General features: G+C 72.6%; 52 protein-coding genes and 2 tRNA genes (2 of these 54 cut by a window edge). 32 read left to right on the forward strand and 22 right to left on the reverse strand.

Features of this window, described 5'->3' with window-relative positions; genetic code table 11:
* From nadD to AQJ58_RS02430, 5 genes are all read left to right on the forward strand, one after another.
* Positions 1–460, forward strand: partial view of a nicotinate-nucleotide adenylyltransferase gene (gene nadD, locus AQJ58_RS02410; RefSeq protein WP_067244299.1) — the 3' portion only. It extends 167 nt beyond the left edge of the window; 460 of the gene's 627 nt are visible here — the last part of the coding sequence; the start codon falls outside the window, past its left edge; its stop codon occupies positions 458–460.
* Between the two features lie 16 nt (positions 461–476).
* A complete protein-coding gene (locus AQJ58_RS02415) occupies positions 477–2,207 on the forward strand; it encodes an LCP family protein (protein WP_067244301.1) in 1,731 nt (576 codons plus the stop codon).
* A gap of 79 nt (positions 2,208–2,286) precedes the next feature.
* Positions 2,287–2,733 (forward strand): ribosome silencing factor, encoded by a 447-nt coding sequence (gene rsfS, locus AQJ58_RS02420; protein WP_067244304.1) that lies wholly within the window; start codon positions 2,287–2,289, stop codon positions 2,731–2,733.
* Positions 2,730–3,377, forward strand: coding sequence for a histidine phosphatase family protein (locus AQJ58_RS02425; protein WP_067244306.1), 648 nt, complete (start codon positions 2,730–2,732; stop codon positions 3,375–3,377). Before rsfS ends, AQJ58_RS02425 begins: the two co-directional genes overlap by 4 nt.
* Positions 3,378–3,450: 73 nt before the next feature.
* Positions 3,451–3,523, forward strand: a tRNA-Ala gene (locus AQJ58_RS02430).
* Between the two features lie 49 nt (positions 3,524–3,572).
* Here the strand turns inward: AQJ58_RS02430 and AQJ58_RS02435 are convergent.
* A complete protein-coding gene (locus tag AQJ58_RS02435; RefSeq protein WP_159056205.1) occupies positions 3,573–4,130 on the reverse strand; it encodes an RNA polymerase sigma factor in 558 nt (185 codons plus the stop codon).
* 141 nt (positions 4,131–4,271) lie between these two features.
* Between AQJ58_RS02435 and AQJ58_RS02440 the strand changes: the two genes are divergently transcribed.
* A complete protein-coding gene (locus AQJ58_RS02440) occupies positions 4,272–5,942 on the forward strand; it encodes an AfsR/SARP family transcriptional regulator (protein ID WP_267892038.1) in 1,671 nt (556 codons plus the stop codon).
* Positions 5,943–5,957: 15 nt separating this feature from the next.
* Here the strand turns inward: AQJ58_RS02440 and AQJ58_RS02445 are convergent, their stop codons facing one another.
* The 15 genes from AQJ58_RS02445 to AQJ58_RS02515 form a co-directional block, all read right to left on the reverse strand.
* Positions 5,958–6,578: a TetR/AcrR family transcriptional regulator gene (locus AQJ58_RS02445; RefSeq protein WP_067244309.1), complete on the reverse strand. Its 621-nt coding sequence runs from the start codon at positions 6,576–6,578 to the stop codon at positions 5,958–5,960.
* 101 nt (positions 6,579–6,679) lie between these two features.
* Positions 6,680–7,447, reverse strand: coding sequence for a dienelactone hydrolase family protein (locus AQJ58_RS02450; protein ID WP_067244311.1), 768 nt, complete (start codon positions 7,445–7,447; stop codon positions 6,680–6,682).
* Between the two features lie 74 nt (positions 7,448–7,521).
* On the reverse strand, positions 7,522–7,833 hold the full coding sequence (locus AQJ58_RS02455) for a DUF4873 domain-containing protein (protein ID WP_234359936.1): 312 nt from the start codon (positions 7,831–7,833) through the stop codon (positions 7,522–7,524).
* Between the two features lie 17 nt (positions 7,834–7,850).
* Positions 7,851–8,783: an AurF N-oxygenase family protein gene (locus AQJ58_RS02460; RefSeq protein ID WP_067244314.1), complete on the reverse strand. Its 933-nt coding sequence runs from the start codon at positions 8,781–8,783 to the stop codon at positions 7,851–7,853.
* Positions 8,784–8,792: 9 nt separating this feature from the next.
* On the reverse strand, positions 8,793–9,665 hold the full coding sequence (locus AQJ58_RS02465) for a ThiF family adenylyltransferase (protein ID WP_067244316.1): 873 nt from the start codon (positions 9,663–9,665) through the stop codon (positions 8,793–8,795).
* Positions 9,662–10,612: a hypothetical protein gene (locus AQJ58_RS42250; RefSeq protein ID WP_067244317.1), complete on the reverse strand. Its 951-nt coding sequence runs from the start codon at positions 10,610–10,612 to the stop codon at positions 9,662–9,664. Before AQJ58_RS42250 ends, AQJ58_RS02465 begins: the two co-directional genes overlap by 4 nt.
* Complete coding sequence (locus tag AQJ58_RS42255; RefSeq protein WP_067244319.1) at positions 10,609–10,938, reverse strand: hypothetical protein; 330 nt, start codon at positions 10,936–10,938, stop codon at positions 10,609–10,611. Before AQJ58_RS42255 ends, AQJ58_RS42250 begins: the two co-directional genes overlap by 4 nt.
* Positions 10,935–12,197, reverse strand: coding sequence for an acyl-CoA dehydrogenase family protein (locus AQJ58_RS02480; protein ID WP_067244320.1), 1,263 nt, complete (start codon positions 12,195–12,197; stop codon positions 10,935–10,937). Before AQJ58_RS02480 ends, AQJ58_RS42255 begins: the two co-directional genes overlap by 4 nt.
* Positions 12,198–12,270: 73 nt before the next feature.
* Positions 12,271–12,642, reverse strand: a complete 372-nt coding sequence (locus tag AQJ58_RS02485) for an SCP2 sterol-binding domain-containing protein (protein WP_067244322.1) — start codon at positions 12,640–12,642, stop codon at positions 12,271–12,273.
* On the reverse strand, positions 12,639–14,387 hold the full coding sequence (locus AQJ58_RS02490) for a GMC family oxidoreductase (protein WP_079078654.1): 1,749 nt from the start codon (positions 14,385–14,387) through the stop codon (positions 12,639–12,641). Before AQJ58_RS02490 ends, AQJ58_RS02485 begins: the two co-directional genes overlap by 4 nt.
* Positions 14,387–15,070: an SGNH/GDSL hydrolase family protein gene (locus tag AQJ58_RS02495; RefSeq protein ID WP_067244324.1), complete on the reverse strand. Its 684-nt coding sequence runs from the start codon at positions 15,068–15,070 to the stop codon at positions 14,387–14,389. Before AQJ58_RS02495 ends, AQJ58_RS02490 begins: the two co-directional genes overlap by 1 nt.
* Before the next feature lie 32 nt (positions 15,071–15,102).
* Positions 15,103–15,366, reverse strand: coding sequence for an acyl carrier protein (locus tag AQJ58_RS02500; protein WP_067244326.1), 264 nt, complete (start codon positions 15,364–15,366; stop codon positions 15,103–15,105).
* A 32-nt stretch (positions 15,367–15,398) separates the two neighbouring features.
* Positions 15,399–16,382, reverse strand: coding sequence for a ribonucleotide-diphosphate reductase subunit beta (locus AQJ58_RS02505; protein WP_067244328.1), 984 nt, complete (start codon positions 16,380–16,382; stop codon positions 15,399–15,401).
* A complete protein-coding gene (locus AQJ58_RS02510) occupies positions 16,379–18,112 on the reverse strand; it encodes an AMP-binding protein (RefSeq protein WP_067244329.1) in 1,734 nt (577 codons plus the stop codon). The genes AQJ58_RS02505 and AQJ58_RS02510 overlap by 4 nt, the downstream gene beginning before the upstream one ends.
* Positions 18,113–18,330: 218 nt before the next feature.
* Positions 18,331–19,833: a DHA2 family efflux MFS transporter permease subunit gene (locus AQJ58_RS02515; RefSeq protein WP_267892040.1), complete on the reverse strand. Its 1,503-nt coding sequence runs from the start codon at positions 19,831–19,833 to the stop codon at positions 18,331–18,333.
* A 199-nt stretch (positions 19,834–20,032) separates the two neighbouring features.
* Between AQJ58_RS02515 and AQJ58_RS02520 the strand changes: the two genes are divergently transcribed.
* Positions 20,033–21,040 carry a beta-ketoacyl-ACP synthase 3 gene (locus AQJ58_RS02520; RefSeq protein ID WP_067244333.1) on the forward strand — a complete coding sequence of 336 codons (1,008 nt, stop codon included), beginning with the start codon at positions 20,033–20,035 and terminating at the stop codon, positions 21,038–21,040.
* 19 nt (positions 21,041–21,059) lie between these two features.
* Here AQJ58_RS02520 and AQJ58_RS45295 read toward each other — a convergent pair whose 3' ends face one another.
* Entirely contained in the window at positions 21,060–24,407 is a 3,348-nt protein-coding gene (locus tag AQJ58_RS45295; protein ID WP_067244335.1) for an AfsR/SARP family transcriptional regulator, read from the reverse strand.
* Between the two features lie 283 nt (positions 24,408–24,690).
* Here AQJ58_RS45295 and AQJ58_RS42260 point away from each other — a divergent pair, with 283 nt between their 5' ends.
* From AQJ58_RS42260 to AQJ58_RS02535, 3 genes are all read left to right on the forward strand, one after another.
* Positions 24,691–24,864: a hypothetical protein gene (locus AQJ58_RS42260; protein WP_107103374.1), complete on the forward strand. Its 174-nt coding sequence runs from the start codon at positions 24,691–24,693 to the stop codon at positions 24,862–24,864.
* Positions 24,865–24,867: 3 nt separating this feature from the next.
* On the forward strand, positions 24,868–25,101 hold the full coding sequence (locus tag AQJ58_RS02530) for a hypothetical protein (protein ID WP_003976229.1): 234 nt from the start codon (positions 24,868–24,870) through the stop codon (positions 25,099–25,101).
* A gap of 108 nt (positions 25,102–25,209) precedes the next feature.
* Positions 25,210–25,282, forward strand: a tRNA-Ala gene (locus AQJ58_RS02535).
* A gap of 127 nt (positions 25,283–25,409) precedes the next feature.
* On the opposite strand, the gene AQJ58_RS02540 is transcribed toward AQJ58_RS02535, so the two are convergent.
* Positions 25,410–27,020 (reverse strand): NADH-quinone oxidoreductase subunit NuoF family protein, encoded by a 1,611-nt coding sequence (locus AQJ58_RS02540; RefSeq protein ID WP_067244336.1) that lies wholly within the window; start codon positions 27,018–27,020, stop codon positions 25,410–25,412.
* On the reverse strand, positions 27,017–28,324 hold the full coding sequence (locus AQJ58_RS02545) for a ferric reductase-like transmembrane domain-containing protein (protein ID WP_199844513.1): 1,308 nt from the start codon (positions 28,322–28,324) through the stop codon (positions 27,017–27,019). Before AQJ58_RS02545 ends, AQJ58_RS02540 begins: the two co-directional genes overlap by 4 nt.
* A 426-nt stretch (positions 28,325–28,750) precedes the next feature.
* Here AQJ58_RS02545 and leuS point away from each other — a divergent pair, with 426 nt between their 5' ends.
* The 10 genes from leuS (at position 28,751) to AQJ58_RS02600 (ending at position 41,280) form a co-directional block, all read left to right on the forward strand.
* Positions 28,751–31,639: a leucine--tRNA ligase gene (leuS, locus tag AQJ58_RS02550; protein WP_067244338.1), complete on the forward strand. Its 2,889-nt coding sequence runs from the start codon at positions 28,751–28,753 to the stop codon at positions 31,637–31,639.
* Positions 31,640–31,795: 156 nt separating this feature from the next.
* Positions 31,796–32,539, forward strand: a complete 744-nt coding sequence (locus AQJ58_RS02555) for a hypothetical protein (protein ID WP_079078656.1) — start codon at positions 31,796–31,798, stop codon at positions 32,537–32,539.
* Between the two features lie 83 nt (positions 32,540–32,622).
* The gene (locus AQJ58_RS02560) at positions 32,623–33,468 is read left to right on the forward strand and encodes a DegV family protein (protein WP_067244341.1); all 846 of its coding nucleotides are present in this window, start codon (positions 32,623–32,625) and stop codon (positions 33,466–33,468) included.
* Positions 33,469–33,600: 132 nt separating this feature from the next.
* Complete coding sequence (locus AQJ58_RS02570) at positions 33,601–34,527, forward strand: ComEA family DNA-binding protein (RefSeq protein WP_107121938.1); 927 nt, start codon at positions 33,601–33,603, stop codon at positions 34,525–34,527.
* Between the two features lie 479 nt (positions 34,528–35,006).
* Entirely contained in the window at positions 35,007–37,469 is a 2,463-nt protein-coding gene (locus AQJ58_RS02575) for a ComEC/Rec2 family competence protein (RefSeq protein ID WP_067245675.1), read from the forward strand.
* 4 nt (positions 37,470–37,473) lie between these two features.
* Complete coding sequence (locus tag AQJ58_RS02580; RefSeq protein WP_079078658.1) at positions 37,474–38,376, forward strand: arylamine N-acetyltransferase family protein; 903 nt, start codon at positions 37,474–37,476, stop codon at positions 38,374–38,376.
* Between the two features lie 87 nt (positions 38,377–38,463).
* A complete protein-coding gene (locus tag AQJ58_RS02585) occupies positions 38,464–39,345 on the forward strand; it encodes a YceI family protein (RefSeq protein ID WP_079078659.1) in 882 nt (293 codons plus the stop codon).
* 43 nt (positions 39,346–39,388) lie between these two features.
* On the forward strand, positions 39,389–39,634 hold the full coding sequence (locus tag AQJ58_RS02590; RefSeq protein ID WP_067244346.1) for a hypothetical protein: 246 nt from the start codon (positions 39,389–39,391) through the stop codon (positions 39,632–39,634).
* Between the two features lie 135 nt (positions 39,635–39,769).
* Positions 39,770–40,756 carry a DNA polymerase III subunit delta gene (holA, locus tag AQJ58_RS02595; protein WP_079078660.1) on the forward strand — a complete coding sequence of 329 codons (987 nt, stop codon included), beginning with the start codon at positions 39,770–39,772 and terminating at the stop codon, positions 40,754–40,756.
* A 125-nt stretch (positions 40,757–40,881) separates the two neighbouring features.
* Positions 40,882–41,280, forward strand: coding sequence for a nuclear transport factor 2 family protein (locus tag AQJ58_RS02600; RefSeq protein WP_067245682.1), 399 nt, complete (start codon positions 40,882–40,884; stop codon positions 41,278–41,280).
* A gap of 270 nt (positions 41,281–41,550) precedes the next feature.
* On the opposite strand, the gene rpsT is transcribed toward AQJ58_RS02600, so the two are convergent.
* On the reverse strand, positions 41,551–41,817 hold the full coding sequence (rpsT, locus tag AQJ58_RS02605; RefSeq protein WP_067244350.1) for a 30S ribosomal protein S20: 267 nt from the start codon (positions 41,815–41,817) through the stop codon (positions 41,551–41,553).
* Positions 41,818–42,006: 189 nt separating this feature from the next.
* Between rpsT and lepA the strand changes: the two genes are divergently transcribed.
* The 5 genes from lepA (at position 42,007) to AQJ58_RS02630 (ending at position 50,066) form a co-directional block, all read left to right on the forward strand.
* Positions 42,007–43,875: a translation elongation factor 4 gene (gene lepA, locus AQJ58_RS02610; RefSeq protein ID WP_067244352.1), complete on the forward strand. Its 1,869-nt coding sequence runs from the start codon at positions 42,007–42,009 to the stop codon at positions 43,873–43,875.
* A 198-nt stretch (positions 43,876–44,073) separates the two neighbouring features.
* A complete protein-coding gene (locus AQJ58_RS02615; RefSeq protein WP_067244354.1) occupies positions 44,074–45,951 on the forward strand; it encodes an AMP-dependent synthetase/ligase in 1,878 nt (625 codons plus the stop codon).
* 247 nt (positions 45,952–46,198) lie between these two features.
* On the forward strand, positions 46,199–48,115 hold the full coding sequence (locus AQJ58_RS02620) for a SpoIIE family protein phosphatase (protein WP_067244356.1): 1,917 nt from the start codon (positions 46,199–46,201) through the stop codon (positions 48,113–48,115).
* A gap of 40 nt (positions 48,116–48,155) precedes the next feature.
* Positions 48,156–49,388, forward strand: a complete 1,233-nt coding sequence (gene hemW / locus AQJ58_RS02625; protein ID WP_067245684.1) for a radical SAM family heme chaperone HemW — start codon at positions 48,156–48,158, stop codon at positions 49,386–49,388.
* Positions 49,389–49,487: 99 nt separating this feature from the next.
* Entirely contained in the window at positions 49,488–50,066 is a 579-nt protein-coding gene (locus tag AQJ58_RS02630; RefSeq protein WP_067244357.1) for a Uma2 family endonuclease, read from the forward strand.
* On the opposite strand, the gene AQJ58_RS02635 is transcribed toward AQJ58_RS02630, so the two are convergent.
* Positions 50,044–50,859, reverse strand: coding sequence for a DUF3097 domain-containing protein (locus AQJ58_RS02635; protein ID WP_067244359.1), 816 nt, complete (start codon positions 50,857–50,859; stop codon positions 50,044–50,046). The two genes, AQJ58_RS02630 and AQJ58_RS02635, sit on opposite strands and share 23 nt — an antisense overlap.
* Before the next feature lie 42 nt (positions 50,860–50,901).
* Complete coding sequence (locus AQJ58_RS02640) at positions 50,902–51,618, reverse strand: MBL fold metallo-hydrolase (protein WP_067244361.1); 717 nt, start codon at positions 51,616–51,618, stop codon at positions 50,902–50,904.
* A gap of 159 nt (positions 51,619–51,777) precedes the next feature.
* Here AQJ58_RS02640 and hrcA point away from each other — a divergent pair, with 159 nt between their 5' ends.
* The 7 genes from hrcA to AQJ58_RS02675 form a co-directional block, all read left to right on the forward strand.
* Positions 51,778–52,794: a heat-inducible transcriptional repressor HrcA gene (hrcA, locus tag AQJ58_RS02645; RefSeq protein WP_055634178.1), complete on the forward strand. Its 1,017-nt coding sequence runs from the start codon at positions 51,778–51,780 to the stop codon at positions 52,792–52,794.
* Positions 52,795–53,931, forward strand: a complete 1,137-nt coding sequence (gene dnaJ / locus AQJ58_RS02650; protein ID WP_067244363.1) for a molecular chaperone DnaJ — start codon at positions 52,795–52,797, stop codon at positions 53,929–53,931. It abuts the gene before it with no gap.
* Between the two features lie 67 nt (positions 53,932–53,998).
* Positions 53,999–55,117: a nitronate monooxygenase gene (locus AQJ58_RS02655; RefSeq protein WP_067244364.1), complete on the forward strand. Its 1,119-nt coding sequence runs from the start codon at positions 53,999–54,001 to the stop codon at positions 55,115–55,117.
* Complete coding sequence (locus AQJ58_RS02660) at positions 55,114–55,848, forward strand: 16S rRNA (uracil(1498)-N(3))-methyltransferase (RefSeq protein ID WP_067244366.1); 735 nt, start codon at positions 55,114–55,116, stop codon at positions 55,846–55,848. Before AQJ58_RS02655 ends, AQJ58_RS02660 begins: the two co-directional genes overlap by 4 nt.
* Before the next feature lie 15 nt (positions 55,849–55,863).
* Positions 55,864–56,256, forward strand: a complete 393-nt coding sequence (locus AQJ58_RS02665) for a VOC family protein (RefSeq protein ID WP_067244368.1) — start codon at positions 55,864–55,866, stop codon at positions 56,254–56,256.
* A gap of 78 nt (positions 56,257–56,334) precedes the next feature.
* On the forward strand, positions 56,335–56,841 hold the full coding sequence (locus AQJ58_RS02670; RefSeq protein WP_067244370.1) for a hypothetical protein: 507 nt from the start codon (positions 56,335–56,337) through the stop codon (positions 56,839–56,841).
* A 45-nt stretch (positions 56,842–56,886) separates the two neighbouring features.
* Positions 56,887–57,671, forward strand: the beginning of a protein-coding gene (locus AQJ58_RS02675; protein ID WP_067244372.1) for a S41 family peptidase. The gene runs 2,419 nt beyond the window's last position; the window shows 785 of its 3,204 coding nt (coding positions 1–785); it begins with the start codon at positions 56,887–56,889; the stop codon falls past the right edge of the window.

The following is a 57,671-nucleotide window of genomic DNA, read 5'->3' on the forward strand; positions in this document are numbered from 1 at the left end:
CTGGCAGAAGAGCCACCGCCGGGTCTCCCCGGCCGAGGACCGCTATCTGATGACGGTCATCGCGACCGCCGAGAACCCCCAGTTCTCGGTCAGCCGCATCGACATCGACCGCGGCGGTGCCACCTACACCGTGGACACCCTGCGCGACCTGCGGGCCCTCAACCCCGACACGGACCTCTTCTTCATCACCGGTGCCGACGCCCTCGGCCAGATCCTGAGCTGGCGCGACAGCGAGGAGCTGTTCTCCCTGGCGCACTTCATCGGGGTCACCCGGCCCGGCCACCACCTCACGGACCCCGGTCTCCCGGAGGGCGGCGTCTCCCTCGTGGAGGTTCCCGCGCTGGCCATCTCCTCGACGGACTGCCGTGCGAGAGTCGCCAAGGGAGACCCCATCTGGTACATGGTGCCGGACGGAGTCGTGCGTTACATCGACAAGCGCGAGCTGTACCGCGGCGAGTGAGCCGAGAGGGGTACCGGTGAACGACCGATACGACGCGGGGTACGGGGCCGACCCGTACGAGCTCGTCGGCTACGACGAGTACGGGCAGCCGATCTACCGGCAGGTCACGCCCTCCCAGCCGGCCCAGCAGCAGGGCTACGACCCCTACGGGCAGCAGGGGTACCAGACCCCGCAGGGCTACGGGTACGACCCGTACGCCCAGGGCGCTCAGCAGGCACCCCCGTACGACCCGTACGACACCGGGGTGCAGCAGACCGGTGCCGGCTACGCCCCCTACGACCCCTACGGGCAGACCGTCGCCGGCGGACAGCAGCAGGCCGAGCAGCCGCGCGCCGCCGAGCAGACCGCGTACATCCCGCAGCAGGCCGGACCGGCCGACGACGGGACGGACGGGCGGACCGGGGAGCGCACTCCGGAGCAGACCCCGGAGCGCACTCCGGAGCGGACCCCGGAACGGGACGAGCGGGAGTACCACACCGCGCAGTTCGCGTTCGTCGAGGAGCCCGACGCCGACTCCGAGGACGTCATCGACTGGCTGAACTTCACCGAGAACCGCACCGAGCGCCGCGAGGAGGCGAAGCGCCGCGCCCGCGGCCGGCTCGTCGCGCTCGCCGTGGTCCTCTCCCTCGTCGCGGTCGGCGGCGTGGGCTACCTCTGGTTCGCCGGGAAGCTGCCCGGAACGTCGTCGTCCTCCGGTTCCAAGGCGGGCGCCACCACCGCGAGCGCCGCCCAGAAGCGGGACGTCGTCGTCGTCCACCTCCACAACACCTCCGGGGGCGGCACCAGCACGGCCCTGCTCGTCGACAACACCACCACCAAGCGGGGCACCACCGTCCTGCTGCCCAACTCCCTCGTCCTCACCGACACCGACGGCACCACCACGACCCTCGCCAAGTCCGTCGACGACGACGGCTCCGACGGCACCCGGGACGCCCTGGACACCGTCCTCGGCACCGACATCGAGGGCACCTGGCGGCTGGACACCCCCTATCTGCAGAACCTCGTCGACCTCGTCGGGAACATCGAGGTCGACACCGACACCGACGTCCCCGACCCGGCCGCCAAGAAGAAGGGGCAGGCCCCCCTCGTCAGCAAGGGCGAGGACCGGACCCTCAGCGGGAAGATGGCCGTCGCCTACGCCACCTACCGCGCCTCCGGCGAGGCCCAGAACGCCCAGCTGGAGCGGTTCGGCCAGGTCATGCAGGGCGTCCTGCGCAAGGTCTCCTCCGATCCGGGCGCGGCGACCACGACCGTCCAGACCCTCGCCCAGATCCTGGACCCCTCCCTCACCGACAAGGACCTCGGCACCTTCCTCGCCAAGCTCTCCGACCTCGCCAAGGGCGGCGACTACAAGACCGCCCTGCTGCCGGTCCGGGCGGACGGCACGCTCAGCGCCGAGGAGAGCGAGAGCGTCGTCAAGGACGTCCTCGGAGGCACCGCGAAGAGCCCCGACAAGGACGCGGCCGTCAGCGTCTCCGTGCAGAACGCCAGCGGCACCAAGGCCGACACCGAGGACGCGCGCGTGGTGCTCCTCAACGGCGGCTTCACCTTCCTGGACGGCGGTACGGCCTCCGCCGCGCAGACCGCCTCCCAGGTGCTGTACGCGGACGCCGCGGACAAGGAGAACGCCACCGAGGTCGCCAAGACCCTGGGGCTGCCCACCGGCGCCGTGAAGAAGGGGAAGGTCTCCGGGAACGCCGACGTGTCGGTGGTCCTCGGCCAGGACTACAAGCCCTCGTCGGCGTAGCCGCCCGTAATCGCGTGGGGGGCCGTCGGCGGTCCGTGAGACCCTTGAGGTCAAACGACCGCCGACGGAAAGCCACGCAGTGACCGCCACCGACCGCTCCATCGAGCTCATCACCACCGCCGCCCAGGCGGCCGCCGACAAGCTCGCGCACGACATCATCGCCTACGACGTCAGCGATGTGCTGTCGATCACGGACGCCTTCCTGCTGGCCTCCGCGCCCAACGACCGCCAGGTCAAGTCGATCGTCGACGAGATCGAGGAGCGGCTGCAGAAGGAGCTCGGCGCCAAGCCGGTCCGCCGCGAGGGCGACCGCGAGGCCCGCTGGGTCCTGCTCGACTACGTCGACATCGTCGTCCACGTCCAGCACAGCGAGGAGCGCGTCTTCTACGCCCTGGAGCGGCTGTGGAAGGACTGCCCCGAACTGGCGCTGCCCGAGGACGCGCAGGCCACCAAGGGCAAGGCCGCGGAGTACGCCAAGCTGCGGGCCGAGGAGGACGACACCGCCGACTTCGGGGACCTGCGGTGAGCGCCCCCGGCCGCGGCCGGCGCGTCATCCTGTGGCGGCACGGCCAGACCGCGTGGAACGTGGAGCGCCGCTTCCAGGGCACCACGGACGTCGAGCTGACCGCGACCGGCGTGGCCCAGGCCCGCCGTGCCGCCCGGCTGCTGGCCTCCCTCAGGCCGGACGCCATCGTCGCCTCCGACCTCTCGCGCGCCGCGGCCACCGCCGCCGAGCTGGCCGCGCTCACCGGTCTGGAGATCGCCCACGACGAGGCCCTGCGCGAGACCTACGCGGGCGTGTGGCAGGGACTCACGCACGAGGAGATCGTCGACCGGTACGGCGACGAGTACGCGGCGTGGAAGCGCGGCGAGCCGGTCCGCCGCGGCGGCGGCGAACTGGAGACCGAGGTCGCCGACCGTGCCGCGCCCGTGGTGCTGCGGCACGCCGAGAAGCTGCCCGAGGACGGCACGCTCGTCGTCGTCAGTCACGGCGGCACCATCCGCACCACGATCGGCCGCCTCCTCGGTCTGGAGGCGCGCCACTGGGAGAGCCTCGGCGGCCTCTCCAACTGCTGCTGGTCCGTCCTCGGCGAGGGCGCCCGCGGCTGGCGGCTGCTCGAGCACAACGCCGGCACCCTGCCGGAACCGGTGCTCGGCGACGACGACTGAGCCGATTTCGCTTTCCGGCAGGTCGCAGGCTAAAGTTCTTCTTGTTCGGCCCGCGGGAGCGGGGGGAACAGATGGGGCTATAGCTCAGTTGGTAGAGCGCCTGCATGGCATGCAGGAGGTCAGGAGTTCAATTCTCCTTAGCTCCACAGCGACGGGACCCCGTCCGATCGACAGATCGGACGGGGTCCTTCCCGTTCAACGGGCCATCTCCTCGTGGTACACGCTGCGCATCCGGCTGCGGGCCCGGGTGAAGGCGCTCTCGGCCGACTTGTACGTGATCCGCAGCGCCGTCGCCGTCTCCGCGGTGCTCAGACCGCGCGCCCGGGCGAGCAGCACCTCGCGCTCCCGGCGGCCCAGTGCGGGGACCTGGGTCAGCAGCCAGGCGCCCGCCGCCCGTTCGCAGGTGCGGTGCTCGACCTCCGAACCGGTGCCGGGATCGTTGCGGTGCAGCAGATGGGCCCGGTCGGCCAGTCTGCGGTCGCGCTGGGTGCCGCGCTGATGGTCCACGCACAGGCGCAGGGTGATCGTGGTGAGGAGCGCGGCGACCCGGGACTCGTCCAGCGCCTCGAAGGTGACGGCACGGATCATGGCCTCCTGGACACAGTCCTCGGCGTCCGCCGAGCGCCCCAGCCGGCCCTTCGCCAGGCGCAGCAGCCGCTCGCGCTCGGCGAGCACCAGGGCCCAGCGGCGGTGGTCGCGGTACTTCTCGGTGAAAGTGGCGTCGGTGCAAGTGTCGGACGACGTGCGCGTCACAGCAGCTCCCGCGGGCGAGGTCGTGGTGGTGAGGACACCCTCGGCGGGTCCGGTGTCGAAAACCTTGACGCATTCATGGGCGCGTTCCACGGGCGTTGCGGACGCCGTTCAGTGAAAATCAAGAAATGCCTCATGATGACGATGTTCGTTCGTCAGTACGAAGTCGATCGCGTAGGGGCACAACGATCCGAGACAGCGCACACCCGGGGGGATGGGAGCGTGGTTCTTGTTCAGTTGTTGGGGCCTGTCGAGTATCGGGCCGTGGGGGAAAGCCCGGTGGAACTCGGTCAGGCCAGGCAGCGTGGCATCTTTGCCATGCTCGCCATGAGTGCGAATGAAGTCGTCATGCCCGACGAACTCATCGACCGGGCCTGGGGCGCCGAACCGCCGCAGTCGGCCCGCAACATGATTCATTCCTACATCTCCAGGCTGCGCGGCGCCCTGGAGAACGGCGGAGGCGGAGCGGGAGCCACCCTGCGCCGCCGCAACGGCGGTTACACCCTGGAGGTGGACCCCGACTCCGTCGATCTGCGCCGATTCCGCCGCATCGTGGCGGCCGCCCGTGGCGCGGCGGACACCCGCACCGCGGTGCAGCTCTTCCGGGAGGCGCTCGACGCCTGGCAGGGCAGGGCGCTCGGCGGAATCAAGGGCGAGTGGGCCGAGCGGACCCGGCGGCTGCTGGAACGGGAACGGGTGTCGGCCCTCGTCGCCTGCCATGAGGCCGAGCTGCGGCTCGGGAACCACCTCGGGCTGCTCGACGAACTGCACTCGCTCGCCGACCAGCACGCCGACAACGAGCTGGTCATCCGCAACCTCATGACGGCGCTGCACCGCTCGGGGCGGCGCGCCGAGGCGGTCGAGGCGTTCGACGCCCTGCGCCGCAGGCTCGCCGACCGGCTGGGCGTGGACCCCGCTCCCCAGACCAGGGAGCTGCACGCCCGCATCCTGCGCGGGGACACCGAGGTGGTGTCCGTGCCGGCGGCGGCCGACGTCTCCCCGACCGTGCCGCGCCAGTTGCCGCGGGGCACCCGGTGTGTGGGCCGGGAGCAGGAACTGGCCATGCTGGACGGGTTCGTCACGGCGGACGACGGCCGTCCGTCCACGCGGGTCATCGAGGGGCCGCCCGGGATCGGTAAGACGGCCCTGGCGGTCCAGTGGGCCCACCGGGTCGCCCACCGCTTCCCGGACGGGCAGATCTTCGTGGCGCTGCACGGCAGCGGCGGCGAGGGGCGGCAGGGGAGGGCGTGGCCGACCGCGCGGACCGCGGTCGCGCTGCGGCAGGACGGGCCGCCCGCCGTCCGGGTGCCGGTGCCGCGTGCGGCGCCGGCCCGGGAGCGGGCCCCGTCCGCCGACGACGTGCTGCGGTTCGTGCTGCGCAGCCTCGGGGTGACCGTGCCGCGGACGGAGAGCGATCCGGTGGGGTTCGGGCAGCGGGTGCTGAGGGAGTTGAAGCTGCTCGTGGTGCTCGACGACCTCGCCTCGGCCGACCAGCTGGCGGCACTCCTGCCGGGTCCCTCCGCCGGGGCGCTGCTGGTCACCACGCGCGATGACGGCCGCCTCGACGGACTCGACGGCCTGCGCGCCGTACGGCTGCGGGAGCTGAGTGCCCAGCAGGCGCGGCGGATGCTGGCCGGGATCCTCGGTGAGCGGCGGGTGGCGGCGGAACCGGAGGCCGTGGCCCGGATCATCGAGCTGTGCCGCCGCACCCCGCGGGCGCTGAGCGAGGCGGCGGAACACGCGCTCGTGCGGCCCTGTCTGCCGCTCGCGGACCTCGCGGAGGCGATGGCGGCCGGAGCTGTCGGGGCCGGGTGACCGGGCCCGCGGGCGTCAGCGGCCCGGCACTGCCAGGGCGTCGAAGAGCAGGCGCAGCTCGGTCAGGCTCGCGTCGAGGGCCTTCTGCTGGTCCTCGGCGCGGGCCACCGCCATCGCCGTCTCGCACAGGGCGCCGTAGAGCAGATGGGTCAGGGAGGTCACGGAGTGCGGGGCGATGTGGCCCTTCTCCGTGGCGCGCCGGACGCCCTCCTCCATCATCTTCAGACAGCCGGTGTTGATCTCCCGCATCTCCTCCGTGCCGAGCGCGCCCGGCGCGTCCAGCAGGTTGATGCGCTGCACGTCGGTGGCGAGGACCTCCACCAGGAAGGCCCGCGCGCCCACGTACACGGCCTCCCAGGAGTCCGGCTCGGCGGCGTCCAGGTAGGCCTCGGCGACGATGTGGGCGAGCCGGCTCTGTTCCCGCTCGTATACGGCCCGGAAGAGGTGCTGCTTGCCGGAGAAGTGGTGGTAGAGGGCGCCCTTGGTGAGATGGGCGGCCTCGACGACGGCGTCCAGCGACGTCGCGTGGTACCCCCGCTCGGCGAACAGCGTGCGAGCGGCGCGCAGCAGTTCCTCGATGGTGCCGTCGGACCGCTCACGCTGCGTCAGACGTGTTCTCGTACGAGTCGTGGGCATGTTCACACTTCCCGGGTCGGACCGCCTTCAGCTTGGCCTTCCAGGTTACACGCACTTTCATTCCAACCATACGTATGTGTTCCGGCTCGTGCCGGTACGGCTCACCCGGCGCCCACCCGCGCCGTGAAGCGCAGCACCCGGGCCCAGGCGTCCGCCGAGGCGTCGGCGTAGGCGTCGCGCTGGGCGTCGAAGAAGCTGTGCGGGGTGCCGGGGTAGGTGACGACCTCGTGGTCGGCGCCGGCCGCGGCGAGGGCCTCCTCGAAGGCGCTCACGTGGGCGGGCGGGATGCCCGGGTCGTCCCCGGCCATCAGCGCCAGCACCGGGGCGGCCAGGTCGGCGGCCCGGCGGGTCGGTCCGGGGGAGCCGTCCGGCCCGTCGGCGGGCCAGCAGTAGAAACCGATCACCCCGGCCAGGTCCAGGCCCCCGGCCGCCGCCATCACCGCGAGCCGGCCGCCGATGCAGAAGCCGGCGGTGAGGACGGCGCGCGCGGCGCCGCCCCCCTCGGAGCGCAGATGGGCGACGCCGGCGGCCAGGTCGGCGTAGAGCTCGCGGGGGCTGAGCTTGGCCATGTGCTGGGCGTACGGGAAGTCCTTCGTGCGCTTTCCGACGCCCGCCGTCCGCCCGTAGTAGTCGATGACCAGGGCCCGTACGCCGTTCTCCGCGAAGCGTTTGGCCAGTTCGGTGTAGAACCCGTACAGGCCGCGTACGTCGGGAAGGATCACGACGGCCGTTCCGGTCCCGTCGGCGGGAGCCGCGGAGAAAGCGGCGAAGGTGTTTCCGTCCTTCGCCGTCAATTCCAGATAGCCGCTCTCGATCACGGCGTCCGGATTCTGCGGTACGGGTGGAACGGCGTCTTCGTCGAAGCACATGGGCCGGGGGCCTCCGTAGCGTTTGTTGCTTTTTTGTTTCGGGGCGTTCGGGATTCTTGAAAAGAACGGGTTTTCTACGGCTCGACCTCGTCGAGTCCGAACGGAACCCGGAACGGGGGCACACTCGTGCCCTCGATCCGGTACCGGTTCCACAGGTCGGGTTCGGTGATACGGCCGGCCGCGTGACCCTCGGTCGTGCGCAGTTCCACTCCGGCGCTGCGGTCGCCCACCAGCCGGGTCAGCTCCTCGTGCGCCTCCAACCGTCCGTACCAGCGGTAGCGGCCGTCGAGCGGCTGGAAGCCGCCGGTCAGCGTGGCCCGCAGGGTGAACTCCGTGCGGCCCTCCACGACGAGCACCGCCAGACCCTCGTAACCCTCATCCTCCACGGTCAACTCCCTTGAATCTAGGCGTCCTTGAGCCAACCAGCCTCGCGCCACACCTTCTCCGAGCGGCCGCCGATGAGACCCAGCGACCGGTAGTAGGGGGCGATCCGCTCGGCTCCGTAGCCGCCGTTGGCCTTGCTGATCGGGTTGTTGCGGCCCGCCTCCACGGCGGCCTTGGGGTCCAGGCCGGCCCGCTCGTACATCAGCGGGTTGTAGCGGTCCCGGCGGACGGACTTGACCACGGCCGCCAGGAAGTTGCGCAGCAGCTCCAGACGGCGCTTGGACAGCGTCGGGACGAAGCGCTCCAGCTCGGTGCGGGCGAAGCTGATGTGCCGGGCCTCCTCCACCACATGGATCCGGGCCACCGTGCGCACCAGCGGCTGCACCGTCTCGTCGGCCGCCTGCTCGCGCTGGAAGCGGTCGAAGAACTCCTCGGTGAGCAGCAGCATCGCCCACAGCGCGGGCACCGGCGCGAACGTCTTCAGCAGCAGCCCGCTGCGCTGGGTCTTCGGGTTGAGCGGGTAGAACTCCGTCCCCGTCTTCTCCACCAGCCGGGCGAACATGATCATGTGGCGTACCTCGTCCGCCACCTCCGTCAGCGCGAACTGCACCTGCGGGCTGGTGATGTCCCGCTTGTAGGCGTAGCGCGACACCAGGTGCAGCAGGATGTGCTCGGTCCACACCCCCGCCGCCAGCGACGACGCCAGCTCCTCCCGGCTGAGCAGCAGCTTCTGCTCCAGGCTCAGCGAGTCGTACAGCTCCGTCCCGTACAGCGAGATCCGCTTCTCGGGGAGGAACCACTTGCCCTCCTCCAGGGGCTCGTCCCAGTTGACGTCCACCCGCGGGTCGTAGGAGTGCCGGGCCGACGCGACGAGCAGCTGCGCGGCCTTCTTGGTCTGCCGGACCAGCGGGTCCTCCGAGCGGCGGCCCGGACGGTCGGTTGCGGTGGTCATCGAGGCTCCTCAGTCCTGTGTGCGCTGGTTGGGGTCGGATGGGGTGTCCGCCGAGACGAGCCGGTGCACGTCCACCGTGATCTGCTCCCGGACCGGGCGGCCGGCCAGGATCTCCACCACGTAGCGGGCCGCGAGCACACCGAACTGGTGCGACGCGTAGACGAGCTGGGGGACGCTGTAGTCGGGCTCCGAGCGGTGCGCGGTGACGTCGGCGATCAGGTCCGCCGGGACGATCTCGCGGGGGATCACCCGCAGCAGCAGCGTCCACAGGGCGTCCTCGGCGATGTCCTCCTCGGCGATCGCCCCCGCGAGCGGGACGGACTCGGCACGGTAGTCGTAGTGGCGCACGTGCTGGGTGCCCGACAGGTCGTAGCCGGAGACCACGGGCAGCCGGCGGCGGGCCGCCGCGGTGTGCAGGGCGTACTTCGCCCGCCAGCCGCCCAGGGTGGTGACGTCCACCCCGTCGACCACCACGTCCACCCCGTCCAGGAGCAGCTCGGGGGCGTCCGGGCGGATACCGGCGGTGTCGACGCGGATTCCGGCGTGCGGGTTGACCGACCGGATGCGCTCGGCCGCCACCTCCGCCTTGTTGCGGCCGATGTCCGCGTAGCCGGCGCTCTGCCGGTTGAGGTTGTTCAGCTCGTACGTGCCCGGCTCGGCGAGCACGAAGTTGCCCGTGCCGAGCCGGGCCAGCGGTTCGACGACCGCGCCGCCCGTCGAGCCGCACCCCGCCACCAGGACGGTGGCGGTGCGCAGCCGCTCCTGCACGGGGGCCGGGATCAGGCCCCGGTTGCGTTCGGTGAGGGACCGGTAGTACGACTCCGGGTCCTCGGGGACGCCGGCCGGGACCGTCGGCGCCGGTCCCGCGGTGGTGGTGCTCATATCCTCACCCTCCGGATCTCTCCTGAGACCTGGCCGACCAGCTGCCGGAAACCGGCCAGCGGGTTCGTCGCGTCCAGCGCGCGGGCCAGCCAGCCCACGAGCTGCTCCAGTTCCGCGCCGTGCGGGACGCGGGCCACGAACGGCTTGACGACCGCGCGCTCCACGTAGGCCGGGAAGAGCAGGTCGTCCTCCGGCAGGCGGGGGCTGGTGCCCTCGATGACGGTGATGTCCTTCAGACTGCGGGTCAGCCGCCGTACGGCCAGGCCTTCCTCGCCGTCGCCGACCAGGAGCCTGGGCTGCGGCGACAGACCGGCCAGCACCGTGTAGAAGCCGAGCATCAACTCCAGGGACAGCCGCAGCCGCCGGGTGGGGGAGGTGTCGCGCTCCGAGGGACGCTGCATCAGCCGCTTGACCTCCCACACCTCGTGGCCGGTCACCGGCTCGTCCAGGGGCACGTGGTCGAAGAGGTTGATGCCGTGGGCGACCTCGCAGGGGAACCGGGCGCGGTCCGGGTGGGTCACGGGCAGCGGGGCGGCGTCCGTGGTGCCGATCACCGACACATAGCGCAGGATCGCCCCGGACCGCTCCTCCATGCCGATGACATGGATCTCCTCGCCGTGCCCCACGCCGAGCGGTTCCGCGAACAGACCGCGCGCGAAGGCCACGCGGTCGCTGGCGAAGCGGGACCTGAGGTACTGGGCGAGCCGGAAGCCGTAGATCGCCAGCCGGTAGCGCTCCGGCAGCCGGGACTGCGCGACGGCGACGACGGTGAGGCCGTCGGGTCTGCGGGCCAGGTACAGCGGCTCGGCCTCCTCGGGCAGGCCCGCGAGACTCATCCGGTCGTGCAGCGCCAGTACGTGGGCGACATAGCGGGCGCGGCGGGCGTCCTCGTCCGGGACCGGATCCCCGCCGACCGCCCTTGCGCCCGCGACGGTCGGGGCACTCATACCGACACCTCCCTTCGACCGGGGGCCTCCGGCGAGGACGCCGGCGCCGGTCCCGGCTCTCGGTTCGACTCCGGCTCCGGGTCCGGCGTCAGGTCCAGGACCAGTCCGGAGAAGCGGGCCGTCGTGGCCAGGGTGGCCTCGATGTAGCGGGTCGCGGAGAGCGTGGCGGCGGCGCGGGCCCCCGGGGCCGAGAGGCCGACGGGGGGCCGGGGCGGCGGGGGCGTCGTGGCGGTGCCGGCCCGGGGGGCGGAGGGCGGCGTGGTGGGTCGGGGGCGGCGGGGCGCCGTACCGCCTGGGGTACGGCCCGGCGTGCGGGGCGCCGTCACAGTCGGCGTCCGTACAGGGCGCCGGTGACGGCGAGGGCCAGGACCTCCGGGGTGCCCTCGTAGATGCGGGCGCCGAAGGACTCGCGGACCAGCTTCTCCACCGCGTGGTCACGGCAGTAGCCGCGGGCCCCGACGATCGACATGGCCTCCTCGGCCACCTCGATCGCCGCACGGTCGGCGAACAGCTTGGCGACGGCCGGCCCGTAGACGGGCGCGGGCAGCATGTTGTCCGCCTGGTAGGCCGCCTGGAGGTACAGCAGGCGCGAGGCCTCGATCTTCGAGGACATCTCGGCGAGCTTGCGCGCCGTGAACTGGTGCTCGTACAGCGGCTTCCCGGCCTGGACCCGCTCGCCCGCCCACTCCTTGGCGATCTCGAAGGCCCCCCGGGCCACCCCGGTGGAGATCGCGGCGACGATCGAACGGGCCTGGTTGGACTGGACGGTGAGGTAGTTCCACGCGCCGCCCTCGCCGAAGGCGATGTTCTCCTCCGGCACCCGGACGTCCTCGAAGTGGAGCGTGGTGCCCAGGCAGGCCCGGTACCCCATCTTGTCGGCGACCGCGCCCCGGGTGACGCCCTCGCTGTCCAGCGGCACGATGAACACGGTCAGCCCGGTCGCGCCGGGGTGGCCCTCGATGTTGGCGAACACGGCCGCCCACTCGGCGACCTTGCCGTTGGTGATGAAGCGCTTGACGCCGTTCAGGACGAAGTGATCGCCGTCGCGGCGGGCCGTCATCACGTCCTCGGCGAGCTCGGCGTGCTCCGGTATCAGCAGGTCGCAGCCGGCGGTCTCCTCGGTGATGGCGTTGCAGGCGAGGACCGGCTTGTCGCCGAGGAAGGACGGCAGGAACCGGGCCTGGAGCTGCTGGTCGCCGGAGAACAGCACCGACGTCTGGCCGAGCAGCGAGGCGCCGAAGATCAGCGCCGTGCTGGCGCACACCGACGCCAGCTCCTCCATGGCGACGGCCACGCCGAGCACGCCCATGCCGCGGCCGCCGAACTCCTTGGGCATGGTCAGCCGCAGCAGGCCCAGCCGGTGGCCGGCCTCGACCATCTCCCAGTCGAAGTCGTCGGCCGGGGCGAGGTCGTTGTCGAGGACCCGTGGCTTCACCACGGTCTGCGCGAACTCGCGCACTTCGTCACGGAGTTCCTCGACCTCGGGCGGGAGCCGGAACATCGACGGCATCGCCGCCGCGTCGAGGGCGCGCAGATCGGACAGGGTCGGGGCGTTCGGCACGACGGTCGTGGTGGTGGCGATCACAGTGGTCCGCTTTCTGTGGTGGGCGAATTGCTGTGGTGACGGGCGAAGGGGATACGGGGGCCGCGACCGCCGCTCAGGAGGCGGCGGGCGCCAGGGCGAGCCGGGCGTACTCGCGCCCCAGCACCGGCAGGTAGTCCGCGAGCGAACGCAACCGGGCGACCGGGCCCTTGACGACGAGCCGGCGGGCGACGATCGCCTGCGTCACGCCGAGCTGCCCGAGGAGGACCAGGTGCAGTGCCTCGGCCTGCACCTCCAGCCGCAGGCTCGCGGGGTGCGGGGCGCCCTCGTGCACCCCGTCGGAGTCCAGCAGGAAGGCCGCGTCGGCGGCGCCGGTCACGACGAACTGGAGGGAGAAGTCCCGCTCCTTGAGCAGCGCGGCGAACTCGGCGTCGGCGAGGGCCGCCCGGAAGGCGTCGATGAACAGCTGCGGGTCCTGGACGGTCACAGGCGTACTGCCTTTCGTTTGGTCGTTGCTGTGGTCGTTGCTGTGGTCGTTCCGGTGGTCGGTCGTTGGGTGGAGCCGGCGGCCAGGATCAGTTCGGCCGCGCGCTCCGCGAGCATCACGGTCGGCGCGTGGGTGTGGCCGCGCGGCAGGGAGGGCAGGGCGGAGGCGTCGACGACCCGCAGCCCGGACACGCCCCGCACCCGCAGCGCCGGATCGAGCACGGACTCGGGGCCCGCCCCCATGCCGCAGGTGCCGACGGGGTGGTACAGGGTCTCCGCGTACGTCCGGGTCACCGTGTGCACCGTCGCCGGGTCGGGGTCCAGCGCGCCCGGCGTCAGCGGCCTGCCGAGGCGGGCCGCGAGCGCGGGCCGGGTCAGGACGTGCTGGGCCCGGCGCACGCCCTCGGCGAGGACGCGCAGGTCGTCGCCGTCGGGGTCGGACAGATAGCGCGGGTCGATCACCGGGTGGGCCGCCGGGTCGGCCGAGGCGAGCCGGACCGTGCCGTGGCTGCGCGGCCGCAACAGGACCACCCCGAGGGTGACGCCATGGGTGCGCGGCGCCTTCCCCTGGTCCAGGAACGGCACCAGCATCCAGACGAACTCCAGGTCGGGCGCCGCCAGTTCCGGGTCGCTGCGCAGGAACGCCACGGCCTCCGCGAGATTGGACGTCAGCCGGCCGCGCCGGCCGCGCAGGAACGCCCCGATCTCCTCCTGCGGGTCGGTGACACCGGGGGTGACCCGGCCGTTCGCCTCGAAGGCCAGCGGTACGTACAGGTGGTCGGCGAGGCGGTGGCCGACCCGGGGCGCGTGGGCGTGCACCGCGATGCCGTGCCGGCGCAGCTCGTCCGCGTCACCCACCCCGGACAGCATGAGCAGCTGGGGGGAGCCGATCGCGCCCGCCGCGAGGACGATCTCGCCCTCGGCGCGCACGACGTACGGTCCGTCCGGTGTCGTACAGGCGACCCCGACCGCGCGGCCGTTCTCGATCAGGATCCGCTCGACGCGGACGTCGGTGAGGACGGTCAGGTTCGCCCGGCGCGCGGCGGGCCGCAGATACCCGTCGGCCGCGCTCCACCGCCGGCCACCGCGCTGGGTCGCCCGCACCGGCCCGGCCCCCTCCGGCTCCAGGGGCCGCCCGTCGTCCAGCGGGGGCAGCCCCGCCTCGGCACATGCGGCCAGGAACTCGGCGGTGGCGGGACTCGGGTCGCGCAGGTCCTCGATCCGGATGGGCCCACCGGAGCCGTAACCACCCGCACCGGAGCCGCCCGCACCCGAGCCGTCGGCACCCGAGCCGTCGGCAGCGGAGCCGTCGATCCCTGGGCGGTCGATCCCCGAGCGGTCGATCCCCGAGCGGTCCTCCGCGCGGGTGAAGTACGGCGTCACCTCCGCCGTCGACCAGCCCGTGCAGCCCTCGTCCTCCGCCCAGCCGTCGAAGTCCGCGCGGTGGCCGCGGGTCCAGATCTGGGCGTTCAGTGAGGACGAGCCGCCCAGGGTGCGGCCGCGCGGCCAGTTCAGGGCGCGGCCGTCGAGGCCCGGCTGGGCGACCGTACGGTAGCCCCAGTCCGCCGAGGAGCCGAACAGCGCGGGGAACGCGGCGGGGATGCTGATCTCGGCGCGCCGGTCCGGGCCGCCGGCCTCGATCAGCAGCACCTCTCCGTCGTCCCCGGCGCTCAGCCGGTCGGCCAGCACACAGCCGGCCGAACCGGCGCCGACGACGATGTGGCGTACCGTGCGGTCGCCGCCCATCAGCCCTCCGTCCGGTCCGGGATCCGGGAGCCGAGGGCCTTCACGATCTCCGCCGTGAGGGCGGCGTGCCCCTCCATCGCGAAGTGGATGCCGTCGGCGCTCATCAGGTTGGGGCGCAGCCGCACCGGGTGGTGCCACATCTCGATGAGGACGGCGTCGTGCCGCCGGGCCACCGCGCGGATACGCTCGTTCAGGGCCGCCGTACGCTCGCTGAAGACCGCCAGCTCCGGTACCGACTCGAAGACGTTCGTCACCGTGAACGTGAAGATGTCCGCGCCCTGGGCGCGCAGGGCCCCGTACATGGCTTCCAGGTCGGCCTCGACACCGTCGAGGTCCGGCTCGGCGTCGAACAGGTCGTTGCCGCCCGCCGCCACGTTCACGAGATCGGGTGAGAAGGCCAGGACCCGCTCCAACTGCTCGGCGCGCACCGCACCGGTCCGTTTGCCCTTGACCCCGGTGTTCAGATAGCCGAAGTCGGGCTTGCCGGCGCCGAGCGCGGCCGCGATCCGCTCCGGCCACGGCACGGTGGCGTACCCCGGGCTCGGGTCGCCGAGACCGGCGGCGAAACTGTCGCCCATCACGGCGAGCCGCTGCCACGGCGCCCCGCGCAGCAGCCGTACCGACTCGTCGTGGGTGAGCGCCAGCGGGTCGTCCGCCTCACTGCGCAGATCGTGGGTCGTCATCTTCTCGTGGTACCTCTCTGGGATGGGTGGGATCAGGCGGCGTCGCTCGGCACCGCCTGCTGCTGGTCGACGAAGTCCTCGATGTCCTTGACCGTCGTGATGTCGGGCGTGCCGCCCGTGCCGAGGTCGACCAGCGCGAACTCCTGCTCGATGCGGAGCGAGAGCTCGATGACGGCGAGCGAGTCGTAGCCCAGCTCCTCGACGAGACGGTCCTCGGACCGCGCCTCGCGGGCGCCCAGCGGGCTCATCTCCCCGACGATCCGCCGGACCTGCGCGCGCAGTGTGGTGTTGTCCATGTCTCTTTCGTCCCCTTCTGCTGGTGTGGTCGTCAGGCCGCGGCCGCGGCCGCGCGGATCGGGTGCGGCGCGTTCCAGCGCTCCTCGTAGGCGTCGAGGGCGGTGTCGACCGCGAGGTCCCAGGCGCCGCCCGCCTTCTCCACCAGGTGCGGCAGACCGACCAGGCGCAGCTGCTTGACCAGGCGTTCCCGGGCTATCTCGACGCTGCCGCGCAGCTGGGCGGCGCGGCTGAGCAGGGCCGCGCGGATCGCCGGGGACGGGTTGTGCCGGGAGGGGCCGATCAGCACCCACGCGGCGGCGCCCAGCGATTCGAAGTGCGCGTCCTCCACCACCTGGGCGTGGCCGCCGGCGACCCCGTCCTGGGCGGCGCGCAGTCCGAAGGAGACGTGCCGCGACTCGTCCCGCGTGACGTTCGTCAGCCCTTCCTCCAGCGCGTCCAGCTTCAGCCGCCTGGCGAGGAAGCGGGTGGTGCGCAGGGCCGTCGCCGCGAGGACGCCCTCGGTGATCAGGTGGTAGTAGACGAGCGCCCGGTACCAGGACTCGCGGTCCTCGTGGTCGGCCCGTACCGCGTCGGTGGCCCGGGTGAGCACCGGTGCGAACACCTCGGCGTAGTCGGCGCCGTCCTCGGCCTCGTCGAGCGAGGCACCGCACGCGTCCTCCAGATACGTCTGGAAGAACCGCACGTGCCGGGCCTCGTCGGCGAGCTGCGTGCACAGGAAGATCCGGTCGTCCTCGGTGGGCGGCGCCTCGATGAGGGCGCCGAGGGTGTGGGTCACCGTGACCTCGCCCACCTCCAGCTCGGCCAGCGAGCCGAGCATCTGGCCGCGGGAGAAGGGGCTGAGCGCCTGCCAGGTCCGTGCGTCGCCGGCGGGCGCGACCTGGGCGACGGCCCACTGCTGGCGCTCCCAACGGCGGTACAGGTCGGCGGAGTTCGCCAGCCGTCCGCGCTGTTCGGCACTGACTTCGGGGGCCGTCTCGGTGACGTCGAGTACCAGCCCGGCGGTCGTGACGCTCATGTCGCTGCCCCATCCAGGTGTGTCGCGGTCGGTTGCGGTGCGGTCGGTGGTGCCGGGCGGTGCGTTCGGTGCGGGGCGCGCAGTACGTCGCCGGCGAGGGTGCCCTCGGCGGCCTGGCGCCACAGCAGCCGGCGGCGCGGTTTGCCGCTGGAGGTGCGCGGGATGGTGCCGCGCCGGGCCCGGACCACGGTCACCTCGACGGTGGTGTCCAGGGCGGAGCGCAGGACGCCGGTCACGGCCTCCAGCCACTCCTCGCCGGGGGCCTCCACGACGACCACGGCGCCGCCGCGGCCGTCGAGGGTGCCGAGCGCCACCGCGCAGCGGCCGGGCGGCACCCCGGGCAGGGAGACGAGCGCCGCCTCCACGTCCTCGGCGTGCACCTTCCGGCCGCGGACCTTGAGGCTGTCACCGATCCGTCCGACGACGTACAGCTCGCCGTCGTAGAGGAACCCGGCGTCGCCGGTGCGCAGTCCGTCCGCACCGAAGGGCGCGCTCGCCGCCGGATCGGGCGACTGGTAGCCGTCGGCCACGGAGGTCCCGCGGACCCTGATCTCGCCGAACGTGCCCTCGGGCAGCGGTGCGCCGTCCTCGTCGACGACGTCCACGGCCGTCTCGGGCACCGGGGTGCCGCAGGCGGCGATCCAGCGCGCGGGGTCCTCGGGGCGGTCGACGCCGAGGACGCCCGTGTCGGTGACGGTCACCGGCGCCCCGGTGGCGAGCGGGCCCGCCGTACGGACGATCCGGGCGCCCGTGCCGGGACGTACGCCGGTGACGGCGAGGGTCGTCTCCGCCATGCCGTAGCAGGGCGTCAGGGCCCGGGAGTCGAAGCCGTACGGGGCGAGCTTGGCGGTGAAGTCGGCGACCACCCGCGCGTCCACCCGTTCGGCGCCGCTCATGGCGACCCGCCAGGCCGAGAAGTCCGTACCCGCCAGCTCCTCCTCCCGGACCCGCGAGGTGGCGTACCCGTAGCCGAAGTTGGGGGCGGTGGTGATGGTCACCCCGTGCCGGCCGTGACAGTCGAGCCAGCGGGCCGGGGAGCGGATGAAGTCGACCGGGCTCATCAGCCAGAGGTCGATCTGGGCCACGACGGAACCCAGGAACGTCCCGATCAGGCCCATGTCGTGGTACAGCGGCAGCCAGGAGGAGCAGGAGTCCTCGCTGCTCACGCCGAGCCAGCCGTGGATGGCGCGGACGTTGGCGGTGAGGTTCTCGCCGGTGACCCGGACCCCCTTGGGGGTGCCGCTGGAGCCGGAGGTGAACTGCAGCAGCGCCAGGTCCGCGGTGCGGCGCGCCAGTGCGTCGGCGGCGGGCAGCTCCGCCGGGTCGGGCAGCACGAGCGGTGTGCCCGTGCCGGCCTTCGCGCACGCCGTGGCGGCGAGCGGGGCCAGGGCCGCGTCGGTGAGGACGGCGGCCGGTTCGGCGGCGCCGAGGACGGCGGCCGCGTGCTCGGTGAAGGCCTCGTGGCCGCCGAAGGTGACGGGCGAGGCGATCGGGGACGGGGTGGCCCCCGCGTACATGACACCGAGGAACGCCGGTACGAAGGTCTCGGGCTCCTCGATCAGCAGGGACACGACGCCTTTGGTGACGCCGTTGGCGTGCAGGAAGGCGGCCGTGCTGCGGGTGGCCGCGGCGATGCCGGCGTAGTCGCGCAGGTGCCATTCGCCGTTTCGGTGGTAGTGGATTCCACGCTCGGGTGCGGGGGAGTCCAGCCAGTCGAGGACTGTGTTCATCAATTCCCCTCATGAACCGATGGGCTCTCGTCCTGTGTTACGGGCTGGTGGGACCGCCCCCTCGCGGGAGTTCCGGGATGTCCCGGGGGCTTCGGGGCAGGTGCCGTACCGGAACGCGGGGGGGCGGGGCCGCGGGTCCGAGACCGCGGCCCCGCCCGGGACCGGCCGCGGCCGCGGGGGGTGTGAGTCGCGGCCGGTGTGCGAGGGATGAGCCGGGGTCAGGCCCGGTCCACCGCGGGGGTTCCGTCCGCGGCCTGGGCGGCTGCGGCCCGGGCGGCGGCCTCGGCCTGTGCCTTCATGTAGGCCTGGATCTGCCGCTGGGTCTCGGCGATCTCGGCCATCGACTTCTTGGTGAACAGCCACAGGGCGGGCACCGCGGAGGCGGCGATGAAGATGCCGGCCAGCAGGAAGGCGTCCAGGTAGGGCTGGGGGGTGCTCAGGTCGCCGGCCGCGAACACCGCCGCCATCGAGGCGACCCCGACCGATCCGCCGAACTGGCGCGCGGTGGTGTTCATCCCGGTGCCGGTGGCGAACTTCAGCGGGTGCACGGAGATGGAGGCGGCGGTCGTCACGCTGGTGAGCGCGGCGCCGATGACCGCTCCGCCGAGGGCGCCGTACGGCAGCCACAGGGCCAGGAACTTCTCCTCGCCGCCGAGGCCGTAGTACGCCCAGAAGCTCAGTCCGAGGAAGGCGAGCGCGGAGACGACGATCACCGGACGCTGCTTCTCCGGCGGCACCCGGCGGCCGACCGAGATGGCGGCGACCGCGGAGAGCACGGCGCCCGGGGTGACGGCGAGGCCGGCCTTGAGGACGGAGTAGTGCCAGATGGTGGTGAGGTACAGCGGCCCGGACAGGAACCAGACGAACAGTCCGGCGCCCAGCAGGAACGACGTGAGGTTGGCCGCCGCGAACATCGGGCTGCGCCACAGTTCGGTCTCCACGGCCGGTGCCGGGTGGCTGCGGGAGCGCAGCAGCGACAGGGCCACGAAGAGCACGCCGGCGCCGATCCAGATCCAGGTCTTCGCCGCGTCCCAGCCCCAGTCGCCGCCCTTCGTCAGGCCGATGACGATGCCCGCGATGCCGAGGGTGACGGTGGCGGTGCCGAGCAGGTCGGGCAGCTTGGAGTCCTCGACGGGGCGCTTGGGCAGCTTCAGTCCGCCCATGATCACGGCGAGGCCGATCGGGACGTTCAGCACGAACACCGCGCGCCAGTCGATCTCACTGACCAGCAGACCGCCCAGCGAGGGTCCCGCGGCCGCGGCCATGGAGCCGGCCGCTCCCCAGATGCCGATGGCCTCGGCGCGTTTCTCGGCGGGTGTCTCGGACAGGACGAGTCCCAGGGCGGCGGGGATCATGCCGGCCGCGCCGATGCCCTGGACGGCGCGGGCCGCGACGAGGCCCTCGACGTTCGGGGCGAGGGCGCAGGCCAGCGAGGCGGCGCTGAAGACGCCGAGCGACCAGAGGAACAGATTGCGCCGGCCGAGGATGTCGGCGAAGCGTCCCGCCGGTGTCAGCAGAGCCGCGAAGAGGATGCCGTAGCTGGTCACCACCCAGGTCAGGTCGGTCAGGGACTCCTTGGGGAAGTCCTCGTGCAGGGCCGGGAAGGCCACGTTGACGATCGTCGTGTCGAGAAAGGCCATGAACGTCGCTGCCGATGTCAGCAGCAGTGTCTTCCCCGCGCTCGACGGCTCGGCGCGAGACGCAAGCGTGCCTGAGGTCACTGTCGATCCCTCCAACTACCCAACTAACATTCCTTGGGTATGTGAGTACATACCGTAGGTATGTAGTTGTCAAGCGGAATCCGTGCGGAGGGTCGCCGAAACGTCACGGCGGGTGTCACAGGGGGTGGCGCGGTCCGCGTGCGTAATCCCCCTGAAGGGAGCAAGCAGGAGCAGAACCAGCAGCTGCGAAGGAGTCCGTGTGAACACCACGTACGCCGTACCCGCCCCCGGACCGGCCCGCCACCCCGCGGCCCTGCTCGGCATCGGTGCCTACCGGCCCCGACGGATCGTCACCAACGAGGAGATCTGCCGCACCCTGGACTCGTCCCCCGAGTGGATCCTGCGCCGCAGCGGCATCAGCACCCGCTGCTTCGCCGGACCGGGGGAGACCCTCGCCGAGATGGGCGCGACCGCCGCCGGCAAGGCGCTCGCCGACGCCGGGGTCGCCCCGGACGAGGTCGACGAGATCCTCGTCGCCACCATGTCGGACACCGGTACGGCGGGCTCCGGCGCCCCGCCCGGCGAACTGGCCGCGGAGATCGGCCGCCGGCTCGGCGTCCCCGCGGCCGCCCGTCAGGTCGGCGCCGCCTGCGCCGGGTTCACCGTGGGGCTCGCCCTGGCCGCCGGGTCCGTCGCCACGGGGCAGGCACGCACATGCCTGGTCATCGGCGTGGAGCGCATGTCGGACATCCTCGACCCGCGGGACCGCTCGACCGCCTTCCTGTTCTCGGACGGAGCGGGCGCCGCGCTGGTCGGCCGCGGCACGGAGCCCGGGATCGGCACCGTGGTCTGGGGGACGGACCCCGGCATGCGGGACGCGATCACCGTACGGGAGGAGCCGGAGCCGGTCGGGCCCGTCATCCGGATGCGGGGCGCCTCCGTCTTCCGCTGGGCGGTGACCCACCTGCCCGACGTCGTCCGCGAGATCCTCGCCCGCTCCGGCGTCGGCCCGGCGGACGTCCAGGCCTTCGTCCCGCACCAGGCGAACCTGCGCATCATCGAGGCGGTCGCGCAGAGCGTCGGCTTCCCCGCCGAGGTCGCCGTGGCCAGGGACATCGTCGACCAGGGCAACACCTCGGCGGCCTCCATCCCCCTCGCCCTGGACCGGCTGCGCACCTCGGGAACCCTTGCCGAGGGCGACCTCGCGGTCCTGATCGGCTTCGGCGCGGGCCTGACGTACGCCGGAATGGTGATCCGCATCCCGTGAGCGCCCTGGCCCGGCGGGGTCAGGCGGGTGTCGCCGCCGTGGGGGCGTGGCGCAGCAGGGTGCGCAGCGTGTCCGCCTCCGGAACCGCCAGGGGGTCGGCCAGACGCAGGGCGTGTTTCCACGGGCGGGCCGGGTGACCGTGGCCGGGGGCCGTGGCGGCGGCGCGGCCCCAGGACAGCAGGGCACGGATCTCGCCCAGGCGGTGGCCCGCCGCCCGGTACCGCGCGGCCGCCCGCCGGTACGCGGCGATCGCGGCCGCGCACCGGCCCGAGGCCAGGGCGCAGTCCGCCTCCACCATGAGGGTCTGCGCCCGGACCAGCTGCATGTCACAGCCCCGCAGGACGCGCCGGGCGCGCCGGCAGGCCGCCAGCGCCTCCTCGTACAGGCCCAGCCGCACGTACGCCGCCGCGCTCTCGGCGTGCGCGCGCGCCGCCGCCTGCGGGTAGTTGACCTGCTCCGCCATGACCAGCGCCCGGCCGAAGCTGCGCATGGCCAGCTCGGGGTGGTCGGCCGCGGCCTCCACGCTGCCCAGCCGGATCAGACAGTCCGCCTCGATGCGCGGGTCGGACAGATGCGGGATCGCCACGTGCGCCTCGCGCGCCGAGGTCACCGCCTCGGCGTGCGCGCCCACGTCACCGAAGAGCTCCGCCCGGCAGGACAGCGCGATCGCCACCCCCTCGTGGAAGTCCATCTCACGGCTCGTCAGGATCGCCAGCTCGCACCACTGCTGCGCCTCGGCGTGCTCCCCCAGCTGCCGCAGCGACAGCGCCACATAGGCCGGCAGCCGGATCTGCCCGAACCGCGACCCCGACTGCTCCGCGAGCCGCAGCGCGTCCCGGAAGCCGCTCAGCGCGGCCCCGGGGCGACCGGCGTCGTAGGCGTTGCGGGCCAGCCGGGCCACCGCGTTGGCCTGCCCCGCGAGATCACCGAGCTCCTCGTGGATCCGCAGGGCCGCCCGCATGTACCGGTCCGCCAGGCCCAGCACCCCCACCGACCAGTACGTCCGGCTGAGCACCGCCAGCGACAGCGCCTCGCCGGCCCGCCACGACGCGCCCCGGCTCACGGCCAGCGCCTCCCGGGCCCGCTGCCGCTCGGCCTCGTACCGGCCCTCCCGGTAGCGCGAGTCGGCGACGTTCAGCAGCATCGCCGTGTTCGCCCGCTCATGACCCGAGCGGGCGGCCGCCCGCTGCGCCGCCTCCACCGCCGCGGACCAGTCGTCGCCGCCCGGGTGCAGCCGTATGTAGCCCAGCATCGCGTCGGCCAGCCGCCAGCTCGCCGGTCCGAGCCCCAGCTCCGAGGCGAGCCTGATGGCCGCGCAGAGATTGGTCTTCTCCCGGTCCAGCCAGGCCACGTCGATGCCGGTGCCCCTCCGCCCGGCGGCGTCCTCGGCCCGAGCGCCCGCCGCGCCCGCCGCACCGGCCGTACAAGGCGTCGTCCGCGGCCGTCCGGCCCCCGTCATGAGCGCCGCCACCGCCCCCCGGTGCACCCCCGACATCTGGATCCCGTCGGCGAGACTCGCCCGCTCCACCGCCTCCCGGTACCACTCCAGCAGCCGCAGCAGGACGTCCCGGCGCACCTCCCACGGGTCCTCCTCGGTGGCGCGCCCCACCGCGTACTCCTTGACCATGTCGTGCATCCGGTAGCGCCGCGGCCCGTGCTGGGCCAGCAGATTGGCCCGTACGAGCGCCCCGATCGCCTCCTCCAGCACGGCGAACGGGCAGTCCGTGAGCGCCCCGACCGTCTCGCGGCCGAACTCCGTCCCCGGTAGGACACCCAGCTGCCGGAACACCCGCCGCTGCACCTCGGTCAGCTTGCCGTACGACAGGTCCAGCGCCCGGCCCATCGCCCCGTGCGCGTCCGCCCCGTCCGTCGTCGGGACGTGCGCGAGCAGCAGGCCCAGCGGTTCGTCGGGATGGCTCGCGGCGTAGGCGCCGCTGAGCCGCACGGTCAGCGGCAGCCGGCCGGACGCCTGGACGATCCCGGTCGCCGCCTCCGGCTCCTGCGCCACCCGGGCGCGGCCCACCAGCGACGTCAGCAGTTCCAGCGCCGACGCGTCGTCCAGCGCGTCCAGCAGCACCTCACCCGCGAAGTAGGTCGCGGTCAGCCCGGGCAGCCGTTCCCGGCTGGTCACCAGGACCGCGCTGCCGTCGACGCTCGGCGGCAGCAGATGACGTACCTGCTCGGGGCTCGCCGCGTCGTCCAGGACGAGCAGCACCCGCCGGCCGACGAGCAGTGTCCGGTACAGCGCGGCCCGTTCGTCGAGCCCGAAGGGGATGTCCGCGGCGGGCAGGCCCAGCGCGAGCAGCACCGAGACGAGGATCTCGGAGGGTTCGAGAGGCGGCAGATGCCGCTCGTGGCCCCGCAGCGGCACGAACAGCTGCCCGTCGGGGAAGGCGCTGCCCGCCCGCTGGGCCCACCGCAGCGCGAGCGTCGTCTTGCCCGCCCCGGCCATGCCGCTGATCACGGCGAGGTTCGTGCCCTGCGACCCGCCCGCCTCGCGCGGGGGCGTCAACAGCGCGTCCAGGGCGTCCAGTTCACGCACCCGGCCCGCGAAGTAGCCGCTGCTGACCGGCATCCGCAGCCGTTCCCGGGCCTGGGACGCGACGGGGGCGCCGGTGACCTCGGCCGCCGGGTGCGGCGCGGGGCGCAGCAGCTGCTCCCCGGCCCGGCGCAGCGCCTCGCCGGGGCGCGTCGACAGCTCCCGGGCGAGCCGGGACCGTACGGCCTCGTAGGTGCGCAGTGCCGCCGCGGGGTTCCCGCTGTCGCGGTGGGCCCGGATCAGCCGGAGTGCCAGCTCCTCGTCGTAGGGCCGTTCCTCGGTCATCTGCTGCAGCGGGGGCACGATCTCCTGGGGCCGGCCCAGCAGTAATCGGGTGTCGTAGTACTCCAGCAGGGCCGTCTGCCGCTCGCCCTCCAGCGTCGTGCGCAGCGAGTCGACGTGGCTGCCGTCCAGGTCGCCGAGCGCGGCGCCCGACCACTGCGCCAGCGCGGCCGCGAGCAGGTGGGAGCGCTCCTCGTCGTCCCCGGTCTCGGCGGCCCGGGCCGTCAGGTCCCGGAAGCGGCACAGGTCCACGGCCGCGGGGTCGACCCGCAGCACGTATCCGTTGGCCTCGGACGCCAGGACCGGCCGGCCGGGTGCCGCGGCCAGTACCTTGCGCAGCCGGGTGGCGTATCCCGCGAGCGCGTTGCGCGCCCCGCGTGGCGGGCGGTCGTCCCACATGAGCGAGGTGAGCCGCTCGGTGGGCACCACGTTGTTCACGTCCACCAGGAGGATCGCCAGCAGGCTGCGCTGCCGTGCGTGCCCGATGTCCAGGTCGTGCCGGCCGGCCAGCGCCCGTACCGGTCCCAGCACCCGCAGGTCGATCACTGTTGACTCCGCTCGAGAGTTGGATCGGACGCGAAGCTGTCGTGGTGCTTCTCCGCGGTGGGGACCCAAGGATTCCGGAGTCCGCGCGGCGGGGCAAAGCGCTCCGGGATATTCCGTCGCCGTGTCGGCGGCGTGCTTGAGTCGGAACGGCCCGCCGGGCGTATACCTCTGGGGACGCGCTGCCGTGTCCGGACTGGTACTGAGGCGTCGCTGACCGTATTGGCCCGGCCGTGGCAGAATCAAACGGCCGGAAGGGGGCGCGGCCCGACGGGAGGGAGTAGCGATGCCTGCGAGCATCCTCGGAGAGGTCGGCCACCTCTCCGGAGCGGCGTTGACACGGGGCAAGGCCACCCGGCTCAGCTGCCCTTCCTGCGGTTCGGCCTTCGTTGCCCAGGTTCTCGGCGACAACGGCGGGATCTCCTACGTCTGCACGGCCTGCGGCCACAGCTGGAGCTGACCCATGGGTGCACACAGGCGGAAGTGCGACTGGTGCGGCAGCGGCACCCCCATCGTCCGTGACATGGAGCCGGTCAACCCCGACTACCAGTACTGGTGCGAGGAATGCGCACGGGCGCTGATCATAAAAGGCGACCCCATCGAGACGTACCGCGAGCTGGAGGGCGAGCCGATCTACGGCCGGCTGCTCGAGGAGCACTGCACACTCAAGCGGTTCTATTCGTTCGTGACGGCCTGACCGTTAATTTCCGGGCAAGTCGGACAGAACGGAAACGATTTGGTGGTCCACCCCCCGGACCGTGTAATGTTGGCGTCGTCGCCAGGGAAACCGGGCGGAACAAAGCAAGGGGCTATAGCTCAGTTGGTAGAGCGCCTGCATGGCATGCAGGAGGTCAGGAGTTCAATTCTCCTTAGCTCCACAAGAGAAAGATCCCGCCGGTTCGCATCCGAACCGGCGGGATCTTTCTTTGCGTTCCCTCATGTCGCGCTTTCGTACGACGCCGAAGGGGCCGCCCGTTTCCAGGCGGCCCCTTCCGGTGTCCGACGTCAGCGGCCCAGCGCGCGCCGGCCGCGGCCCTGGGAGAGCACCGGGAGGTTCTTGGCGGGCGCGGAGCCGCGCGTGTCCTCCTCCAGGCGCAGGGCGAGCGCCGGGCAGCGGCGTACCGCCCGCAGCGCCTTCGCCTCCGCGTACCGCGGCACCTTCGCCTGGGCCACGGTCGGGAAGCCGTCGGCGCCCAGCTGGAAGACCTCCGGCAGGATGTCCGCGCACAGACCGTGGCCCCGGCACAGGGTCCAGTCGACGAAGATCTTCTGACGGCTGTCGCCGCTGTCCTGGGGAGCGCCGCCGCTCGTGAGGGCCGCCGGGGCCATGCCCGCCTCGAAGAGCGGGAGAACGCCCTCCACCGGCCGGCCGCAGCCGTTGCCGAGGACGTGCGCCGCGAGGTCGTCGGTGAACGCCTTGATGGTCGACTCCAGGAACATCGCGGAGCCGTCGGGGTGCGAGCACGCCCCACGCCGCTTGACGTTCTTGGCGACCTGCTTCAGGGCCTCCAGCGCGGCCGGCCCGCCGCCGTTGATGATGTCCTCCATGCCGCGGGCCGCGGCGGGCAGACCGAGGTAGCAGGGACCGCACTGTCCCGCGCTCTCGTCCGCCAGCCACTGCGCCACGCGCAGCGACTCGCCCAGCGGGCAGGTCTCCTGGCTGATCGGCAGGATCGCGCCGGCGCCCAGCGCGCCGCCGACCGCGTCCAGCGAATTGCGCGAGACGACCGCCTCGTTCACGGTCGCCGCGTCGATCCACCGGCCGTGATAGCCGCCGGTCAGCACGCCCTGCGGCACCGGCGGGGCGCCCGCCAGCTGCAGGACGTACCGCAGCGGGACGCCCGTGGGGACCTCGATCACCATGGGGCGGGCGACCGCGCCGGAGACCGTGAGCATGACGGTGCCCGGCTCGTCGTAGAGGCCGGTGTTGCCGTAGCGCTCGGGGCCGATGCGGGCGGCGATGGCGAGCTGGGCGAACGTCTCGGCGTTGGACAGCAGGGTCGGCGCGCCGCCGACGCCGCTCTGCGAGGCGCTGGTCTTGCGGCCGGGCGGGATCGCCGGGCCGCCGTCGATGGAGCGGATCAGCGAGGCGGCCGCGCCGGTCACCATGCGGATGGGGTTGCGCTGGACGAACGCCTTCAGCGCCGAGCGGCGGCCGGTGCCGAGGCCCCGCTCGGCGAGGGCGGCCTCCATGGAGCGCTCGGTCGACTCCCGGGTGACACCCACCACGAGCGTGCGGGCGCCCAGGGCCTCCGCCACCAGCAGCGCGCCGTCCAGGATGAGGTGCGGGGCACGGTTGATCAGCACCGTGTCCTTGCGGCAGGCCGGTTCGTCCTCGCTGCCGTTGATGACGACGACCGGCCGCACGCCGCGCTTGATCGCCGCGTCGGCGACCGAGCGCAGCTTCTTGTGGAACGGGAAGCCGGCGCCGCCGCGTCCCTTGAGGTTGATGCGTTCGGAGAGCTGCGCGAGCTTCTCCCCGCCCATGGGTTCGAGCGGCCCGTGCACCTTGAGGTGCATGGGCAGGTCAAGTCTCTCGACAAGGTCGAAGCCCGACGTGAGCTGCGGAAGGCCGACCACGCGGACTTCTGGGACGTCGGGCAGGGCCTCGTTCACCTATAGCCTCCGGAAGGCGTGTTCCAAGGTTCGCCCGAACCCGGGTTGTCCGTGGACGCTCCGGGAGCTGGTGCACTGGCGGGACCGCTGTTGTACGTGTCGTTCGAGTTGTACGTGCCGTACGGGGCGTTCGTCTCACCGGTGTTGTACACATCACGTCCGCCGTACCCCGGGTTGCCCGCATTGTCGTAGACCGGGATGTTGAACCCCGTGTCCTGCATCGGGTCGTACGCCGACGGGGGCGCCTCGCCGACCGGCGGCGGGGAGGGGATCGGCCAGCTGCCGGAGGTGCTGCCGCCGGTGTCCATGCGCGGCATCGCGGCCGTGGCCTGCATGTCGGCGGCCATGTTCATGCGCCCGGTCTGGTCGGCCGCTCCGGCGTACGACTGCTGCCCGCCGGGCGTGTTGGCGGAGCGGTAGGCGGCGGCGTACCCGCCGGCCCCGGTGTCGGCGCCGGCCGGCATGCCGAACAGCGAGGAGGTCTGCGGGTTCCCGCGGCCGGCGTCACGGTCCCTGCCCTCGTCCCTGGCCGCCCGGGAGGGCCGCGAGGGACGGTCGTAGTCGCCCTCGGCCATCCGCGCGCGGGACGCCTCCAGGTCCTCCATGGCGTAACGGTCCCGGGTGCCCATCATCATCGTGATCTGGTCGGCGACCTTGCGCTTGAACTCGCGCGGGGCGGCGCGCAGCAGCAGGGCGGCCATGACGCCGACCAGGCAGAGCTGGTACGAGATCATGAAGAACGGCTTGGCCGCTCGACCCGCGTAGAGACCGTGGATCAGGGCGGCGCACAGGGCCGGGTAGGCCAGCATGTGCATCGCGCGCCAGCGGGCGGCGACCTCGGCCGGGGCGGCGAACTGGTTGCGCAGGGCGCCGGTGATGCCCACGAAGATCATGAGCAGGCCGGCCGTGGAACCGAGGCCGATCAGGAAGCCGATACCGGTGACGCCCTGGGAGAACGGGATGAGCGCGGCGAGCAGGACGGTGTGCTGCAGCGCGATCTTGACGGTGACGTGCACGAACAGGAAGGCGATCGAGCCGACGGCGGTCACCCGGTGGATGCCCTGGGCGATGATGCGCTGGCGGGTGTTGAGGATCAGCCGGTCCTGGGCGACGAGACCCCAGATGACCGAGCAGGTGAGGCACACCAGCGACAGGACGCCCGCGCCGAAGTTGAGGAAGGACTGGACCTGGTCCCCGCCGGCGAGCACGACCACGGGTATGAGGACCAGGACGACAGCCGAGGCCACCCCGTAGGCCGATCGGCCGGGCTTGGGGATCGAGCTGTTGTTGAGAAGAGGGTTCATGGGGGCAACTCCGAGCAGTTTCGGGAAAGCGGTCCCGCTGCCGAACTCTAAGCGGCTCCATACCGATGGGTACGAGGTTTGAGTTATTGCGTTGTTATCAAGTGACCATCTGGGCGGGACGTTGTCCCTTTAGTTGCTGTTACGCGAAGTAATCCTTGACCTTTGTTCAACTTCGGCCGGGTGTGCCCGGTGTCCGTAGGTCATACGTAAGTCCGTCGCAGCTTGCTCAACCCCTGCGGTACCCTAGCGCCATGCGTGCCGTACGCCTTCTGCTTAGCGGGCCGCGCTGATCAGTCCCGAACGCCGGTGGACCGGACGGTTCGGCATCGGCGCGGCGTCCCCTCCTGTGCGAGGGGATTTTTCGTTTCCGGGAAGTCCGGGACGTCGCAGCAGTCGGCAGAGACGATCGATGGAGCTTTGAGGATCATGAGCGAGACGAACCCCGCTGCCGCCCCTGGCATGGCGGCGGATGCCGCGCCACACCGCTACACGGCGGCCATGGCCGCCGACATCGAGGCACGCTGGCAGGACTTCTGGGACGCGGAGGGCACCTACGCCGCGCCCAACCCCAAGGGCGACCTGGCCGGGGACCCCGCGGTCGTGGCCCGCCCCGAGAAGTTCATCATGGACATGTTCCCGTACCCCTCCGGTGCGGGCCTGCACGTCGGCCACCCCCTGGGCTACATCGCGACCGACGTCTTCGCGCGCTTCCAGCGCATGACCGGCCACAACGTCCTGCACACCCTGGGCTTCGACGCCTTCGGCCTGCCCGCCGAGCAGCACGCCGTGCAGACCGGCGAGCACCCCCGGGTCACCACCGAGGCCGCCATCTCCAACATGAAGTCCCAGCTGCGCCGGCTGGGCCTGGGCCACGACAAGCGCCGGTCGTTCGCCACGATCGACCCGGACTACTACAAGTGGACCCAGTGGATCTTCCTGCAGATCTTCAACTCCTGGTACGACGACGAGGCGGCCAAGGCCCGCCCCATCGCCGAGCTGATCGCCCAGTTCGAGTCCGGTGAGCGCGGCGTCCCGGGCGACACGCGCGCGTGGAACGAACTGACCGCCAGCGAGCGCGCCGAGGTCCTGGGCGGCTTCCGCCTGGCCTACGCCTCCGACGCGCCGGTCAACTGGTGCCCCGGCCTGGGCACCGTCCTGGCCAACGAGGAGGTCACCGCCGACGGCCGCTCCGAGCGCGGCAACTTCCCCGTCTTCAAGGCCAAGCTGCGCCAGTGGAACATGCGGATCACGGCGTACGCCGACCGCCTGCTCGACGACCTGGACGCGCTGGACTGGCCCGAGGCCATCAAGCTGCAACAGCGCAACTGGATCGGCCGCTCCGAGGGCGCCCGCGTCGACTTCCCCATCGACGGCGAGCACATCACGGTCTTCACCACCCGCCCCGACACCCTGTTCGGCGCGAGCTACATGGTCCTGGCGCCCGAGCACCCGCTGGTCGACACCTTCGTCCCGGCCGCCTGGCCCGAGGGCACCCGCCCCGTGTGGACCGGCGGGCACGCGAGCCCCGCCGAGGCCGTCGCCGCCTACCGCGCCCAGGCCGGCTCCAAGTCCGACGTCGAGCGGCAGGCCGAGGCCAAGGACAAGACCGGCGTCTTCACCGGCGCCTACGCGACCAACCCGGTCAACGGCGAGCGGATCCCCGTCTTCATCGCCGACTACGTCCTGATGGGCTACGGCACCGGCGCGATCATGGCCGTCCCGGCCGGCGACCAGCGCGACTTCGAGTTCGCGCGCGCCTTCGAGCTGCCGATCGTCTGCATCGTCGAGCCGACCGACGGCCGCGGCACCGACACCGCCACCTGGGAGACCGCCTTCACGTCCTACGACGCGAAGATCATCAACTCGTCCAACGACGACATCTCCCTGGACGGCCTGCCCGTCGCCGAGGCCAAGGCCCGCGTCACCGAGTGGCTGGCCCGCAAGGGCATCGGCCAGGGCACGGTCAACTTCCGGCTGCGCGACTGGCTGTTCAGCCGCCAGCGCTACTGGGGCGAGCCCTTCCCGATCGTCTACGACGAGGACGGCGTCGCCCACGCCCTGCCCGAGTCGATGCTGCCGCTGGAGCTGCCGGAGGTCGAGGACTACTCGCCCCGCACCTTCGACCCGGACGACGCGGACACCTCCCCGGAGACCCCGCTCTCCCGCAACGAGGACTGGGTCAGCGTCACCCTGGACCTGGGCGACGGCCGCGGCCCGCGCCCGTACCGCCGCGAGACCAACACCATGCCCAACTGGGCCGGTTCCTGCTGGTACGAACTGCGCTACCTGGACCCGCACAACAGCGAGCGGCTGGTCGACCCCGAGATCGAGCGCTACTGGATGGGCCCGCGCGAGGGCCGTCCGCACGGCGGCGTCGACCTGTACGTCGGCGGTGCCGAGCACGCCGTGCTGCACCTGCTGTACGCCCGCTTCTGGTCCAAGGTCCTGTTCGACCTGGGGCACGTCTCGTCCGCCGAGCCGTTCCACAAGCTGTTCAACCAGGGCATGATCCAGGCCTACGTCTACCGCGACAGCCGTGGCTTCCCGGTGCCGGCCGCCGAGATCGAGGAGCGCGACGGCGGTTACTTCTACGCGGGCGAGCCGGTCAAGCGCGAGCTGGGCAAGATGGGCAAGTCCCTGAAGAACTCGGTCACCCCGGAGACGATCTGCGCCGAGTACGGCGCCGACACCCTGCGGCTGTACGAGATGGCCATGGGCCCGCTGGACGTCTCCCGCCCGTGGGACACCCGCGCGGTGGTCGGCCAGTACCGGCTGCTGCAGCGCCTGTGGCGCAACATCGTCGACGAGACCACCGGCGAGGTCACCGTCGTCGACGCCGAGCCCGACGAGCCCACCCTGCGCGCGCTGCACAAGGCCGTCGACGGCGTGCGCCAGGACCTGGAGGGCCTGCGCTTCAACACCGCCATCGCCAAGATCACCGAGCTGAACAACCACCTCACCAAGGCGGGCGGGGCGCTGCCGCGCAGCGTCGCCGAGGCCCTGGTGCTGCTGATCGCCCCGCTGGCCCCGCACATCGCCGAGGAGCTGTGGCGCAGGCTGGGCCACACCGACTCGGTCGTCCACCAGGACCTGCCCGTCGCCGACCCGGCCTACGTCGTGGACGAGAGCGTCACCTGCGTCGTCCAGATCAAGGGCAAGGTCAAGGCCCGTCTGGAGGTGTCCCCGGCCATCTCCGACGAGGAGCTGGAGAAGGTCGCCCTGGCCGACGAGAACGTCGTCAAGGCGCTGGACGGGGCGGGGATCCGCAAGGTGATCGTGCGGGCGCCGAAGCTGGTGAACATCGTTCCGGCGTGAGCCGCCGGCCCACCGGGTGATCGTCGTCCCCTAGGGGACGGGTGCGGGCAGGTTCGGGGTTCCGTCGGAACTCCGGGCCTGCCCGTCTCGTTTACCGTTTGTTGGGGGAGGCATCCGATGACGGATGTCGATCGCCGATCGCCGTAGGAGGAGTTCGTGGAAGCAGTGATCGCAGTCATCGCCCTGCTCTTCGTGCTGCTCACGGTGCTCGGCGTCTATGCGACGGTGAAGGCGGTCGGCGCCGCCAAGCGCGGGGTGGACCGCACCATCGACCAGGCCCGGCGCACGGTCGAGGACCACACCCTGCGGGCCAAGTCCTTCGCCCAGCTCGGACCGGTCGGTGAGATCGCCCAGCTCCGGCTCAAGCTGCGCACCTCGATGCGGGCCACCCAGGACGCGCTGCGTGCGGGCGTGGCGGAGGACGAGTCCCTCAGGGAGTCCCTCGGCCTGTTCCAGCGACTCAGCGCCCACGGCCATGAACTCGACGGCGAACTCAAGCGGCTGGAGTCCGAGCCCGACCGGGCCAGGCTCGCCGAGCGGCTGCCGCAGCTGCGCGAGCGCACCGAGCGCGTCATCGGCTCGGCGGACTCCCTGCGCTGGGCCGCCCGCGACCGCGCCGGCCGCTTCGCCGACGACGATCTGGACCACCTCAGCGCCCAGATCGACGTCGAGACCGGCGCCCTGCGGCACTGGACCACCGACGACACCTCGCAGACCCCACAGACCCCACAGACCCCACAGACCCCACAGACCCCGCGGACCTCGCGGCCGCAGACGGGACCCCGGACCGAGGGTGCGCCCGCCGCGCAGGAGCCCGCCCGGCCCGCGATCGACCCGACGGCGCCGCGGCCCACCTACCCCTGGCAGAAGAAGCCTCGCCCGGAGACGTCCGGTATGTGATCCCTACCGGATTCGGTCAAGGCCTGTCCAGGCGAGAGGGGCCGGGCTGCCGTCCACGCGCTACGCCAGGTAACCTCCAGCTCATGTCCCGCCATGTCGCGATCGTCACGGATTCAACGGCCTACCTGCCGCAGGGGACGATGGAGCGCCACGGCATCACCGCGGTGCCCCTGACCGTAGTCCTCGGCGGCGAGGCCCTGGAAGAGGGCACCGAGATCTCGACGCGCTCCCTGGCCCAGGCACTGCAGAAGCGACGCCCCGTCACCACCTCGCGCCCCAGCCCCCGGCTCTTCGCCGAGACCTACCGCAGGGCCGCCGAGGCCGGCGCCACCGGCATCGTCTCCCTGCACCTGTCCGCCGAACTCTCCGGCACCTACGACGCGGCGGTGGTCGCGGCACGGGAAGCGCCGGTGCCGGTGCGGGTGGTGGACACCGGCATGGTGGCCATGGCCCTCGGCTTCTGCGCGCTGGCCGCGGCCGAGGTCGCCGAAACGGGCGGCACCGTGGACGAGGCGGTCGCCGCCGCCGAGAAACGGGCCGACGGCACCGCCGCCTACTTCTACGTCGACACCCTCGACTATCTGCGCCGCGGTGGCCGAATCGGCGCCGCCCAGGCCCTGTTGGGCTCCGCCCTCGCGGTGAAGCCGCTGCTCCAGCTGGACGCGGGCCGCATCGACCTCCTGGAGAAGGTGCGTACGGCGTCCAGGGCCATCGCCCGGCTGGAGGAGCTGGGCGCCGACCGTGCGGGCAGCGCCCGGGTCGACATCGCCGTGCACCATCTCGCCGCTCCCGAACGGGCGTCGGCGCTGGCGGACCGGCTGCGGGCCCGGGTGCCCGGCGTGGCGGACCTCCATGTGAGCGAGATCGGGGCGGTGATCGGGGCGCACACCGGGCCCGGGTTGCTGGCGGTTGTGGTCTCACCGCGGTAGAACGCGGCGGAGGGGGCCGCGGAGGCGCTTCTCCTCACCCGTGCGGGTGGTGAAGTTATCCACAACTGGCCAGTGATCCCCGGAAATTGAGCAAGATCATCGCGATCCGGTGAGGTGTCAGATCCTCGGGGCATGGCACTTCGATCACGCTCGACCACCCGCCCACGCGCCCGGCACGCCACCAGCGGCCCCGGCCGGGCGCCCGGCTCCGACGGCCGCACGCGGCAGTCCTCGGCGGAGGAACTGCGCCGCCGGGCAGAGGTGTTGTTCGCGGCACGCGGCGATGAAGGGGAACGGCACGAAGAGGACGTTGTCGGTCTCGGTCTTGGTGTGGGTGTCGGTGAGGTACGGGAAGGACCACCCGACGAGGCGCAACCGTCGGCGCTCGACACGGGTCGGGCGAACGGCCGACGGGAGCGGCTCGCGTCGGCCCTGCGGGAGCGGATGCCGGTGTGGGTGCAGACGCGCTGCGGGATGGAACGCGGCAGCGCACTCGCGCTGACGGTGGTCCTGGTCGTCGCCGTCGGCTTCGCCGCGCACCACTTCTGGACGGGGCGCGCCGAGCCGGTCCGTCCCCCGGAGGTGGTGCGGGCGGCGGCCGAGGCATCCCCCACGGAAACGCCCGGGGCCGAGATCGTGGTGGACGTCAGCGGCAAGGTCCGCAAGCCGGGCATCCACCGTCTTCCGGCCGGTTCCCGGCTCGTCGACGCGCTGAGCGCGGCCGGCGGGGTGCGGCCGGGGACCAGCACCGAGGGCCTCAACCGGGCACGGTTCCTGGTGGACGGCGAGCAGGTGGTCGTCGGCGGACCCGCCCCACCGGAGCCCGCGACAGCGCCGGGACCCGGCGCGGCGCCGGGCGCGCCTTCGGCCCCCGTCTCCCTCAACACGGCCACCGTCGAGCAACTCGACACCCTCCCGGGCGTCGGCCCCGTCCTGGCGCAGCACATCGTGGACCACCGCACCCGCAACGGCGGCTTCCGTTCCGTGGACGAACTGCGCGAGGTCGACGGCATCGGCGAGCGCCGCTACGCCGATCTGCGCCCCCTGGTCCGGCCATGAGCCCGAGCGAGAAGCCGGAGCCATGTCCGCCGGGCCGGGGAGGGCACGGCGGCACGCGCCCTGGCGGCACGCGGCCGTCCGTCACGCGGCTTGGCGGCGTCCGGCCTCCGGGTGGGGTTCGGTCCGGTGGGGTGCGGTCCGATTGTGCTCGGCGTGGCGGTGCGGGGCCCGACGCGGCGCGGCTCGGCGGCGTCCGGTCAGGGTCTGATGGCGTTCGGCCCGACGGTGCTCGGCTCGGCGGCGTCCGGCCGGGTGGGGTGCGGTCCGGTGGGGTGCGGTCCGATTGTGCTCGGCCTGGCGGTGCGTCGCCCGACGCGGCGCGGGGCGGCGGGGTCGGGGCCGACCAGCCACGCCTCGGCCAGCCACGCCTCGGCCAGCCACGCCTCGGCCAGCCACGCCTCGGCCAGCCAGGCTCCGGCCAGTCACGCCCCGACCCCGCGCGGCCCGCAGACACCCCTGCCGCCCGTCCTCGCCGCCGGATCCACGTCGAGTCAGGGAAGCGGCTGGGTGACGCGCATCCGCGGCAGGAGGGGCCGGTCGATCTGCGGCTGGTGCCGCCCGCGTCGGCGGCCTGGGCCACGGCGGCGCTCACCCTGGACGCGGCGCCGGGGATCGTGGTGGGACTCGCGCTCTGCTGTCTGGCGGGGGCGGTCGTGCTGCTGGCGGCGCGGGGTCCCGGCCGCGGCCGGGCGAGGTTCACCGTGGCCGCCTCGCTGCTCTGCGCCGCCGCGGCGGCGGCCTCGGCCGGACTGCACGGCGCCGATCTACGGCGGGGCCCGGTGCCGGAGCTGGCGGACAGGCAAGCGACGGTGACCGCCGAGCTCGAACTGACCTCCGATCCACGGCTCACCCGGCCCCGGATCAGCGGGGACCACGCGGTCCCGGACTCCGTCCTGATCGGCGCGGAGGTCCGCAGGATCGAGGGGCCCGAAGGGGAGGCGGCCGCGACACGGACACCGGTGCTGATGCTGGTGGACGCGCGGGCGGCCGGACGGGCGACGGCCAGGCACTCCCCGTGGCTGCGGCTGCTGCCGTCCACCCGGGTACGGGTGCGGGGGCGGCTCGCTCCACCGCTGACGGTGGGGGACCGGATCGCGGCGGTGCTGCGGGTGCGCAGCCCCCGCATGCCACAGGTCGTGCGGGAGCCGTCGGCGGTCCAGCGGACGGCCGGCCGGCTGCGGGCGGGGCTGCGGGAGGCCACCGACGGACTCCCGGCGGACGCCCGGGCGCTCCTGCCCGGGCTCGTCGTCGGGGACACCGCGCGGATCACGCCCGAACTGGACGAGGCCTTCAAGGAGACCGACCTCGCCCATACGCTCGCCGTGTCCGGCAGCAACCTCACGATCGTCCTCGCCCTGCTCCTCGGCCCGCCCGGACTGGCCCAGCGGGTCGAACGCCGTGGTCTGGCGCCCCGCCTCGGCATCCCCCTGCGGGCCACCGCGCTGCTCGGCGGGGCGCTCACGCTCGCCTTCGTCGTGGTGTGCCGGCCCGACCCGAGTGTGCTGCGGGCCGCGGCCTGCGGAGCGGTGGTGCTCCTCGCCCTCGCCACCGGCCGCCGCAGATCCCTGGTCCCGGCGCTCGCGACGGCGGTCCTGCTGCTGGTCCTGTACGACCCCTGGCTGGCCCGGAGCTACGGCTTCCTGCTGTCGGTGCTCGCCACGGGCGCGCTGCTGACGCTGGCGCCGCGCTGGAGCGCCGCGTTGCGCGGGCGCGGGGTGCCGCCGCGGCTCGCCGAGGCGCTCGCGGCGGCGGGGGCGGCGCAGGCCCTGTGCGCACCGGTCGTCGCGATGCTGTCGGCGCGGGTGAGCCTGGTGGCGGTGCCGTGCAACCTCCTCGTGGAGTTCGCTGTGGCGCCCGCGACCGTCCTGGGCTTCGCCGCGCTGGCGACGGCACCGGTGGCCATGCCGGTGGCCGAGGCGCTGGCCTGGTGCGCGAGTTGGCCGGCCGGCTGGATCGCGTGGATCGCGCGGGCCGGGGCGGCGCTGCCCGGCGGGGGAGTGGACTGGCCCGGCAGCTGGGCCGGGGCGCTGCTGCTCGCCCTCGTCACGGCGATGGTGCTGCGGCTCGGCGGACGGCTGCCGGGCCGGCCGTGGCTGTGCGCGGTCTGCGGGTTGCTGTTCCTGCTGGCCGTGGTGCGGCCGCCGCCGCTCACCCGGGTGCTCACGGGCTGGCCCCCGCCGGGCTGGCGGCTGGCGATGTGCGACGTGGGACAGGGCGACGCGACGGTCCTGGCGGCGGGGGCGGGCACGGCGGTGGTGGTGGACGCCGGACCGGACCCGGAGCCCGTCGACCGGTGTCTGCGCACCCTCGGCGTCACCCGGGTGCCGCTCGTGGTGCTCACCCACTTCCACGCCGATCATGTGGCCGGACTGCCCGGGGTGCTGCGCGGACGGGAGGTGGGGGCGATCGAGACGACGGGGTTCGAGGAGCCCCCGGAACAGGTGGAGTTCGTACGGAAGCAGGCGCGGGCACGGCACGTTCCGGTGCTGCGGGCCCTGGCGGGGGAGCGGCGGCGGGCCGGGCCGCTCGACTGGGAGGTGCTGTGGCCGCCCCCGCGTCCGGCGCCGGAACCGGACGGGCCGAACGACGCGAGCGTGACCCTGCTCGTACGGTCGGGCGGGCTGCGGATGCTGCTGCTCGGCGATCTCGAACCCCCGGCCCAGCGGGCGCTGTTGCGGTCGCCGGCGGGCGGGTCGCTGCGGCGGGTGGACGTGCTCAAGGTGGCCCATCACGGCTCGGCCTACCAGGATCCGGACCTGATACGGGCGGTGGCGCCGAAGCTGGCGTTGATCTCCGCCGGGGCGGACAACCCCTACGGCCACCCTGCCCCGAGCACGGTCGCGGCGCTGAAGGCGGGAGGTGCCATGGTGCTCCGGACGGACCGGGACGGGGCGCTGGCGGTCGCGGGTACGGACGGGGCGCTGCGGGTCGCGCGAGACTGAGGGCATGGATGACGCTCACCTGGATGCCGCGCACCCGGACGCCGCTCCCGTCGACGCCCGGCTGGTCGACGCCTCGCTGGTCGACGCCTATCTGCGCCGCCTCGGGACCGCCCGCCCGCCCCGGCCCACCGCCGCCGCCCTGGCCGAACTGCACCTGAACCACCTGCTGGCCGTGCCCTTCGAGAACCTCTCGGTGCACCTCGGCGAGCGGATCGTGCTGGAGGAGAGGCGGCTGGTCGAGAAGGTCGTGCAGGAGCGCAGGGGAGGGTTCTGTTACGAGCTGAACGGCGCGTTCGGGACACTGCTGGCGGCGCTCGGGTTCGAGGTCACCTTCCTGGCGGCCCGGGTGTTCGGGGCACCGGGGCGGCTCGGGATCCCCTACGACCACATGGCGCTCCGGGTGGGGACGGCGGACGGCGGGACCTGGCTGGCGGACGTGGGCTTCGGGGCGCACAGCCATCTCCCGCTCCGCTGGGCGGACCGGGGCGAGCAGCAGGACCCCGGTGGGGTGTTCCGGATCGACGAGGTCGAGGCCGAGCGCCCGGCCGGCGGCAGGGGCACGGGAACGGGCGCGGGAGATCTGGACGTCGTCCGGGACGGCTCGCCGCAGTACCGGCTGGAGGTCAGGCCGAGGGCGCTCGGGGACTTCGTGGCCGGGGCCTGGTGGCACAGCACCTCGCCGGAGTCGCATTTCACGCGGTCGCTGGTGTGTTCGCGGGTGACGCAGGACGGGGGGAGGATCACGCTCAGCGGGCGGCGGTTGAAGGTGACCGGGCCCGAAGGCAGGAGCGAGGAGAGGGAGTTGGTGTCGGACGAGGAGGTGCTCGGGGTGTACCGGGAGCGGTTCGGGATCGTGCTGGAGCGGGTGCCGGAGGTGAGGACGGCGCAAGTGGGCCCGCAGGGGTAATTGGGATCGTGTTGCCTCGAAAGCCGCATCGGTGATCGAATGGTTCTTCGGCAACAAGTGGAGTCAAGTCGCGCAGGGGTGGCGTTGATGTTCGGCGGCTGGATGGGAAATCGTACGAACCGGGTGCAACGGACGAGTCCCCTCGCGGCGGTCCCGACCCCGGAGAACGCCGGGGTGCTGAGCTGCCGGGTGCTCGATCCGGTCAACGAACCCGTGCGCAACGCGGAGTTCGCCGTGAGCGACACCCTGGGGCGCAAGGTCGTCAGCGGCGGGACCGATCCGTTCGGGGCGTTCGTGACGACGGTGCCGGCCGGTGAGTACCGGCTCGCGGTGTCCGCCGAGGGGTTCACCCCGTACCGGGCGACCGCGACGGTCGGGGAGAACGCGCTGGCCTCGCTGGGCGATGTGACGCTCCAGCTGGCTCAGCCGCCGGAGCTCCCGGCGCCGGGGGACTGGGACATCGAGCCGACGCACTCCTCGATCGGGTTCACCGCGCGGCACATCGGGCTCGCCCGGATCCACGGGCGGTTCAACTCCTTCGCCGGGGTGGTGCGGATCGCGGAGCAGATGGAGCAGTCGGCGATGCACGTGGTGATCGACGCGGCCTCCATCGACACCAACGTCCGGATGCGGGACGACCACCTGCGGTCGGCGGACTTCCTGGACGTGGAGCGGTACCCGACGCTGGAGTTCTACGGCGAACGGTTCACGCACAAGGGCGGGAGCCGGTGGGCCGTGACGGGGGCGCTGTCGCTGCACGGCGTGACGAGGACGGTGACCCTGGACACGGAGTACCTCGGGCTCGGCAACGGCATGGGCGGCGAGCGGCGCGCGGCCTGCCGGGCGCGGACCGAACTGCACCGGGACGACTTCACCGTGAGCTGGCAGACGATGCTGGCGCGCGGGATCGCGGTGGTCGGGCCGAGCATCCGGGTCGAGCTGGACGTGCAGATCGTGCCCAGGGCCTGAGGCGCGGGCGGGAAGCAGGCCCCGGGTGCCGGAAAATGGTTCCGTGAGCGATGTGAGACATGTGCTGGTGCTGCCCGACCGCGATGCGGCGGAGGAGGTGGCCCAGGCCCTCGTGGAGCGGTTCGGGGTGCGCGAGGAGCCGTTGATCGTCCGGGACGCGCTGGCGGGGGAGGACGACGCCGAGGACGCGCAGTGGCTGGTGGTGCTGCGCGACGAGGAGGACCGCCTCGCGGCACAGGCCCTGGACGAGTTCGCGGCGGAGTGGGAGGGCTGGCGCGAGGAGCCGTAGACGGGGGCGGGGTGCCGCTGCGCAGGAACGGGACCGCACCCCCCGGGGGCGCGGGAACTGCGCGATCAGCCCCCACGCAGCCGCAGCCGCATCCGCATGACGTGACTGTCAGTCCCCCGTGCCATCCTTGTCCCGATGGCCAGGAAGACTGCGAATGACGATGTCCTCGCCGCGGTGACGCTCGCCGTGGGGCAGGAGGAGTTGCTGCTCGACCGGGCGGTGCAGGAGGTCGTGGCGGCCGCCAGGGCCGCGGACGCCGACACCGACGTCCGGGACCTGACCCCCGACCAGTTGCAGCCCGGCACCCTCGCCGAGCTGACCAGCCCCTCGCTCTTCGCGGAGCGCAAGGTCGTGGTCGTACGCAACGCGCAGGATCTGTCGGCCGACACCGTCAAGGACGTGAAGGCCTATCTCGCGGCGCCCGCCGAGGAGATCACGCTGGTGCTGCTGCACGCGGGCGGGGTCAAGGGCAAGGCGTTGCTGGACGCCGCCCGCAAGGCCGGGGCGCGGGAGATCGCCTGTCCGAAGATGACCAAGCCGGCCGACCGGCTGGCGTTCGTGCGGCAGGAGTTCCGGGCGACCGGGCGGTCCGCGACGCCCGAGGCCTGCCAGGCGCTCGTCGACGCCATCGGCAGCGATCTGCGCGAGCTGGCCTCGGCGGTGACGCAGCTCGTCGCCGATGTCGAGGGGACGATCGACGAGGCCGTCGTGGGGCGGTACTACACCGGGCGGGCCGAGGCGTCGAGCTTCACCGTCGCCGACCGGGCGGTGGAGGGGCGGGCCGCGGAGGCCCTGGAGGCGCTGCGCTGGTCGTTGGCCACCGGTGTCGCGCCCGTGATGATCACCAGCGCGCTGGCGCAGGGCGTGCGGGCCATCGGCAAGCTGTCCTCGGCGCGCGGCGGCCGGCCCGCCGACCTCGCGCGGGAGCTGGGCATGCCGCCGTGGAAGATCGACCGGGTACGCCAGCAGATGCGCGGCTGGACCCCGGACGGCGTGGCCGTGGCGCTGCGGGCGGTGGCCGAGGCGGACGCCGGGGTGAAGGGCGGCGGGGACGACCCGGAGTACGCGCTGGAGAAGGCGGTCGTCGCCATCGCGCGGGCCGCCCGCTCCAGAGGACGGTAGGCACTCCGCAGAGGAGAATCGTCCGTACCGGGCCCTGTGGTCCCCCTCGGCTGCCTTCGGCGCCCGTCGGGCCGCATCGGCCCCCATCGGCCTCTATCGCCCGACAAGGAGAGGTGGCGATCGCCGTGGCTGAACACCCGCACGCGAAAATAGTCCGCGAGGGCTACGAAGCCTTCCAGCGGGGGGACATGGACACCCTGCGCGCACTGATGACCGGGGACTGTACGCACCACGTTCCCGGCTCCCACCCGCTCTCCGGGGACTACAAGGGAATCGAATCGGTCATCAACGACTACTACGGCCGGCTCTACTCGGAGACCGGCGGCTCGTTCCGCGTCGAGCTGCGCAACCTGTTCGTGGACGGCCGCGGGCATGTCATGTCCGTGCACCACTTCACCGCCGACCGGGCCGGCAAGCACGTCGACGAGATGGGCGGGATCGTCTTCCGGATCATGGGAGACAAGATCACCGACCTCGACGAATGCGTCGCGGACATGGAGAAGGTCGACCAGTTCTGGATGTGACCTGGGCCGGACGTGATCTGGGCCGGATGTGATCCGGTGCTGGTGATGGCCGGACACGCCGAAGGCCCCGGCCCCCCGCCCTGGGGAAGGGCGGAGGCCGGGGCCTTCAGATCAAGATGGTGAAGCTGATGAAGCTGCTGAGCCCATACCCGCGTGGCGAACGCAGGCCGCGTACGGGCTCGGGTGCCGGTCGGGGGCGGATGAGAGAGGGCCCGCCCTGGGTCCTTCCGGCGGCTCGGATCCCGGGGGATCCGGTCAGACCAGAGGGGTTCAGCCCTGGAGGGTCGCGACCTTGGAAGCCAGCGCCGACTTCTTGTTGGCGGCCTGGTTCTTGTGGATGACACCCTTCGAGACAGCCTTGTCGAGCTGACGCGCGGCGGCGCGCTGCAGCTCGGTGGCCTTCGCGAGGTCACCCGCGGCAGCGGCCTCACGGGCCTTGCGGATCGCGGTCTTCAGGGAGGACTTGACGGCCTTGTTGCGCAGCCGAGCCTTCTCGTTGGTCTTGATCCGCTTGATCTGGGACTTGATGTTCGCCACGAAATAAGCCTCTTCTAATTCCTGGATTCGTTGGTGCCTCGCGCTGAGAGGGCATGAGACACAGCTGCCCACACTACCAGCGGCCCCGAGAATGGCCCAAACCGGCCCCCGGTCGCCGCCCATGGGACCATGGAGCCTACGTATCGATCCGACCCGAGGCATAAGGCGCCTCAAGAGACAGGACCCTGCGTGCCCGCGACCCCTAACAATGTGCCCGAGCCGAGCCGTACCGACCCGGCTCTGATCCGCAACTTCTGCATCATCGCGCACATCGACCACGGCAAGTCCACGCTCGCCGACCGGATGCTCCAGCTGACCGGTGTGGTCGAGCAGCGGCAGATGCGTGCTCAGTACCTCGACCGGATGGACATCGAGCGCGAGCGCGGCATCACGATCAAGTCCCAGGCGGTGCGGCTGCCGTGGGCTCCCACCCACGACAAGAACAACACGCACATCCTCAACATGATCGACACCCCCGGGCACGTCGACTTCACCTACGAGGTCTCGCGGTCGCTCGCGGCCTGTGAGGGGACCATCCTCCTCGTCGACGCCGCCCAGGGCATCGAGGCCCAGACCCTCGCCAACCTCTACCTGGCGATGGAGAACGACCTCACGATCATCCCGGTGCTCAACAAGATCGACCTGCCCGCGGCGCAGCCGGAGAAGTTCGCCGAGGAGCTCGCCAACCTGGTCGGCTGCGACCCCGACGACGTGCTCCGGGTCTCCGCGAAGACCGGCGTGGGCGTGGACGCGCTGCTCGACCGGGCCGTGCGGGACATCCCGGCGCCCGTCGGCGTCAAGGACGCCCCCGCCCGAGCGATGATCTTCGACTCCGTCTACGACTCCTACCGGGGCGTGGTCACGTACGTCCGTGTCATCGACGGCCAGCTCAACAAGCGCGAGCGCATCAGGATGATGTCGACCGGCGCCACCCACGAGCTGCTGGAGATCGGCACCAACTCGCCCGAGATGCTGGCGGCCGACGGCCTCGGCGTCGGCGAGGTGGGCTATCTGATCACCGGTGTGAAGGACGTCCGCCAGTCCAAGGTCGGTGACACCGTCACCAGCCAGGTCAAGGGCGCCACCGAGGCCCTCGGCGGGTACAAGGACCCCAAGCCGATGGTCTTCTCGGGCCTGTACCCGCTGGACGGCTCCGACTACCCGGAGCTGCGCGAGGCGCTCGACAAGCTGCAGCTCAACGACGCCGCCCTGGTCTACGAGCCGGAGACCTCCGCCGCGCTCGGCTTCGGCTTCCGCGTCGGCTTCCTCGGCCTGCTGCACCTCGACGTGATCCGGGAGCGCCTGGAGCGCGAGTTCGGCCTCGACCTCATCGCCACCGCGCCGAACGTGGTGTACCGCGTGGTCATGGAGGACCGCTCCGAGCACGTCGTCACCAACCCGAGCGAGTTCCCCGAGGGGAAGATCAGCGAGGTGTACGAGCCGGTCGTGCGCGCCACCATCCTGGCGCCGACCGAGTTCATCGGCTCGATCATGGAGCTGTGCCAGACCCGGCGCGGCACCCTGCTCGGCATGGACTACCTGTCCGAGGACCGCGTCGAGATCCGCTACACGCTGCCCCTCGCGGAGATCGTGTTCGACTTCTTCGACCAGCTGAAGTCCAAGACGCGCGGCTACGCCTCGCTGGACTACGAGCCCACCGGCGAGCAGACCTCCAGCCTGGTGAAGGTCGACATCCTGCTGCACGGCGACAAGGTGGACGCCTTCTCGGCGATCACCCACAAGGACGCCGCGTACGCCTACGGGGTGCGGCTCGTCGCCAAGCTGCGCGAGCTGATCCCGCGGCAGGCCTTCGAGGTGCCGATCCAGGCCGCCATCGGCTCCCGGGTCATCGCCCGCGAGACCATCCGCGCCATCCGCAAGGACGTCCTCGCCAAGTGCTACGGCGGTGACATCTCCCGGAAGCGGAAGCTGCTGGAGAAGCAGAAGGAAGGCAAGAAGCGGATGAAGATGGTGGGTTCCGTGGAGGTTCCGCAGGAAGCCTTCATCGCCGTGCTGAGCAGCGACGACGGCGCGGGCTCCGCCAAGGGCAAGAAGTAGCCTTTCCGATGTCCGGACCACGGGCCCGTCGTGCTGTCGCGCGGCGGGCCCGTGGTGCGTGGCCCGGAAAGTGACAGTACGTGGCCCCTTACGTGCCGGGCGGTCGCCCTTTACCCTGATCCCCTGCTCGATAGTTACTCGCGAGTTAAACAACAGCCGCAAGAGCCAGCCGCGCCGTCGCGGGCCCCGGAGGATGTCGTGAGCGACACACAGACCCTGATCGAGAACCGTCCGCCGTCCGTGGCGGGCCTCTTCCTGGAGCGCGTGGCCGCCACGCCCGACGCCGAGGCCTACCGCCACCCGGTGCCCGCCGCGTCCGGAACGGGCCCCGACGACTGGAAGTCGCTGACGTGGGCGCAGGCCGCCGAGCGGGTGTACGCGATCGCGGCCGGGCTCGTCGAGCTGGGGGTGCAGCCCGAGCAGCGCGTCGCGCTCGCCTCCTCCACCCGGATCGAGTGGATCCTCACCGACCTCGCCATCATGTGCGCCGGCGCCGCGACGACCACCGTCTACCCGCAGACCAACGCCGACGAATCGGCGTACATCCTCTCCGACTCCGAGAGCCGGGTGCTGGTCGCCGAGGACGCGGCGCAGGTCGCCAAGGCCGTCGAGAAGCGGGCCGAGCTGCCCGCCCTCACCCATCTGGTCGTCCTCGACCCGGCCGGCGTCGACACCGCGGAGGACTGGATCCTCACCCTCGACGAGCTGGAGAAGCGCGGCGCGGCCCGGCTGGAGAAGGACCCCCAGCTGATCAAGGAGCGGGTCGGCGCGATCACCAAGGACCAGCTCGCCACCCTCATCTACACCTCCGGCACCACCGGCCGTCCCAAGGGCGTGCGTCTGCCGCACGACAACTGGTCGTACATGGCCAAGGCGATCGCCGCGACCGGGCTGATCAGCGCCGAGGACGTGCAGTACCTGTGGCTGCCGCTCGCGCACGTCTTCGGCAAGGTGCTCACCTCCGGCCAGATCGAGGTCGGGCACATCACCGCTGTCGACGGCCGCGTCGACAAGATCATCGAGAACCTGCCGGTGGTCCGGCCGACCTACATGGCGGCCGTCCCGCGGATCTTCGAGAAGGTCTACAACGGCATCGCCAACAAGGCCCGGGCCGGTGGCCCCGCCAAGTACAAGATCTTCCGCTGGGCCTCCGAGGTCGCCCGCGAGTACGCCAAGGTCACCCAGGACAACTTCCGCCGCACCGGCACCGCGAGCGCCCCCTTCGGCCTCGCCGCCAAGCACAGGGCCGCCGACGCGCTGGTGTACGCCAAGATCCGCGAGGCGTTCGGCGGACGGCTGCGCGCCTGTATCTCCGGCTCCGTCGCCCTGGCGCCGGAGATCGGCTTCTTCTTCTCCGGCGCCGGCATCCACATCCTGGAGGGCTACGGCCTCACCGAGTCCTCCGCGGCCTCCTTCGTGAACCCCGGCGAGGCCTACCGCACCGGCACGGTCGGCAAGCCGCTGCCCGGCACGGAGGTGCGGATCGCCGAGGACGGCGAGATCCTGCTGCGCGGCCCCGGGATCATGGAGGGCTACCACAGGCTGCCCGAGAAGACCGCCGAGGTGCTGGAGGCCGACGGCTGGTTCCACACCGGTGACATCGGCGAGCTGTCGCCCGACGGCTACCTGCGCGTCACCGACCGCAAGAAGGACCTGTTCAAGACCTCCGGCGGCAAGTACATCGCGCCCACCGAGGTCGAGGGCCAGTTCAAGTCGGTGTGCCCGTACGTCTCCAACGTCCTCGTGCACGGCGCCGACCGGAACTACTGCACCGCGCTGATCGCGCTGGACGAGGCGTCCATCCTCGACTGGGCCAAGGAGAACGGCCTGGCGGGCAAGTCCTACGCCGAGGTCGTCGCGGCTCCCGAGACCGTCGCGCTCATCGAGGGCCACGTCGCCGAGCTCAACGCCGGGCTCCAGAGGTGGCAGACGATCAAGAAGTTCCGGCTGCTGCCGCGGGACCTCGACGTGGAGCACGGCGAGATCACGCCGAGTCTGAAGCTGAAGCGGCCGGTGGTGGAGCGCGAGTACCGGCACCTCATCGAGGAGATGTACGCCGGTACGCGGGAGGCGTAGGGCGGTTCGGGGCGCGCGGGCGGCTCGCGTGCGGAAGCAGTCGCTCGCGCAGTTTCCCGCGCCCCCGCCGTACGCGGTGGCGTCGCTCGGCGCTCGAAAAGTGGCCCTTGTTCGTCCCTCATCGATCACGTACGTACACAGGTGAAGCAGTAACCCCTCCCCACCCGATCCCCTTCGGTCACTCACCGCATATGGCCGGGATCCGTCTGTCACTCTGAGGGCATCCGAACTGCCCGGGGAGCTGCGCATGGGGGCCATTCCGACCCAGCGGGAGACCGTCTTCCCCGGCATCGGCGCGCCGTCGCCCGCGACCCCGCACGCGCCCCCGGTCGCCCGCGCCACCCTGGCCGGCGGCCCCCACGCCCCCGGCGCCGCACGCGATCTGGTGCGGACCGCGTTCACGGAGTGGGGGGACCTTCCCGAACGCCTCGCCGAGGACGTGACCCTCGTCGTCAGCGAGCTCGTCACCAACGCCGTCGTGCACGCCGGCACCGACGTGGACGTGCTCTGCCGGCTGGAGGACGATCCCGAGCACGGGCACGCGGTCGTCGTCGAGGTCGGCGACCACCACCCCTCCCGCGCCCCGCGCGACCACCCGCCCGGGATGCCGCCGGACGGGACACCGCACGAGACACCGGAGTACGGCCGCGGCCTGCGGCTGGTCGCCGCGCTCGCCGACGCCTGGGGAGTGACGTACCGCAGGGCGGCGAAGACGGTGTGGGCGCGGCTGCTGCCCCGGGCCCCCGAGCCGTACGACGCCGACGGGACGTACGCCACCACCGACGAGACGTACGGCGCCTCGCCCGTCGCGCCCCTCGACCCCCTCCTGGAAGCCCTCGCCCCCGAACCGCAGCCCTCCTGCCGGGGCGGGGACTGGCTGAACCGGGGCGCCCTGTCCTTCCTCGCCGAGGCCTCCGACCTGCTCGCCGGGCAGCTCGACGAGGATCTCGTCGCCGCGCTCACCAGCCAGCTCCTGGTGCCCCGGCTCGCCGACTGGTGCGGGGTGTGGCTGGAGGACGAGGTCAGCGGACACGGCGGAGGCTGGGGCGAGTGGGCCGGAGGACCCGGGCCGCGGCTGGCCCGCGTCTGGCACGGCGACGAGAGCCGTATCGAGGAGCTGCGCCGGGCCCTGGAGAAGGAACCGCCGCGCCCCGCGGAGCCGCCCCGCTCGGGCCCCGAGCCCTTTCCCTGGCCCGGTGCGGCGCTCGGCCCGCGCGGCGCCGCCCTCGCCTACCGGCTGATCGCCGGCGGCCGCCCGCTCGGCACCCTGGTCATCGGACGGTCCGCACCCGGCGCCTTCGCCGACGAGGTCACCGGGCTCGTCGAGGACCTGGGCCGCCGGGTGGCGCTGGCGATCGGCGCGGCCCGCCAGTACGCCCGCCAGGCCACCATCAGCGCCGTCCTCCAGCGCGGCCTGCTGCCCGGTGCCGTCGCCGAGATCCCCGGGGTGCGCAGCGCCCTCGTCCACGAGCCGCGCGAGCAGGGCGGCCCGAGCGGCGACTTCTACGACCTGTTCCCGGCGGGCGACGGCCGCTGGTGCTTCGCCATCGGCGACGTCCAGGGCAAGGGCCCGGAGGCGGCTGTCGTCATCGGCCTCGCCCGCCCCTGGCTGCGGCTGCTGGCCCGCGAGGGCTACGGCGTCCCCGACGTCCTGGACCGTCTCAACCAACTCCTCCTCGACGACGCCACCGAGGCCGCCGACGCCGCCGCCCGGGCCTTCGTCGGCCCCACCGGTCCCTGCGACGGCCCGCAGACCCGCTTCCTGTCGCTCCTCTACGGCGAGCTGGCACCCTTCGAGGGCGGCGTCCGCTGCACCCTGGCCTCCGCCGGGCACCCGCTGCCCCTGCTCCTCCGTCCGGACGGCTCCGTCGCCACGGCCGCGCGCCCCCAGACCCTCCTCGGGGTCATCGAGGACGTGACGTACACCAGCGACGTCCTGGAGCTGCGGCACGGCGACAGTCTGCTGTGCGTGACCGACGGGGTCACCGAGCGCCGCTCGGGCATCCGCCAGTTCGACGACGGCGACGGGCTGGCCGTCGCGCTCGCCGGCTGCGTGGGCCTGGAGGCCGAGCTGATCGCCGAGCGCATCCGCCGGCTCGTCCACGAGTTCGGCGAGCGGCCCCCGGAGGACGATCTGGCGCTGCTGGTGCTCCAGGCGGAGTGAGCGTCGTCGTACGGGACGGTCGTACGGGACAATGGAGGGCATGCCTTCCGCACTCCCCGACGGTGAGCCCGTCCCCGACGACGGCGCGCTCCCGGCGCACGCGCTCACCGGCGCCGCCGACCGCCCCCTCGGGTTCTATCTGCACGTCCCCTACTGCGCGACCCGCTGCGGGTACTGCGACTTCAACACCTACACCGCCACCGAGCTGCGCGGCACCGGCGGCGTCCTCGCCTCCCGCGACAACTACGCCGACACCCTGACCGACGAGATCCGGCTGGCCCGCAAGGTCCTCGGCGACGACCCGCGCGAGGTCCGCACGGTCTTCGTCGGCGGCGGCACGCCCACGCTGCTGGCCGCCGATGACCTCGTCCGGATGCTGGGCGCGATCCGTGACGAGTTCGGCCTGACGCCCGACGCGGAGGTGACGACGGAGGCGAACCCGGAGTCCGTCGACCCGGCCTATCTGGCCACCCTGCGCGCGGGCGGCTTCAACCGGATCTCCTTCGGCATGCAGAGCGCCCGCCGGCACGTCCTGAAGGTCCTCGACCGCACCCACACCCCCGGCCGCCCCGAGGCATGCGTCGCGGAGGCCCGGGCGGCGGGCTTCGAGCACGTCAACCTCGACCTGATCTACGGCACCCCCGGCGAGTCCGACGACGACTGGCGGGCGTCCCTGGAGGCCGCGCTCGGCGCCGGCCCCGACCATGTCTCCGCGTACGCCCTGATCGTCGAGGAGGGCACCCAGCTCGCCCGGCGCATCCGGCGCGGGGAGGTCCCGATGACCGACGACGACGTCCACGCGGACCGCTATCTGATCGCGGACGAGGTGCTGTCGGCCGCGGGCTACGACTGGTACGAGGTCTCCAACTGGGCCACCTCGCCGGCGGCCCGCTGCCTCCACAACGAGCTGTACTGGCGCGGCGCCGACTGGTGGGGCGCGGGACCGGGGGCGCACTCCCACGTGGGCGGCGTGCGCTGGTGGAACGTGAAGCATCCGGGGGCGTACGCGGCAGCCCTGGCGTCGGGGAAGTCGCCGGGCGCGGGCCGGGAGCTGCTGTCCGAGGAGGACCGGCGGGTCGAGCGCATCCTGCTGGAACTGCGGCTGCGCGAGGGCGTCCCGCTGGACCTGCTCCGGGCGGAGGGCCTGAAGGCCTCACGCCGGGCACTGACGGACGGGCTGCTGGCGCAGGGGCCGTACGACGAGGGACGAGCGGTGCTGACGCTGCGGGGGCGGCTGCTGGCGGACGCGGTGGTGCGGGACCTGGTGGACTGATCACTGGGGCGAGTGAATCCCTGTGGAACGCGGGTTCGTTCCCTAACCTGGTTCGTAGGCTGCCGCCGACAGTACGCGGCGGATGTGGAGGCCACGGAGATGACCGCTGTGGACGAGCGTGGGATGACCAAGTTCTTCGAGGAGTTTGAACCTCCCGAGGGAATCAAGGTTGAGCTTCTCCGGGGGGAAATCGTGATGATGGCCACTCCCGATCTGGTGCATAACCGGATCGTGGTGGAGGTGCAGGACCAGATCCCGCGCAAGCTCTGGGAACGACTCCAGACCACGGACGTGGACATCCTCGGTGAAGCCAGCGAGCCCATTCCGGACCTGTTGGTGCTGGAACGTGGTGCGGGCCCCGCCTCGGGCCATCTGGTGCCGTCCCAACTGGTAACCCTGGTGGTCGAGGTGGTCTCGAAGACGAGTGTCGACAGGGACTACGGGATCAAGCGTTCCATCTACGCTGCAGGCAGAATCCCTGCCTACCTGATCATCGATCCGATCATGGCGCACTGCGTTCTGCTGACCGACCCCGTCGGCGCAGGCGACCAAGCCGACTACCGTGGGCAGTGGATCACGAAGTTCGGTGACCCCGTGCTGCTGGAGGTGCTCGGGGTGGAACTGGACACGAGTGAATTCGGAACGCTCACCGGGGTCAGACGTCACCGCCTCCCGTGACGAAGTCGATCAGCTCCTCCACCCTCCCCAGCAGCTCCGGCTCCAGGTCCTTGTAGGACGTCACCCGAGCCAGGATCGCCTGCCACACCGCCCCCGTGTTCTCCGCCGGCCACCCCAGCGCCCGGCACACCCCCGTCTTCCAGTCCTGGCCGCGCGGGACCTTCGGCCACCCCGCGATCCCCAGCGACGACGGCTTCACCGCCTCCCAGACGTCGATGTAGGGGTGGCCCACGACCAACGCGTGTTCGCTGGTCACGGACTGGGCGATACGGAACTCCTTCGTGCCCGGGAGCAAGTGGTCCACGAGCACCCCCAGCCGCGCGTCCGGGCCCGGCGCGAAGTCGGCCACGATCGCCGGCAGGTCGTCCACGCCCTCCAGGTACTCCACCACCACGCCCTCGATGCGCAGGTCGTCGCCCCACACCTTCTCGACCAGCTCGGCGTCGTGCCGGCCCTCGACGTAGATGCGGCCGGCGCGGGCCACCCGGGCGCGGGCGCCGGGGACGGCGACCGAACCGGAGGCGGTACGGGTGGGACGTACCGGAGCGCCCGACGACGGGCGGACCAGCGTCACGACCCGGCCCTCCAGCAGGAAGCCCCGCGGCTCCAGCGGGAACACCCGATGCCTGCCGAAGCGGTCCTCCAGCGTCACCGTGCCCGCCTCGCAGCGGATCACCGCGCCGCAGAAGCCCGTGCCGGGCTCCTCCACCACCAGGCCGGGCTCCGCCGGGACCTCGGGGACGGGCTGCGGCTTCTTCCAGGGAGGGGTCAGGTCCGGCGAGTACGGGCGCATTCGGATGACGATAGGAGAAGCCCCGGCCCGATCGCACCCCGCTCAGCGCGACACGCCGAAGCGCGCCGCCAGCGCGTCCCGCTGCCGCCGTACGAAGGCCGCGTCCACCACCGCCCCGTGACCCGGCACGTACAGCGCGTCCTCGCCGCCGAGGGCGAGGAGGCGGTCCAGCGCCGCCGGCCAGTGGGAGGGGACGGCGTCGGGGCCCGCCTGGGGCTCCCCGGACTCCTCCACCAGGTCGCCGCAGAACACCACCTCCGGCGGGCCGGGGACCAGGACCGCGAGGTCGTGCGGGGTGTGCGCCGGGCCCACGTTCGCCAGCAGGACCTGGCGGCCGGCCCCCAGATCGAGGGTCCACTCCCCGGAGACCAGGTGCCGGGGCCGGACCAGGGCGTCCGCGGCATCGGTCGCCGTCGCCTCGTCCAGCCCCTCGCGCACCGCGTCCGCCCGCAGCTCCTCCGCCGGGACCGAGTCCATGCCCACCGCGCCGTACACCTCCGCACCCGCGAAGGCCGCAGCGCCGAACACATGGTCGAAATGCGGATGGGTGAGCGCGAGATGGGTCACACGCGCACCGGTCAGCTGCTCGGCCTGCGTCCGCAACCGCACCCCCTCCGCCAGCCCCGATCCGGCGTCCACCATCAGCACCGCGCCCGCCCCGACGACCAGCCCCGCCGTGCAGTCCCAGCCCGGCAGCCGCACCCGCCCGACCCCGGCCGCGATCCGCTCCCACCCCAGCTCTTCCCAAGTCACCGTCATACCGGGACGCTAACGGTAAGTGGTCCGGGCGTCGGCCGACCTTGCCCCCGGTGTACCCCACAGCCGTACACTGGCCGGGGAACGTCTGGCACTCGGGAGCGAAGAGTGCCAGTGCAGACGCCCAGGGCACTGAGGGACGACCACGGGAGGTGTGCGCGGGTGCTGAGTGAACGCAGGCTGCAGGTGCTGCGCGCCATCGTCCAGGACTACGTCGGCACCGAGGAGCCGGTGGGGTCCAAGGCCCTCACCGAGCGGCACAACCTCGGCGTCTCCCCGGCCACCGTGCGCAACGACATGGCCGCCCTGGAGGACGAGGGATACATCGCCCAGCCGCACACCAGCGCCGGGCGCATCCCCACCGACAAGGGCTACCGGCTGTTCGTCGACAAGCTGGCCGGCGTCAAGCCGATGACCGCGCCCGAGCGGCGCGCCATCCAGAACTTCCTCGACGGCGCCGTCGACCTCGACGACGTGGTGGCCCGCACGGTACGGCTGCTCGCGCAGCTCACCCGGCAGGTCGCCGTCGTGCAGTACCCGTCGCTGACCCGGTCCACCGTGCGGCACGTGGAACTGCTGTCGCTCGCGCCGGCCCGGCTGATGCTCGTGCTGATCACGGACACCGGACGGGTCGAGCAGCGCATGGTGGACTGCCCGGCGCCCTTCGGGGAGACCTCTCTGGCGGATCTACGCGCGCGGCTCAACAGCCGGGTCGCGGGCCGCCGGTTCAGCGACGTGCCGCGCCTCGTGGAGGACCTTCCGGAGGCCTTCGAGGCGGACGACCGCGGCACGGTCTCGACGGTGCTCTCCACCCTGCTGGAGACCCTCGTCGAGGAGAACGAGGAGCGGCTGATGATCGGCGGCACCGCCAATCTCACCCGCTTCGGACATGACTTCCCTCTCACCATCCGGCCCGTCCTGGAGGCCCTGGAGGAACACGTCGTTCTTCTCAAACTCCTGGGCGAGGCGGGAGATTCGGGCATGACCGTACGCATCGGTCACGAGAACGCCTATGAGGGACTCAACTCCACGTCCGTGGTCTCGGTCGGCTACGGTTCGGGCGGCGAGGCAGTCGCCAAACTCGGCGTGGTCGGCCCGACCCGCATGGATTACCCGGGAACGATGGGAGCGGTACGAGCGGTGGCACGGTACGTCGGACAGATCCTGGCGGAGTCGTAAGTGGCCACGGACTACTACGCCGTTCTCGGCGTGCGCCGCGACGCGTCGCAGGATGAGATCAAGAAGGCGTTCCGTCGGCTCGCCCGCGAGCTGCACCCGGACGTCAACCCGGATCCGAAGACCCAGGAGCGGTTCAAGGAGATCAACGCCGCCTACGAGGTGCTCTCGGACCCGCAGAAGAAGCAGGTCTACGACCTCGGCGGCGACCCCCTCTCCCAGGCGGGCGGGGGTGGCGCGGGCGGCTTCGGGGCCGGTGGCTTCGGCAACTTCTCCGACATCATGGACGCGTTCTTCGGTACGGCGTCCCAGCGGGGGCCGAGGTCCAGGACGCGGCGCGGCCAGGACGCGATGATCCGGCTGGAGGTGGACCTCGAGGAGGCCGCCTTCGGCACCACCAAGGACATCCAGGTCGACACCGCGATCGTCTGCTCCACGTGCAGCGGCGAGGGCGCCGCCCCCGGCACCAGTGCCCAGACGTGCGACATGTGCCGCGGCCGGGGCGAGGTCTCCCAGGTGACCCGGTCCTTCCTCGGCCAGGTCATGACCTCCCGCCCCTGCCCCCAGTGCCAGGGCTTCGGCACCATCGTCCCGAACCCCTGCCCGGAGTGCGCGGGCGACGGCCGGGTGCGCTCCCGGCGCACGCTCACCGTCAAGATCCCGGCCGGTGTCGACAACGGCACCCGGATCCAGCTCGCGGGCGAGGGCGAGGTCGGCCCCGGCGGCGGCCCCGCCGGCGACCTCTACGTCGAGATCCACGAGCTGCCGCACTCCACCTTCCAGCGGCGCGGCGACGACCTGCACTGCACGGTCACCATCCCGATGACCGCGGCTTCCCTCGGCACCAAGGTGCCGCTGGAGACGCTGGACGGCCTGGAGGAGGTCGACATCCGGCCCGGTACCCAGTCCGGCCAGTCGATCCCGCTGCACGGCCGGGGCGTCACACATCTGCGCGGCGGCGGCCGGGGCGACCTCATCGTCCATGTCGAGGTCATGACCCCGACCAAGCTCGACCCCGAGCAGGAGCGGCTGCTGCGCGAGCTGGCCAAGCTGCGCGGCGAGGAGCGGCCCCAGGGCCAGTTCCAGCCCGGCCAGCAGGGGCTGTTCTCGCGGCTGAAGGACGCGTTCAACGGCCGCTGAGCCGCCGCATCACCGCAAGGCCAGGCCTGAATTCGGTGTTGTTCGGAGGACGTGACAACATGCCGTCATGTCCTCCGAGCTGACCGATCTCTTCCCCCACCCGATCGTGCAGGCGCCCATGGCGGGCGGTGTCTCCGTGCCCCGGCTCGCCGCCGCCGTGTCCGAGGCGGGCGGGCTCGGGTTCCTGGCCGGCGGGTACAAGACGGCCGACGGCATGTACCAGGAGATCAAGCAGCTCCGCGGACTGACCGGCCGCCCCTTCGGCGTCAACCTCTTCATGCCCCAGCCCGAGTACCCCGGCGCAAGCGCAGGCTCCACCGGAGCGCCCGGCGCAGCCCCCCTCGACGCCGGCGCCGTCCAGCTCTACGCCGAGCAGCTCGCCGGTGAGGTCAGCTGGTACGGGACCGAGCTGGGCGACCCCGACAGCGGCCGCGACGACGGCTACGACGCCAAGATCGCCGTACTGCTGGACGACCCCGTGCCGGTGGTCTCCTTCCACTTCGGCGTCCCGAACGCCGACACGCTCCAGTCGCTGCGCCGGGCCGGGACCTTCACCCTCGTCACCGTGACCTCCGCCGAGGAGGCGCTCGCCGTCGAGCAGGCCGGCGCGGACGCGGTCGTCGTGCAGGGCGTGGAGGCCGGCGGCCACCAGGGCACCCACAAGGACATCCCCGAGAACGACGGCTCGGCCCTCGGCCTGCTCGCCCTGCTCGGCCAGGTCCGCGAGACCGTCGGCCTGCCGATCGTCGCCGCCGGCGGCATCATGCGCGGCAGCCAGATCGCCGCCGTCCTCGCGGCCGGCGCGAGCGCCGCCCAGCTCGGCACCGCGTTCCTCGCCACCCCCGAGTCCGGGGCACAGGCCGTGCACAAGGCCGCCCTCACCGACCCCCTGTTCGTCCGCACCGAGCTGACCCGCGCCTTCTCCGGCCGCCCGGCCCGCGGCCTGGTCAACCGCTTCCTGCGCGAGCACGGCCCGTACGCCCCCGCCGCCTACCCCGAGGTCCACCACCTCACCTCCCCGCTGCGCAAGGCCGCCGCCAAGGCGGGCGACGCCCAGGGCATGGCCCTGTGGGCGGGCCAGGGCCACCGCATGGCCCGCGAGCTGCCCGCCGCCGAGCTGATCGAGGTCCTGGTGGCGGAAGTCGCGACCGCGCGGGCCGCCCTGGCCGAGGGCGACGCGCGATGACCGCGCCCGTCTTCGTCGTCGACCGGCTCGACGCCACGGGGCAGTTCGTCCTCGACGGGCCCGAGGGGCGGCACGCCGTCTCCGTGAAGCGGCTGCGGCCCGGCGAGGACGTCGTCCTCACCGACGGGCACGGCCGCTGGGCCGAGGGCGTCGTCCGGGCGGCCGAGGGCAAGGACCGGCTGGTCCTGGACCTCGGGCCGGTGCGGGACGAACCCGAGGCGTCCCCCCGGATCACCGTCGTCCAGGCCCTTCCCAAGGGCGACCGTGGCGAGGTCGCCGTCGAGACGATGACCGAGGTCGGCGTCGACGCGATCGTGCCCTGGCAGGCGTCCCGCTGCATCACCCAGTGGCGCGGCGAGCGGGGACTGAAGGCACTCGGCAAGTGGCGGGCCACCGCACGCGAGGCCGGCAAGCAGTCCCGCCGGGTCCGCTTCCCCGAGGTCGCCGACGCGGCGGCCACCAAGCAGGTCGCCGCCCTGCTCGCGCGGGCCGACTTCGCGGCCGTCCTGCACGAGAGCGGCGAGGAGCGGCTCGCCACCGCCGCGCTCCCCGCCCACGGCGAGATCGTCCTCGTCGTCGGCCCCGAGGGCGGCGTCTCCCCCGAGGAACTGGCCCTCTTCGCCGAGGCCGGCGCCCGGCCCTACGTCCTCGGCCCCACCGTGCTGCGCACCTCCACCGCGGGCACCGCCGCCGCCGCTCTCCTCCTGGGCCGCACCGGCCGCTGGTCCTGACCCCCGGAGCACCCGTTGGAACTCGCCCAGATACGGCTCCTCGTCACCGACTTCGCCGCCTGCTACCGCTTCTACGACGACGTCCTCGGCCTGACCCCGCAGTCCGGCGCGGCCGAGGGCCCGTACGAGAAGTTCAGCCCGCGCACCGGCTCCGCCGGGATCGCGCTCCAGGACCGCGCCATGATGGCCGCGGTCCTCGACGACCTCGACGGCCCGGCGGCGGGACACCGCTCGCTGGTGGTGCTGCGCGTCGACGACCTCGACGCGTACTGCGCGCGGATCACCTCCCGGGGCGCCACCCTGCTCCACGGCCCCGCCCCCCTGACCGACCGGATCCGCGTCGCCCACCTCAAGGACCCCGAGGGCAACCTGGTGGAGCTTCAGGAGTGGCTTGTGCCGCGCGGCTAGGGGGTGTTGCCCAGGACCGGGCCATCCTGGCCGCATCCGGGCTTCCGCGCCGTGGGCCGAAGTGGCAGGCTGCCGTCCATGGGGGCATTGCGGCGGTTATGGCTTCTCGTGTTCGTGCCGGTCGCCCTGGGCGGCGCCGTGGCCTGCGAGCCGGGCGGCGGGGTGAGCGGCATCTCCGTGGCGTACACGACCGACCGGGCCGCCACGGCCGAGATCGAGCGCCGGGACCTGGACGTGCGCTGGCTGACCTGCACCGCCGCCCGGGACGACCACCTCGTCTCCGTCGACTGCCGGGGGGAGACGGCGGACGGCAGGGACCTCACGGTCACCGGCAAGGTCGAACGGGCCGTCGACGGGAAGTGCGTGCGGGGCGATCTGCGGGCGGCCGTAGGGAAGAAGGAGCTGTTCCGGGTCAGCGGGCTCGGGGACTGCGGCTCCGCAGCGCCCTCGCCGGTCGAGGCCCCGTCCACCACGGCCGGACCGTCCGGTTCCGCCCGGCCCGGCGAACCGTCCGGCGTACGGCCGACCGTCACGGTCACCGTGACCGTCACCCGGACCGTCGGCGCCCAGGGCGGACAGAAGTGATCGAAACCCCTGACCTGCGGTCCCCTCCCTTAATACAGTGATCTGGTGACCCAGTCCGCGACGCCTGCCGCATACTTCCGACACCCGCATCCGCACGGCGAGTTGGTGGCGTTCGCCGCCGAGGACGACGTGTGGCTCGCCCCCCTGGACGGGGGACGCGCCTGGCGGGTCAGCGCCGACAACGTGCCCGTCTCGTCCCCCCGCGTCTCACCCGACGGCACCACCGTCGCCTGGACCTCCACCCGCGACGGCGCCCCCGAGGTGCACCTCGCGCCCGTCGACGGCGGACCGGCCACCCGCCTGACGTACTGGGGGAGTTGGCAGACCCGGGTGCGCGGCTGGACCCCCGACGGCCGGGTCCTCGCCGTCAGCACCCACGACCAGGCCACCCTGCGCCGCAGCTGGGCCCGTGCCGTCCCGGTCGACGGCGGACCGGCCACCACCCTGCCGTACGGCCCCGTGGGCGCCGTCGCGTACGGCCCGCACACCGTGCTGCTGTCCGCGCCGATGGGCCGCGAGGCCGCCTACTGGAAGCGCTACCGCGGCGGTACGGCCGGAAAGCTCTGGATCGACCGGGACGGCAACGGCGAGTTCGTCCGGCTGCACCAGGAACTCGACGGCAACCTCGAATGCCCGGTGTGGGCGGGGGACCGGATCGCGTTCCTCTCCGACCACGAGGGCACCGGCGCGCTCTACTCCTCCCTCGCCGACGGCTCCGACCTGCGCCGCCACACCCCCCTCGACGGGTTCTACGCCCGCCAGGCCGGCGGCGACGGCACCCGGATCGCGTACGCCTCGGCCGGTGAGCTGTGGCTGCTCGACGACCTCGA

Source organism: Streptomyces sp. DSM 15324 (assembly GCF_001514285.1).
In the GTDB taxonomy this organism is placed as follows: Bacteria; Actinomycetota; Actinomycetes; order Streptomycetales; family Streptomycetaceae; genus Streptomyces.

What these genes read in the sequence shown, in the direction of transcription:
- AQJ58_RS02440 (WP_267892038.1), top strand. Translation starts at nt 4,272, where the DNA reads ATGTTCGTTCGTCAGTACGAAGTCGATCGCGTAGGGGCACAACGATCC.
- AQJ58_RS02530 (WP_003976229.1), top strand. Translation starts at nt 24,868, where the DNA reads ATGGGTGCACACAGGCGGAAGTGCGACTGGTGCGGCAGCGGCACCCCC.
- AQJ58_RS02640 (WP_067244361.1), bottom strand. Translation starts at nt 51,618, where the DNA reads ATGACGGTGACTTGGGAAGAGCTGGGGTGGGAGCGGATCGCGGCCGGG.
- AQJ58_RS02510 (WP_067244329.1), bottom strand. Translation starts at nt 18,112, where the DNA reads ATGAACACAGTCCTCGACTGGCTGGACTCCCCCGCACCCGAGCGTGGA.
- AQJ58_RS02620 (WP_067244356.1), top strand. Translation starts at nt 46,199, where the DNA reads ATGGGGGCCATTCCGACCCAGCGGGAGACCGTCTTCCCCGGCATCGGC.
- AQJ58_RS02445 (WP_067244309.1), bottom strand. Translation starts at nt 6,578, where the DNA reads ATGCCCACGACTCGTACGAGAACACGTCTGACGCAGCGTGAGCGGTCC.
- AQJ58_RS02670 (WP_067244370.1), top strand. Translation starts at nt 56,335, where the DNA reads ATGGGGGCATTGCGGCGGTTATGGCTTCTCGTGTTCGTGCCGGTCGCC.
- AQJ58_RS02465 (WP_067244316.1), bottom strand. Translation starts at nt 9,665, where the DNA reads ATGAGCACCACCACCGCGGGACCGGCGCCGACGGTCCCGGCCGGCGTC.
- AQJ58_RS02580 (WP_079078658.1), top strand. Translation starts at nt 37,474, where the DNA reads ATGGATGACGCTCACCTGGATGCCGCGCACCCGGACGCCGCTCCCGTC.
- AQJ58_RS02505 (WP_067244328.1), bottom strand. Translation starts at nt 16,382, where the DNA reads ATGAGCGTCACGACCGCCGGGCTGGTACTCGACGTCACCGAGACGGCC.
- AQJ58_RS02495 (WP_067244324.1), bottom strand. Translation starts at nt 15,070, where the DNA reads ATGACGACCCACGATCTGCGCAGTGAGGCGGACGACCCGCTGGCGCTC.
- holA (WP_079078660.1), top strand. Translation starts at nt 39,770, where the DNA reads ATGGCCAGGAAGACTGCGAATGACGATGTCCTCGCCGCGGTGACGCTC.
- AQJ58_RS42250 (WP_067244317.1), bottom strand. Translation starts at nt 10,612, where the DNA reads ATGAGTGCCCCGACCGTCGCGGGCGCAAGGGCGGTCGGCGGGGATCCG.
- AQJ58_RS02630 (WP_067244357.1), top strand. Translation starts at nt 49,488, where the DNA reads ATGACCGCTGTGGACGAGCGTGGGATGACCAAGTTCTTCGAGGAGTTT.
- AQJ58_RS02500 (WP_067244326.1), bottom strand. Translation starts at nt 15,366, where the DNA reads ATGGACAACACCACACTGCGCGCGCAGGTCCGGCGGATCGTCGGGGAG.
- leuS (WP_067244338.1), top strand. Translation starts at nt 28,751, where the DNA reads ATGAGCGAGACGAACCCCGCTGCCGCCCCTGGCATGGCGGCGGATGCC.
- hemW (WP_067245684.1), top strand. Translation starts at nt 48,156, where the DNA reads ATGCCTTCCGCACTCCCCGACGGTGAGCCCGTCCCCGACGACGGCGCG.
- AQJ58_RS02570 (WP_107121938.1), top strand. Translation starts at nt 33,601, where the DNA reads ATGGCACTTCGATCACGCTCGACCACCCGCCCACGCGCCCGGCACGCC.
- AQJ58_RS02660 (WP_067244366.1), top strand. Translation starts at nt 55,114, where the DNA reads ATGACCGCGCCCGTCTTCGTCGTCGACCGGCTCGACGCCACGGGGCAG.
- AQJ58_RS02460 (WP_067244314.1), bottom strand. Translation starts at nt 8,783, where the DNA reads ATGACCACCGCAACCGACCGTCCGGGCCGCCGCTCGGAGGACCCGCTG.
- AQJ58_RS42260 (WP_107103374.1), top strand. Translation starts at nt 24,691, where the DNA reads ATGCCTGCGAGCATCCTCGGAGAGGTCGGCCACCTCTCCGGAGCGGCG.
- AQJ58_RS02585 (WP_079078659.1), top strand. Translation starts at nt 38,464, where the DNA reads ATGTTCGGCGGCTGGATGGGAAATCGTACGAACCGGGTGCAACGGACG.
- AQJ58_RS02490 (WP_079078654.1), bottom strand. Translation starts at nt 14,387, where the DNA reads ATGGGCGGCGACCGCACGGTACGCCACATCGTCGTCGGCGCCGGTTCG.
- AQJ58_RS02635 (WP_067244359.1), bottom strand. Translation starts at nt 50,859, where the DNA reads ATGCGCCCGTACTCGCCGGACCTGACCCCTCCCTGGAAGAAGCCGCAG.
- AQJ58_RS02655 (WP_067244364.1), top strand. Translation starts at nt 53,999, where the DNA reads ATGTCCTCCGAGCTGACCGATCTCTTCCCCCACCCGATCGTGCAGGCG.
- AQJ58_RS02560 (WP_067244341.1), top strand. Translation starts at nt 32,623, where the DNA reads ATGTCCCGCCATGTCGCGATCGTCACGGATTCAACGGCCTACCTGCCG.
- AQJ58_RS02450 (WP_067244311.1), bottom strand. Translation starts at nt 7,447, where the DNA reads ATGTGCTTCGACGAAGACGCCGTTCCACCCGTACCGCAGAATCCGGAC.
- AQJ58_RS02545 (WP_199844513.1), bottom strand. Translation starts at nt 28,324, where the DNA reads ATGAACCCTCTTCTCAACAACAGCTCGATCCCCAAGCCCGGCCGATCG.